44 protein-coding genes and 2 pseudogenes are annotated in these 57,671 nt (G+C 70.2%); 18 read left to right on the forward strand and 28 right to left on the reverse strand.

The window, feature by feature from the left end:
• Positions 1-532 (forward strand): hypothetical protein (locus tag ACIQRL_RS14170; RefSeq protein WP_401331281.1); only part of this gene is annotated, 532 nt, incomplete at its 5' end.
• A 67-nt stretch (positions 533-599) separates the two neighbouring features.
• On the opposite strand, the gene ACIQRL_RS14175 is transcribed toward ACIQRL_RS14170, so the two are convergent.
• A complete protein-coding gene (locus tag ACIQRL_RS14175; protein ID WP_401331744.1) occupies positions 600-2,198 on the reverse strand; it encodes an AMP-binding protein in 1,599 nt (532 codons plus the stop codon).
• A 5-nt stretch (positions 2,199-2,203) separates the two neighbouring features.
• Complete coding sequence (locus ACIQRL_RS14180; RefSeq protein WP_401331283.1) at positions 2,204-3,934, reverse strand: AMP-binding protein; 1,731 nt, start codon at positions 3,932-3,934, stop codon at positions 2,204-2,206.
• Positions 3,935-4,036: 102 nt separating this feature from the next.
• Here ACIQRL_RS14180 and ACIQRL_RS14185 point away from each other — a divergent pair, with 102 nt between their 5' ends.
• From ACIQRL_RS14185 to ACIQRL_RS14195, 3 genes are all read left to right on the forward strand, one after another.
• Positions 4,037-4,888, forward strand: a complete 852-nt coding sequence (locus ACIQRL_RS14185) for a response regulator transcription factor (protein ID WP_401331285.1) — start codon at positions 4,037-4,039, stop codon at positions 4,886-4,888.
• A gap of 151 nt (positions 4,889-5,039) precedes the next feature.
• A complete protein-coding gene (locus tag ACIQRL_RS14190) occupies positions 5,040-7,889 on the forward strand; it encodes an ATP-binding protein (protein ID WP_401331287.1) in 2,850 nt (949 codons plus the stop codon).
• Positions 7,890-8,637: 748 nt separating this feature from the next.
• Positions 8,638-9,429, forward strand: a complete 792-nt coding sequence (locus ACIQRL_RS14195; protein WP_401331289.1) for a S1 family peptidase — start codon at positions 8,638-8,640, stop codon at positions 9,427-9,429.
• Positions 9,430-9,677: 248 nt separating this feature from the next.
• Here ACIQRL_RS14195 and ACIQRL_RS14200 read toward each other — a convergent pair whose 3' ends face one another.
• Positions 9,678-10,784, reverse strand: a complete 1,107-nt coding sequence (locus tag ACIQRL_RS14200; RefSeq protein WP_401331291.1) for a winged helix DNA-binding domain-containing protein — start codon at positions 10,782-10,784, stop codon at positions 9,678-9,680.
• A 146-nt stretch (positions 10,785-10,930) separates the two neighbouring features.
• Between ACIQRL_RS14200 and ACIQRL_RS14205 the strand changes: the two genes are divergently transcribed.
• Together ACIQRL_RS14205 and ACIQRL_RS14210 are read left to right on the forward strand one after the other, a co-directional pair.
• Positions 10,931-12,163, forward strand: a complete 1,233-nt coding sequence (locus ACIQRL_RS14205; RefSeq protein WP_401331293.1) for a magnesium and cobalt transport protein CorA — start codon at positions 10,931-10,933, stop codon at positions 12,161-12,163.
• Between the two features lie 607 nt (positions 12,164-12,770).
• Positions 12,771-13,259: pseudogene (locus tag ACIQRL_RS14210) on the forward strand (ISAzo13 family transposase); the annotation flags it as partial.
• A gap of 147 nt (positions 13,260-13,406) precedes the next feature.
• Here ACIQRL_RS14210 and ACIQRL_RS14215 read toward each other — a convergent pair.
• Positions 13,407-14,456 (reverse strand): annotated as a pseudogene (locus ACIQRL_RS14215) (ISAs1 family transposase); the annotation flags it as partial.
• Between the two features lie 161 nt (positions 14,457-14,617).
• On the opposite strand from ACIQRL_RS14215, the gene ACIQRL_RS14220 reads away from it, so the two are divergent.
• The gene (locus tag ACIQRL_RS14220) at positions 14,618-16,069 is read left to right on the forward strand and encodes a M1 family metallopeptidase (protein WP_401331295.1); all 1,452 of its coding nucleotides are present in this window, start codon (positions 14,618-14,620) and stop codon (positions 16,067-16,069) included.
• Between the two features lie 338 nt (positions 16,070-16,407).
• On the opposite strand, the gene ACIQRL_RS14225 is transcribed toward ACIQRL_RS14220, so the two are convergent.
• The 6 genes from ACIQRL_RS14225 to ACIQRL_RS14250 all read right to left on the reverse strand — a co-directional run bounded on the left by ACIQRL_RS14225 (position 16,408) and on the right by ACIQRL_RS14250 (position 24,133).
• On the reverse strand, positions 16,408-17,217 hold the full coding sequence (locus ACIQRL_RS14225) for a colicin immunity domain-containing protein (protein WP_401331297.1): 810 nt from the start codon (positions 17,215-17,217) through the stop codon (positions 16,408-16,410).
• A 20-nt stretch (positions 17,218-17,237) separates the two neighbouring features.
• The gene (locus ACIQRL_RS14230) at positions 17,238-21,590 is read right to left on the reverse strand and encodes a DUF6531 domain-containing protein (RefSeq protein ID WP_401331299.1); all 4,353 of its coding nucleotides are present in this window, start codon (positions 21,588-21,590) and stop codon (positions 17,238-17,240) included.
• Between the two features lie 7 nt (positions 21,591-21,597).
• Entirely contained in the window at positions 21,598-21,948 is a 351-nt protein-coding gene (locus ACIQRL_RS14235; protein ID WP_401331301.1) for a hypothetical protein, read from the reverse strand.
• 23 nt (positions 21,949-21,971) lie between these two features.
• A complete protein-coding gene (locus ACIQRL_RS14240; protein ID WP_401331303.1) occupies positions 21,972-22,424 on the reverse strand; it encodes a hypothetical protein in 453 nt (150 codons plus the stop codon).
• Positions 22,425-22,883: 459 nt separating this feature from the next.
• The gene (locus ACIQRL_RS14245; protein WP_401331305.1) at positions 22,884-23,141 is read right to left on the reverse strand and encodes a hypothetical protein; all 258 of its coding nucleotides are present in this window, start codon (positions 23,139-23,141) and stop codon (positions 22,884-22,886) included.
• Positions 23,142-23,338: 197 nt separating this feature from the next.
• Entirely contained in the window at positions 23,339-24,133 is a 795-nt protein-coding gene (locus ACIQRL_RS14250) for a polymorphic toxin-type HINT domain-containing protein (protein ID WP_401331307.1), read from the reverse strand.
• A gap of 330 nt (positions 24,134-24,463) precedes the next feature.
• Between ACIQRL_RS14250 and ACIQRL_RS14255 the strand changes: the two genes are divergently transcribed.
• On the forward strand, positions 24,464-24,637 hold the full coding sequence (locus ACIQRL_RS14255) for a hypothetical protein (protein WP_401331309.1): 174 nt from the start codon (positions 24,464-24,466) through the stop codon (positions 24,635-24,637).
• Positions 24,638-25,543: 906 nt separating this feature from the next.
• Here the strand turns inward: ACIQRL_RS14255 and ACIQRL_RS14260 are convergent.
• Positions 25,544-26,536 carry a LamG-like jellyroll fold domain-containing protein gene (locus ACIQRL_RS14260; protein WP_401331745.1) on the reverse strand — a complete coding sequence of 331 codons (993 nt, stop codon included), beginning with the start codon at positions 26,534-26,536 and terminating at the stop codon, positions 25,544-25,546.
• Between the two features lie 12 nt (positions 26,537-26,548).
• Between ACIQRL_RS14260 and ACIQRL_RS14265 the strand changes: the two genes are divergently transcribed.
• Positions 26,549-26,830, forward strand: a complete 282-nt coding sequence (locus ACIQRL_RS14265; protein ID WP_401331311.1) for a hypothetical protein — start codon at positions 26,549-26,551, stop codon at positions 26,828-26,830.
• 60 nt (positions 26,831-26,890) lie between these two features.
• Here the strand turns inward: ACIQRL_RS14265 and ACIQRL_RS14270 are convergent, their stop codons facing one another.
• Complete coding sequence (locus tag ACIQRL_RS14270; protein ID WP_401331313.1) at positions 26,891-27,487, reverse strand: DUF4328 domain-containing protein; 597 nt, start codon at positions 27,485-27,487, stop codon at positions 26,891-26,893.
• Between the two features lie 519 nt (positions 27,488-28,006).
• Between ACIQRL_RS14270 and ACIQRL_RS14275 the strand changes: the two genes are divergently transcribed.
• Positions 28,007-28,408: a DUF4913 domain-containing protein gene (locus ACIQRL_RS14275; RefSeq protein WP_401331315.1), complete on the forward strand. Its 402-nt coding sequence runs from the start codon at positions 28,007-28,009 to the stop codon at positions 28,406-28,408.
• A 57-nt stretch (positions 28,409-28,465) separates the two neighbouring features.
• A complete protein-coding gene (locus ACIQRL_RS14280; protein ID WP_401331317.1) occupies positions 28,466-29,857 on the forward strand; it encodes a glycosyltransferase family 4 protein in 1,392 nt (463 codons plus the stop codon).
• Between the two features lie 227 nt (positions 29,858-30,084).
• Here the strand turns inward: ACIQRL_RS14280 and ACIQRL_RS14285 are convergent, their stop codons facing one another.
• The 4 genes from ACIQRL_RS14285 to ACIQRL_RS14300 all read right to left on the reverse strand — a co-directional run bounded on the left by ACIQRL_RS14285 (position 30,085) and on the right by ACIQRL_RS14300 (position 34,429).
• Positions 30,085-30,489, reverse strand: a complete 405-nt coding sequence (locus ACIQRL_RS14285) for an FKBP-type peptidyl-prolyl cis-trans isomerase (RefSeq protein ID WP_401331319.1) — start codon at positions 30,487-30,489, stop codon at positions 30,085-30,087.
• A 10-nt stretch (positions 30,490-30,499) separates the two neighbouring features.
• The gene (locus tag ACIQRL_RS14290) at positions 30,500-30,802 is read right to left on the reverse strand and encodes a hypothetical protein (protein WP_401331321.1); all 303 of its coding nucleotides are present in this window, start codon (positions 30,800-30,802) and stop codon (positions 30,500-30,502) included.
• Between the two features lie 288 nt (positions 30,803-31,090).
• Entirely contained in the window at positions 31,091-31,942 is an 852-nt protein-coding gene (locus ACIQRL_RS14295; RefSeq protein ID WP_401331323.1) for an alcohol dehydrogenase catalytic domain-containing protein, read from the reverse strand.
• Between the two features lie 174 nt (positions 31,943-32,116).
• Positions 32,117-34,429 carry an FdhF/YdeP family oxidoreductase gene (locus tag ACIQRL_RS14300; protein ID WP_401331325.1) on the reverse strand — a complete coding sequence of 771 codons (2,313 nt, stop codon included), beginning with the start codon at positions 34,427-34,429 and terminating at the stop codon, positions 32,117-32,119.
• A gap of 283 nt (positions 34,430-34,712) precedes the next feature.
• Between ACIQRL_RS14300 and ACIQRL_RS14305 the strand changes: the two genes are divergently transcribed.
• The gene (locus tag ACIQRL_RS14305) at positions 34,713-35,174 is read left to right on the forward strand and encodes a GreA/GreB family elongation factor (RefSeq protein ID WP_401331327.1); all 462 of its coding nucleotides are present in this window, start codon (positions 34,713-34,715) and stop codon (positions 35,172-35,174) included.
• Between the two features lie 106 nt (positions 35,175-35,280).
• Here ACIQRL_RS14305 and ACIQRL_RS14310 read toward each other — a convergent pair whose 3' ends face one another.
• The 6 genes from ACIQRL_RS14310 to ACIQRL_RS14335 all read right to left on the reverse strand — a co-directional run bounded on the left by ACIQRL_RS14310 (position 35,281) and on the right by ACIQRL_RS14335 (position 41,728).
• The gene (locus ACIQRL_RS14310) at positions 35,281-35,559 is read right to left on the reverse strand and encodes a hypothetical protein (protein ID WP_401331329.1); all 279 of its coding nucleotides are present in this window, start codon (positions 35,557-35,559) and stop codon (positions 35,281-35,283) included.
• Between the two features lie 108 nt (positions 35,560-35,667).
• Complete coding sequence (locus ACIQRL_RS14315) at positions 35,668-38,226, reverse strand: ATP-dependent Clp protease ATP-binding subunit (RefSeq protein WP_401331331.1); 2,559 nt, start codon at positions 38,224-38,226, stop codon at positions 35,668-35,670.
• A gap of 215 nt (positions 38,227-38,441) precedes the next feature.
• Positions 38,442-39,314: a family 1 encapsulin nanocompartment shell protein gene (locus tag ACIQRL_RS14320; protein WP_401331333.1), complete on the reverse strand. Its 873-nt coding sequence runs from the start codon at positions 39,312-39,314 to the stop codon at positions 38,442-38,444.
• Entirely contained in the window at positions 39,311-40,348 is a 1,038-nt protein-coding gene (locus ACIQRL_RS14325) for a Dyp-type peroxidase (protein ID WP_401331335.1), read from the reverse strand. Before ACIQRL_RS14325 ends, ACIQRL_RS14320 begins: the two co-directional genes overlap by 4 nt.
• A 125-nt stretch (positions 40,349-40,473) precedes the next feature.
• Positions 40,474-41,118, reverse strand: coding sequence for a DUF1345 domain-containing protein (locus ACIQRL_RS14330; protein WP_401331337.1), 645 nt, complete (start codon positions 41,116-41,118; stop codon positions 40,474-40,476).
• A 124-nt stretch (positions 41,119-41,242) separates the two neighbouring features.
• Positions 41,243-41,728, reverse strand: coding sequence for a PaaI family thioesterase (locus ACIQRL_RS14335; protein ID WP_401331339.1), 486 nt, complete (start codon positions 41,726-41,728; stop codon positions 41,243-41,245).
• Positions 41,729-41,845: 117 nt separating this feature from the next.
• Between ACIQRL_RS14335 and ACIQRL_RS14340 the strand changes: the two genes are divergently transcribed.
• From ACIQRL_RS14340 to ACIQRL_RS14355, 4 genes are all read left to right on the forward strand, one after another.
• On the forward strand, positions 41,846-42,355 hold the full coding sequence (locus ACIQRL_RS14340) for a winged helix-turn-helix transcriptional regulator (protein WP_401331341.1): 510 nt from the start codon (positions 41,846-41,848) through the stop codon (positions 42,353-42,355).
• Positions 42,356-42,611: 256 nt separating this feature from the next.
• Positions 42,612-43,997, forward strand: a complete 1,386-nt coding sequence (locus ACIQRL_RS14345; protein WP_401331343.1) for a diacylglycerol/lipid kinase family protein — start codon at positions 42,612-42,614, stop codon at positions 43,995-43,997.
• Positions 43,998-44,128: 131 nt separating this feature from the next.
• Entirely contained in the window at positions 44,129-44,896 is a 768-nt protein-coding gene (locus tag ACIQRL_RS14350; protein ID WP_401331746.1) for a polysaccharide deacetylase family protein, read from the forward strand.
• A gap of 200 nt (positions 44,897-45,096) precedes the next feature.
• Entirely contained in the window at positions 45,097-45,552 is a 456-nt protein-coding gene (locus ACIQRL_RS14355; protein ID WP_401331345.1) for an SRPBCC family protein, read from the forward strand.
• 352 nt (positions 45,553-45,904) lie between these two features.
• Here the strand turns inward: ACIQRL_RS14355 and ACIQRL_RS14360 are convergent, their stop codons facing one another.
• The 6 genes from ACIQRL_RS14360 to ACIQRL_RS14385 form a co-directional block, all read right to left on the reverse strand.
• A complete protein-coding gene (locus ACIQRL_RS14360) occupies positions 45,905-47,080 on the reverse strand; it encodes a glycoside hydrolase family 6 protein (protein WP_401331347.1) in 1,176 nt (391 codons plus the stop codon).
• A gap of 340 nt (positions 47,081-47,420) precedes the next feature.
• The gene (locus ACIQRL_RS14365; RefSeq protein ID WP_401331349.1) at positions 47,421-48,575 is read right to left on the reverse strand and encodes an XdhC family protein; all 1,155 of its coding nucleotides are present in this window, start codon (positions 48,573-48,575) and stop codon (positions 47,421-47,423) included.
• Positions 48,576-48,662: 87 nt separating this feature from the next.
• Positions 48,663-50,120, reverse strand: a complete 1,458-nt coding sequence (locus tag ACIQRL_RS14370) for an NCS2 family permease (protein ID WP_401331351.1) — start codon at positions 50,118-50,120, stop codon at positions 48,663-48,665.
• Between the two features lie 283 nt (positions 50,121-50,403).
• Positions 50,404-52,791, reverse strand: a complete 2,388-nt coding sequence (locus tag ACIQRL_RS14375; RefSeq protein WP_401331353.1) for a xanthine dehydrogenase family protein molybdopterin-binding subunit — start codon at positions 52,789-52,791, stop codon at positions 50,404-50,406.
• Positions 52,792-52,793: 2 nt separating this feature from the next.
• Positions 52,794-53,396: a (2Fe-2S)-binding protein gene (locus tag ACIQRL_RS14380; protein ID WP_401331355.1), complete on the reverse strand. Its 603-nt coding sequence runs from the start codon at positions 53,394-53,396 to the stop codon at positions 52,794-52,796.
• Positions 53,396-54,286 (reverse strand): FAD binding domain-containing protein, encoded by an 891-nt coding sequence (locus tag ACIQRL_RS14385; RefSeq protein WP_401331357.1) that lies wholly within the window; start codon positions 54,284-54,286, stop codon positions 53,396-53,398. The genes ACIQRL_RS14380 and ACIQRL_RS14385 overlap by 1 nt, the downstream gene beginning before the upstream one ends.
• A 432-nt stretch (positions 54,287-54,718) precedes the next feature.
• Between ACIQRL_RS14385 and ACIQRL_RS14390 the strand changes: the two genes are divergently transcribed.
• Positions 54,719-56,392 (forward strand): PucR family transcriptional regulator, encoded by a 1,674-nt coding sequence (locus tag ACIQRL_RS14390; protein WP_401331359.1) that lies wholly within the window; start codon positions 54,719-54,721, stop codon positions 56,390-56,392.
• A gap of 135 nt (positions 56,393-56,527) precedes the next feature.
• On the forward strand, positions 56,528-57,301 hold the full coding sequence (locus tag ACIQRL_RS14395; RefSeq protein ID WP_401331361.1) for a hypothetical protein: 774 nt from the start codon (positions 56,528-56,530) through the stop codon (positions 57,299-57,301).
• Positions 57,302-57,671: the final 370 nt, after the last annotated feature.

A 57,671-nucleotide genomic window follows, 5' to 3' on the forward strand; every position in this document is an offset into this window, starting at 1 on the left:
CCCCCGGGACAGCGGGCGCGGCGCGGACCGGGGGCGGGACATCGAGGTGGGTTCGGCTCGGGGTGCCTCGCGGGGACAGGGCCCGGGCTCGGGCCGGGGCGGCGGGGTCCGGGGCGCCGGTGGGCCTGGGCGCGGCGCCCAGGCCGAGGGTCGGCCGGCGTTCCGGCCGGTCACCATCCGTACCGCACGCGACGCCGTCACCGCCGCCGCGCTGTATCTGGGCTGGCTCGGCTATCGGGACATCCGGCGCGCGGACCAGCGGCCCCCGTCCGGGATCGGGCTCGCCGCGCGCGGCATCCTGGCCCAGGTGGACCCCACCGTACGACCGGCCTCGCTGCGCGACGTGGAGTGCCTGTGGCTGACCGCCATGACGGAGTCGGCGGACTGTGTGTTCTTCTCCCTGGCGGGGTACGCCGACGACGCCCGCGCCCGCGCCGACACCCTCGGCGTCCCCCTCTTCGTCCTGGACCTCACGGGCACCCCCCAGCCGGTGAACAGCCCGGCGGACGAGCTCATCGCCGTCACGGGCTGACCGCCGGGCAGGGGAGGCGGCAGGGGCCGGTGCGGGACACGTACACGGGCGCGGGCACCCCGGGCGCCTATTCCCCGTACGTCTCCCGCAGTTCGATCTTCCGCACCTTGCCCGAGACCGTCATCGGGAAGGTCTCCAGGACGTGCAGCCGGCTGGGGATCTTGTAGTGCGCCAGCCGGCCCTCACAGAAGGCGCGCAGCTCGTCCAGGGTGAGGGGGTCGGCCGGATCACGCGGGATGACACAGGCGAGCACTTCCTCGCCGTAGCGCTCGTGCGGGATGCCGACCACCTGGACGTCGGCGATCTTCGGGTGGGCGTACAGGAACTCCTCGATCTCGCGCGGGTAGATGTTCTCGCCACCCCGGATGATCATGTCCTTGATGCGGCCGACGATCTCGACGTATCCGTCCTCGCGCATCACGGCGAGGTCGCCCGTGTGCATCCAGCGCCCCGCGTCGACCGCCTCGGCGGTCTTCTCGGGCTCGTTCCAGTAGCCGAGCATCACGCTGTAGCCGCGGGTGCACAACTCCCCTGCGGTGCCGCGGGGTTGCGTCACCCCGGCCACGGGGTCGACGACCTTCACCTCCAGGTGCGGCAGGACCCGGCCGACCGTGCCGGTGCGGTGTTCCAGGTCGTCGTCCCGGCGGGTCTGGAGCGAGACGGGCGAGGTCTCCGTCATGCCGTAGCAGATGGAGACCTCCTCCATGTGCATCTCGGCGACCACCCGCTTCATCACCTCGACCGGGCAGGGCGAGCCCGCCATGATGCCGGTGCGCAGGGTCGACAGGTCGTACGCCCCGAAGTCCGGGAGGTTCAACTCCGCGATGAACATGGTGGGTACGCCGTAGAGCGACGTGCACCGCTCCTGCTGTACGGCCCTCAGCGTCGCCGCCGGGTCGAACGACGGGGCCGGGATGACCATGCAGGCGCCGTGCGAGGTGGCGGCCAGGTTTCCCATCACCATGCCGAAGCAGTGGTAGAAGGGCACCGGGACACACACCCGGTCCTGCTCAGAGTAGGCGATCAACTCCCCCACGAAATAGCCGTTGTTGAGGATGTTGTGGTGGGAGAGCGTGGCTCCCTTGGGGAAACCCGTCGTGCCCGAGGTGTACTGGATGTTGATGGGGTCGTCGCAGGACAGCTCGGTCCCGCGGACGCGCAACTCCTCGTACAGGTCGGGGGTCCCACGCCTCACCAGCGCGTCCCAGCCCGGGTCGCCGATGTACACGGTCTCGCGCAACCGGGGGCATCTGCCCCGCACTTCCTCGACCATCGTCCGGTAGTCACTGCCCTTGTGGCTGAGGGAGGCGAAGAGCAGTGAGATTCCGGCCTGGTTGAGGACGAACTCCACTTCGTGGGTGCGATAGGCCGGATTGATGTTCACCATGATCGCGCCGACGCGGGCGGTGGCGTACTGGACGAGCACCCACTCCGGGCAGTTGATCGCCCAGATGCCCACCCGGTCGCCCTTGGCGATGCCACCGGCGAGCAGCGCGGACGCCAACCTGTCGACGTCCGCGCCGAATTGGGCGTAAGTCCAGCGCCGCCCGGACGGCACGTCGACGAGCGCCTCGCGGTCCGGCCAGGCCTGGACCGCCCGGTCGAGGTTGGCCCCGATGGTGTCGCCGAGCAGTGCGGTGCCGCTCGTCCCGTGCGCGTACGACAGTTCACTCACCGGAAGTCCTCCTCGCGGTACTCGGCGTCCGAGCCGACGGCCGTGGCCTCGCGCAGCTCGATCTCGCGGTACTCGGCGTCCGAGCCGACGGCCGTGGCCTCGCGCAGCTCGATCCGGCGGATCTTGCCGGAGACGGTCTTGGGAAGTTCGCCGAACTCCAGGCGGCGGAGGCGCTTGTACGGCGCGAGGACCGAGCGGGAGTGCTCGAAGAGCAGCTTGGCGGTGTCGGGGCCCGGTTCGTAGCCGGCGGCGAGGACGATGTACGCCTTCGGGACGGCGAGGCGCAGTTCGTCGGGGGCCGGGACCACGGCGGCCTCGGCGACCGCCTCGTGCTCCAGGAGCGCGCTCTCCAGCTCGAAGGGCGAGATCTTGTAGTCAGATGATTTGAATACATCGTCGCGCCGGCCGACATACGTAATGTAGCCGTCGGCGTCGCGCGAGCCGATGTCCCCGGTGCGGTAGTAGCCGCCCGCCATCGCCTCGGCCGTACGGTCGGGGTCGCCGTGGTAGCCGGTCATCAGGCCCACGGGGTGCTCGGACAGGTCGAGGGAGATCTCCCCCTCCGTCGCTCCGGGCGCGCCCGAGACCGGGTCGAGCAGCTCGACGCGGAAGCCGGGGCTGGGCCGGCCCATGGAGCCGGTCTTGAGCAGCTGGCCGGGGCTGTTCGACACCTGGATGACGGTCTCGGTCTGCCCGAAGCCGTCCCGGATGGTGACGCCCCAGGCGCGCCTGACCTGCTCGATGACCTCGGGGTTCAGCGGCTCGCCCGCGGCGACGGCCTCGCGCGGCGGGGTCCGCAGCAGGCTCAGATCGGCCTGGATGAGCATGCGCCACACGGTGGGCGGGGCGCAGAAGGTGGTGACGCCGGCCCGGTCCATCTCGGCCATCAGAGCGGCCGCGTCGAAGCGGGTGTAGTTGTACAGGAAGACGGTCGCCTCCGCGTTCCACGGCGCGAAGAGATTCGACCAGGCGTGCTTGGCCCAGCCGGGTGAGGAGATGTTCAGATGGACGTCCCCGGGCTTCAGCCCGATCCAGTACATGGTGGCCAGGTGGCCGATCGGGTACGAGACGTGGGTGTGCTCCACCAGCTTGGGCCGGGCGGTGGTGCCCGAGGTGAAGTAGAGCATCAGGGGGTCGTCCGCGTGGGTGGGGCCGTCCGGCTCGAAGGCGGCGTCGGCGGCGGCCGTCTCCTCGTACGCCTGCCAGCCGGGGCGGGGGCCGCCGACCGCGATCCGGGTGTAGTCCCCGGGTACGGCGTCGAACTTCGCGGTGTCCTCGGCCCGGACGACGACGTGCCGCACCCGGCCGCGTTCGATCCGGTCGGCCAGGTCGACCGGGCCGAGCAGCGGGGTGGCCGGGATGACGACGGCGCGCAGTTTCATCGCGGCGAGGGCCGTCTCCCACAGCTCGACCTGGTTGCCGAGCATGACGAGGATGCGGTCCTCGGCCCGTACTCCCCGGGCGCGCAGCCAGTTGGCCACCCGGTCGGAACGCTCGGACATCGCGGCGAACGAGACCTCGACACGTTCGCCGTCCTCCTCCACGATGTGCAGGGCGGTGCGGTCGTTGTCCCGCGCGATGACGTCGAACCAGTCGAGAGCCCAGTTGAAGTGCTCCGGGCGGGGCCAGCCGAAGCCCTCGTAGGCCGTGGCGTAGTCCGCGCGGTGCTCCAGCAGGAAGTCCCGTGCGGCGCGGAACGCGTCCGCCCTGCCCGTTGTCGCCGTCATGTGTCCTCCTCGTTGCCGGACCGCCGCCTACCATCGTGTATTCCGTGATGCAGGTCCCACCACCCCCGAACGGGGGGTGCGTCGCGATGAAGGGGAGGGCGGGTGGCGGCAGACACGGCCGAGTCGGTGGAAGTGCGTTCCGCGCTGGCGCGGCTTCGACGAGCCACGGGGCTGCCCGTGGCCTTCGGCGGCCTGGCCGACTCCGGCGGCCGGCTGGTGCGCATCAGCGAGCTGAGCGGTACGGCGACGCCCGCGCTGAGCGCGCTCGCCGTCTCCTCGGGCAACGGCCTGGGCGGCAAGGCGGTCGCCCTGGCCCGGCCCTGCGCGGTGAGCGACTACCCGGCCTCGCGGCAGATCAGCCACGAGTACGACACGGCGGTGGCGACGGAGGGGCTGTGTTCCGTCCTCGCGGTTCCCGTGGTCGTACGGCGCCGGGTGCGCGGGGTGCTGTACGGCGCCCTGCGGACGGCCCAGCCCCTGGGCGACCGCACGCTGGGGGCGGCCGTCGCGGCGGCCCGGGACGTGGAACAGGCGCTGGTCGTCCGGGACGAGGCACGCGAGCTGCTCGGTGTCGTCCGCGCGCCCGGCCCCGCGACGGGAGAACGGGGAGGCGCGGCGTGGGAGGAGGTGCGCGAGGCGCACGGGACCCTGCGGGCGCTGGCCCCGCGGATCGCCGACCCGGAGCTGCGGGCCGAACTCCTCTCCGTGTGCGGCCGGTTGGCCGACGCGGCGGCTCCGCCCGCGGGGGTGCCGCGCGAGGTCGGACTCGCTCCGCGCGAGCTGGACGTCCTCGCCTGTGTCGCGACGGGCGCGACCAACGCGGCCGCCGCCGAGCGGCTCGGGCTCCGTCCGGAGACCGTGAAGGGGTATCTGCGTTCGGCGATGCGCCGGCTCGGCGCGCACACCCGTCTGGAGGCGGTCGTCGCCGCGCGCCGGGCCGGTGTGCTGCCCTAGCGGACCACCCGGTCCGGCGCTGGCCATTCAACCGTCCGGACCCTGAAATGACTTATGCGCGACCATTGTTATTTCCCTCACCACCCAAACTGTCCGAAATTCAAAGAGACATTGCCTAATATTGGCCAGGACACGACACACGAGGGGAGCGGTGACCGTGCGAGGGGACTTCAAGGAACCTGCGAGACCGCGCCCCGACCTGGTCATCGGCCGGGAGGAACTCTTCGCCGCGGCCCGTGAGCAGCTCTCCGGCGGCGGCAGTGTGCTCGTGCACGGACCGGCGGGAATAGGAAAGTCGACCGTCCTGCGGGCGTTGGCCGCCGAATGCGCCGAATCGGCACGGACCGTCTTGCGGTGCTCGGCCACCGAGTCCGAATCCCATCTCCCCTTCCTCGCGCTGGCGGACCTCCTCGGTCTGGTCGTCGACGAGATAGCCGACCGGCTGCCCGCCCCGCAGCGCACCGCCCTGGAGTCGGCACTCACCGGCCGCGGCGAATCCACCCTCCAGCGCGACGGTCTCGCGCTGCGGCTCGCGGTGCTGTCGGCGTTCCGCGCCCTCGCCGCCCAGGGGCCGGTGCTGATCGTCGCCGACGACCTGCAGTGGCTCGACCCGGCCAGCGCCGAACTGCTCGGCTTCGCCGCCCGCAGGCTCGGCGGCACACCGGTCCGCATGCTCTGCGCGGTCCGTACGGACACCGAGCCGCAGGCACAGGACCACGACCGCTTCCTCCGCGCGTCCGTGCCGGAGACCCTGGCCCTGCGGATCGCGCCGCTGGCCCGCGCCCAGGTGGCCGAACTCCTCGGACAGCGCGGCTACACCGGCCTGCCCCGCTCCACCGTGCGCGACATCCACCGCACCAGCGGCGGCAACCCGCTCTTCGCGCTGGAGCTGGGCCGCGCCCTCGCCGAGTCCCCGACCCGGCCGAGTCCGGGCGAGCCGCTCCCCGTACCGACGTCACTGCGCGCGCTCGTCCTCAGCCGGCTGGACATGCTGTCCGCCGAGGCCCGCCGCACCCTGCTGGTGGTGAGCGCGGGAGCCCGCCCGACCCTGGCCCTGCTGCACGCCGCGGGCCGGGAGAACGCGGAGGCGGAGACGGCTTCGGCCGCCGCGCTCGGACTTCTCGCCACGGAACGCGAGACACCGGGCATACGGTTCGCGCACCCCCTCGTCTCGGCGGCCCTGTACGCGGAGGCCGACGCCCAGGAGCGGCGGGCCGCGCACGCCGCGCTGTCCCGGGCGGCCTCCGATCCCATCGAACGGGCCCGGCACCTGGCCCTGGCCACCACCGGCACGGACCCCGCGGTCGCCGCCCGGCTCGGCGAGGCCGCGGCCGCCGCCCGTGACCGCGGCGCCCCCTCCGTAGCGGTCGGGCTCGGGCTGCTCGCCGCCCGGCACACCCCGGCCGACACCCGGCCGGGCCCGGACGAACGGCGCCTGCAGGCGGCCGAGGACGCGCTGACGGCCGGGGAGACGGACCTCGCGCGGGACATCGCGCGCCAGGTGCTGTCCCGGGCCACCGCCCCCGCCGACCGGGTCCGGGCCTGGATGGTCGTCGTCGACGCCGCCGGACAGGCCATGTCGGAGATCGACGCCGTCTTCCCGCAGGCCCTCGCCGACGCGGGCGACGACCCCGGCCTGGTCGCCCTCGTCCGCTACCAACTCGCCTGGCGGGCGCTGCTCATGGACGGCGAGATGACCACGGCCCGCGAGGAGGCCGCGCGGGCCGCGCGGCTCGCGGCCCGCGCCGGGGACCGGCGCACGGAACTCCTCGCGCTCGGCTTCCAGGCGCAGATGGAGACCCTGATGGGGCACCCGGACGCGCCGTCGACCATCCAGCGGGCGATGCGCGAGCCGCAGGACCCGCGCGTCGCCTGCGACCACAACGGCGCCGGTGCCGCCCGCTTCCGCTGGCTCATCATGGGTGACCGGCTCGCCGAGGCCCGTACGGCCATCACCGCGCTGCTGCGCGAGGTGCAGCGGCGCGGCATGGTCGAGAGCGAGCTGCACTTCCTGCGCGGCCTCGCCGAGACCGAACTGCGCTCCGGGCACTGCGGTCGCGCCCTCGACCTGGCCCGGGAGAGCCTCAGGCTGGCCCGCGACACCGGCATCGGCGAGGCGGCCACCGCCATGTTCACCTCGCTCGCCGAGGCGGCGGGCGGTGACGTGGACCGGGCGCTCGCCCTCGCCCACGAGGCCGTGGACCGCGCCGAGGAGGACGGCGACCTGGTCTACCTCTCGCGCGCGCTCGGCGCCCTCGGGCACGCCCAGCTCGTCGCCGGGGACGCGTCCGCCGCGGTCCACTCCCTGCGCCGGGTACGGGAGTTGGAGGAGGGACTCGGTGTCATCGACCCCGCCCGCGGCCGCTGGCACGGGGACCTCGCGGAGGCCCTGGTCAGGATCGGCGAGACAGCGGAGGCGCAGGACGTCATCGATGTGACCCGCCGACGCGCGCTGCGGCTGGAACGCGAGAGCGTGCTCGCCGTGCTCGACCGGGCCGAGGCCCTGGTCCGAGCCGCGCGCGGCGAACAGGGTCCGGCGGAGCGCCAGTTGGCCTCCGCGCAGGAACGCCTCGCCAAGCTGGGCTACGGTCTGGAGGAGGCCCGTGCCGCGTACGCCCTCGCCGGTCTGCGCACCCTCTCCCCAGCCCTCGGCTCCCCTCGGGCCGGGGGGACCCCCGTCCCGGGGCCCACGACCTACGACGAGGCGGCCCGCCTGTTCCGCAGGTGCCGTGCGCTGCCGTGGCTGCGTCAGGTCGAGACGGCGTCCGCGCCTCCGCCGGCCGCGCCGCCGCTCGCCTCCGCCGCCCTCGGCACCCTCGCGGCGACCGAGCGACAGGTCGCCGCCCTCGTCATGGAGGGTGCCACCAACCGCGAGATCGCCGCGCGGCTGTTCATCAGCGTCAAGACCGTGGAGGCCACCCTCACCCGGGTGTACCGGAAACTGGGGATACGGTCGCGGGTCGACATCGTCCGTCTGGCGGCGGAGCGCAGACCCGACTGAGACCCGCGAACGGCCGACGGCGTGGAGGGTCCGCCCCGCTCGACGGGACGGCCGACCCGCCGGAAGGGTGAAGCGGCCTCCGGCGGGAAGGGTTCGGGCCGGTGGGGTCGGCCCCGAACCGGCGACGCGGCCGCGGGCCGGGAACGGTTGGCCCCACCCCGTCCGGAGCCGGGCGGACTCGTGAGAACCGCGGCCGGGAACGGCGACGCGGACTCCGCCGGGAAGGCGCAGGGCCCCTGAGGCCGCAGGCCGGGAACGGTGACACGGTCCGGGGCGGGAAGCCGGAAGGCCCGGGAAGCCGCAGGCCGGGAACGGTGACGCGGCATCCGGCGGGAAGCCGGAAGACCCCTGAGGCCGCAGGCCGGGAACGGTGACACGGTCCGGGGCGGGAAGCGGCCGGACCGGTGAGACTTCGGGCCGGAACGGTGACGCTTCGGCCTGGGACGGTACAGCCGCGGGCCGGGGCGGTAGAGCTCCTGGGTGACTCCTCCGGGTGAACGGGCGTCGGACGGACGGGGCCCCAGGGCCGGGACCAACCGGACGGCGCCCGCGTCAAACACCGCTCGCTCCGGGCAAGGGTTTTCCCTCCCCCATCTCCACTAGGGGGTTCCCTCATTGGGAGGGAGCGGTCCCACGCCCTAGCGTGTGGGCGTGCCGCTCGCTCGGGCACACGACACCTCACCCAGAGGCGTCGTGACTCACCCCCCACACCCGTGCGTCCCCCCACCGGCAACTTTCAAGGAGACCGATGTTCGGGCTCAACCGCGTCAAAAAGACCGCCGCCGTCTGCGCGGCGACCGCCGCAGCCGCCGCGACCACGCTGCTCGGCGCCCCCTCCGCCGCAGCCGCCCCCCAGCCCATCGTCGGCGGCACGACGACCACCACGACCGCGTACCCGTTCATGATGCAGATCACCGACGCCTCGCAGAACCAGTTCTGCGGCGGCACCCTCGTCGCCGCCAACAAGGTCGTGACCGCCGCCCACTGCATGGCCGGCGAGAGCACGAGCAGCATCCGCGTGGTGGGCGGCAGAACGTACCTCAGCGGCACGAACGGCACCGTCAGCAAGGTCAGCAAGATCTGGATCAACCCCGACTACACGGACGCCACCAACGGCGACGACGTGGCCGTACTGACCCTGTCGACGTCGATGTCGTACACCCCGGCGAAGTACGTCGCCACCTCGGACACCGGCCTGTACGCGACCGGCACCACGGCCCGCATCGTCGGCTGGGGCACCACCTCGGAGAACGGCAGCTCGTCCAACCAGCTCCGGACCGCGACCGTCCCGATCGTGTCCGACTCCAGTTGCGCGAGCTCGTACGGCTCCGACTACGTGGCCTCCGACATGGTCTGCGCCGGCTACACCGCGGGCGGCGTCGACACGTGCCAGGGCGACAGCGGCGGCCCGCTGCTCATCGGCGGGGTGCTGGCCGGCATCACCTCCTGGGGCGAGGGCTGCGCGGAGGCCGGCTACCCCGGCGTCTACACCCGCCTGACCACGTTCTCCAGCCTGGTGACCACGCAGGTCAACTCGTAGTAACCCATGATCTCCTGAGTACCCCTCAGGTATAAGCCGAGGGGCGTTGCGAGCCTCCACGAGCGGCCCGCAACGCCCCTCATCCACTCGGGCCTCCCCCACGGCCTCCCACGGATCCACCTCGGTACCGCCGCGGACTCCCCCTCGGTCTCCGTTTCGGTGGCCCAGCACACTTGCCGGCGGACGGCTGCTTCCCCGCAGCCCCCCAACCGTCCGCCGGCACCTGGGCCGCACCCCGCGACAGCGCCTCAGGACCGTGCGACCGTACCGAACCGGACGTCATACCCCTCCCCCTCGTGCATCGCCGCGAGCATGCGCTCCCCCTCCGCCGCGACCTCGTCCCGCCGCGCCTTCGTGAGCCTGCCGAAGAGCTCGACGACCAGCGCGCCCTCCTCCAGCTTCCACAGGCCGGACAGGAATCCGTCGACGAGCAGGGCGCGGTAGGCCTGGTTGCCCTGCCAGGTACGCCCCTTGAGGTCGGCGGGGACGATCCGGGAGCGGTCGGCGTGGGACAGCAGCAGATTGTCGAACTCGGGCAGGAAGCGGGGTGGGGCGGGGGTGTCCGCGTCGGGCCGGGACGCGTCGGGAAGGTCGAAGAGCTCCACACCGCTCTCGTCACGGAACGTCGCCAGGCCTGGCCGGAGCCGCTCGAAGACCTCGCGGAGCCGGGTCAGCCCGGCCCAGGTCTGCATGTCCTTGACCGAGGCGGGCCCGAAGGCGGCGAGATAGCGCAGCACGGTCGCGTCGGGTGCCGGGGCGGGCTCGGCGGTGCGGCCGAGCCAGTGTTCGGCGGTGGTGAGAGCGACCTGGCCGCTGCGGCCCCACAGACCGCGCGGGGTGACCTGGACAAGCGGCAGGGTGCAGCGGGCCGCGACGGACAGGGCGAACGGGTCGGCGTCCGGCCACTCGGCGAGCAGCGCCTCGCGCAGCTCCTTCATGGTGCGCGGCTCGGCCTCCACCAGCTCACGGCCGATGACGGCGAGCCGGTCCAGGTCCACGCCGTTGAGCCCCTTGCGGAACTGGCCCAGCTCGCGGTCGCGCGCGGCCTGCACCAGCGGACGCAGGGTGAGGGCGTCCTCGGCGGTATGGGTGTGGATGGTGGAGCGCATGGTGACGATCCGGACGACCTCGCGGGCTCCCATGGCGGCCGACAACCGATCGGGCCGGAAGCCGTCCAGCCGGGCTGCGAGGGCGTAGTACGGCGGCTTCACGTTCTGTGCCTGGAGGCCGAGGAGGTGCTCGACGGCGGCCGTCGCGGACAGCGGGGAGCGGCGCAGCAGGAGCTGACGGTCGAGGGTCGCGCGGTTGAGGGCGCGGGTGCCGAGCACGGGAGCCGTCGCGGTCGTCTTCGTCATGCCCGGCACGCTAGCGCCGCTTGCGGACACGTTCTGTCCGCAACTCTCACCCGATACCGATGCCGCCGACCACTCACGGACCCTTTGCCCCGTATATCCTGCTCGGTGATCACACAGACGTACGTTCGACCCTGGAGGCAGCCGCGATGTCCGAGCGACGCGACCGCCAAGCCTCGAAGAACCGGAAGAGCACGAGGGACACGGACGGCTCCGCGGAGACGAGGGGCTCCGGAGAATCGCGGAGCGCCGGGGCTTCGCGGAGGTCTCTCTGGCGGCGCGCCCTGACTCCGCCGTCCGCGCCGCCCCCGCAGCCTCCGGCGCCGCACGACTCGCCTCCCGCGCCCGAGCCCGCCGAGGTCGCGAGCGTCGTCCAGTCCGCGCTGTACCGCGACGGCGTGCGGGTGTCGACGCCCGCGACGCTGGCCGACACCTTCCGGGCGCTGCGCGAGCAGCCGGACGGCATGGCGTGGATCGGCCTGGCCCGTCCGACCGAGGCCGAACTCCACTCGCTGGCCGCCGAGTTCGACCTGCATCCGCTGGCCGTCGAGGACGCGATGGAGGCGCATCAGCGTCCGAAACTGGAGCGCTACGGCGAGACGCTCTTCGTCGTGCTGAGCGCCGCCCGTTATCTGGACGCGGTCGAGGAGGTCGACTTCGGCGAGCTGCACGTGTTCGTGGGACCGGACTTCGTGATCACGGTCCGGCACGGCGCGGCACCGGACCTCTCGGCGGTGCGCCGCCGCATGGAGGACAGCCCGGAGTTGCTGAGACTCGGACCGGAGGCGGTCCTGTACGCGATCCTCGACTCCGTCGTCGACGGGTACGCCCCGGTGGTCACCGGCGTCCAGAACGACATCGACGAGATCGAGACCGAGGTCTTCCGCGGCGACCCCGCGGTGTCCCGCCGTATCTACGAACTCTCCCGCGAGATGGTCGAGTTCCAGCGCGCCACCCGCCCACTGGTCGGCATGCTGCACAGCCTGATGGCCGGCTTCGCCAAGTACCGCACGGACGAGGAACTCCAGCGTTACCTCCGCGACGTCGCCGACCACGTCACCCACACCAGCGAGCGCGTCGACGGTTTCCGCCAGGCCCTCACCGACATCCTGACCGTCAACGCGACGCTGGTCACCCAGCAACAGAACGCCGAGATGCGGGCGTTGGCGGAGGCGGGCTTCGAACAGAACGAGGAGATCAAGAAGATCTCGTCCTGGGCGGCGATTCTGTTTGCTCCCACACTCGTAGGAACCATCTACGGCATGAACTTTGAGAACATGCCGGAGCTGGGCTGGCGCTTCGGATACCCCTTCGCTATCGGCTTGATGGGCGTGGTTTGCGCCAGTTTGTACGTAATTTTCAAGCGCCGGGACTGGCTCTAGGGTTGGCACTCACCCTCGCGGAGTTTCCACTGTTCACTCTCGCACTTCACCGAAGCGGGGCCCTGACCGGCTCTGGGGAGAAGTGATGCGAGTGATCTCCTCGCCCTGTCCCCGACAGGCCCGTGACCAGCCCTTTTTGGGCGTCGGCAAGCTCTGGGGAGAATCCGGGGAGAAACGGATGACAGTCCGCGCCTTGCACCCGCCGCAACGAGCCCGCCCGGCTTCCTGTGCAGTGCTCCCTGCAGAGCCCGCCGACCCTGCAGCGCATCACAGACAGTGGCCTCCATGCAATTGCCGTCCCCGACAGGCCCCAGGGTCAGAACGCCCTGACCCGTCGCAAGTCTCGTCCGGCCGAGCGACGCCAGTCGCGGAGCTTCAGCAACTCGCCATAGACACCGTGCCCACGGAGTCAGCAACAGAGCAGACACCCTCGGCCGGCAGCCTGCTGTGAGCTCGCCAGGGCTTCATGCCTGCGTCTGGGGTGACCACTCAACAGGCCATGGGGGCCAGCCCGGGTGGCACCCCCGTCTCCGCACGCGACCACTTCGGGCCTGCCGATCATCAGGGTGTTGCCTTCGGAGCTGGGGCTCGTTGGTGTCGTACGCGCATCCCGGACGAGACTCGTGAGCAACTTGCCGTGAAGTTGGCGGTGTTGTTCCCGCATTTGGACGAGCGGCAGCGACGTTACTGATGGCGGCGGAGGCCCACGGTCTGGGACATTGCTGTGTCCGGGCCGTGGCCCGGGCGGAGTGACACAACAGTCCGCAAAGGGGTGTCCGACCTGCAAGCGGGCCAGTCCCTGCTGGGGCGGGTGCGGCGGCCGGGCGGTGGGCGCGAACACCTCGCAGACCTCGATCCCGGGCTGCGGACCGCGCTGTTGCAGCTGGTCGAGCCGGACGAGGGCGGGAATCCGATGTCGCCGATGCGGTGGACGACCAAGTCGACCCGCACACTGGCCGCCGAGCTGTCCCGCCAGGGGCACCGGAGCGGCGCGGACACCGTCGCCGACCTGCTGCGACAGGAGGGCTTCCGCCTGCAGGCCGAGGCCAAGACACTCGAGGGCGGTCAGCATGCCGCCCGGGACCCCCAGCGGCGGCGACGGACTACCCGTTCGTGCAGCACCCGTCCGCTGACGTTGCCGTCAACTACTGCCGTCAGACACCCCAGGAGCCCCACCGAAAGTAATCCGTCGGGGCTCCTCCTATTGCAGGGCCGCGTCCTTCAGGTGATGTGTCCTGGTTGATCACATGATGCCGAGGGTGATCAGTGGACGGTTGGCGTCGCGGGTGTGGTGGCGGAGTCCAGCGGCGATGTTCGTCTGGTTGGCGAGTCGGAAAGCGCCGATGGCCAGGTTGCGCAGGGATGCCATGGCACGTGGAGCGGTGCCGGTGCGTACGCGGGAGGCGTCCTCGGCGTACGTGGTGTCCCTGACGTGGTGGATCTTGTTCTCGATGCCCCAGTGGCCGCGGACGCGGCGGGCGATCTCGGTTGCGTCGGCCTGCTCCGCGGTCAGGTCGGTCACCCCGTAGATGCGTTCCAGGGTGACCTTGCCGGTGGTGACGATCCGTCGGCGGCGCACGATCTGGACGGCCTGCACCGCGTGTGGGAACGCGATCCCGGCGACGGCGGCGGCCTTGATCCGGCGGATCTCGTCGCGGCCGTGCGCGGTGGCCCGCGTCTTGTCCAGGAGTGGCACTTCCCGCCATGGCAGGGCCTTCAGCCACTGGTGCAGGGTGGGCTGATTGCCCTTGATCAGCGCGATGTAGTGGGCGTGCTTGTCCTCGACGAGGAAGCACGCGTGGGCGGTCTGCGAGTGGAGGGCGTCGAAGGTGACCACCGTGCCGTGCAGGTTGAGCGGGGCAAGCAGGGGCTGGAAGACGGTGATCCCGTTGGTCGTGGCGTCCACCTCGCGCTGGGCGGTGACCAGGCCGGTCCCCGTCATCGCGGCGAGCAGATGGACCTGGGTGCCGTCGGTGCGGCGGGCACCGCGCACGGTCTTGCCGTCCACGGCGAGGGAGGGCAGGGGCCGCCGGTCGCTGTCGTTCTCCTCCTGGCCAGCGGCGCGTTCGCGCCCGGCGAGCCAACTTCCGACGGCTGTATCCAGGGCGTCGCCGTCGATGCGTTGGAGGACACGACGCACGGTGGCCTCGGCCGGGGCGACGGGGCCGCGGTCCGGCTCCCGGCATGGGCCACCGAGCCGGGCCAGGACGTTGGGCGGGGCGTCGGCGGCCCACTCCGCGATCGCGGCCAGGGACTTCGCTCCGGCCAGGACCGCGCACGCGGCCAGGGAGAGGACGAAGGCGAATGGGTTGAACCGGGATCCTTACTGTGCGCCAACGTACAGCGAACATCCCCTGCGTACCCTGGCATTTTCGCCGCCCAAGCGGAGCCGACCTCCCCTCTTCGCGCGGGCCTGTGTCGGCCGTGGGGAACCCTGTGACAAGATCCGCTGGCATGTCATCTGTCGTGTCGTCCGCCATGCCTTCGTTGCCTTCGTCGCCCACGGGTCCCTCAAGAACCGGTCGCCGTCTGCTGGTCGCCCTGCTCGCGATGCTCGCGACAGCAGGCTCCACCGTGGCCGAGGCCGGCACGCCGTCCGGCCCGACGCCCGGCGCCGCGGTGAGAGCGGCCGAACCCGCGACGCCTGACCGCCCCAGCTACGACGTGAAGCTGCGCGCCGATGGCGACGGCTCCCACTGGGCGGGCCGGCAGACGGTGTCCTTCCGTAACGCCTCCAGCCGGCCCCTGCGTGAGGTGTACATACGCCTGTGGGGCAATGGCGAGGACGGCTGCGGGACATCCGGAAGACCGTCCCCCGTCCGCGTCTCCCACGTGCGCGGCGGCACTCCGGGCCGCCCCGGCGTGAAGTGCACGGCGCTGCGCATCGCTCTGCCGAGGCCGCTCGCACGCGGTGAGCGGACGGCCGTCTCCTTCGACGTGGCCCTCACCGTGCCCGCACGCAACAACCGCTTCGGCCGCGAAGGCGCGTTCCGCTTCCTGGGCAACGCGCTGCCGGTCCTCGCCGTGCACGACGCGAGGGGGTGGCACCTCGATCCGTATGTGTCGTACGGCGAGAGCTTCTACACCCTGGCGAGCGACTTCCGGGTGCGCCTCGACCACCCGTCCGCCCTCAAGGTCCCGGCGACCGGCAGCACATGGACCTGGACCCGCCCCGGCGGTACCGGGCGTACGGTCACCCACAGCGTCGCCAAGCGGGTGCGGGACTTCGCATGGGCGGCGGGCCCGTTCCGCACCGCGACCCAGACCTCGCCCGACGGCGTGCGCGTGAAGTCGTATTGGTCGCCGAACACGCCCGCCGCCGGTGTCCGCCTCAACCGCAAGGACGGCGTCGCCGCCATCGACCGGTTCGGCAGGGAGTTCGGCCGCTATCCGTACGGCGAGATAGACCTCGTGATGACCCCCGGGTTCGCCGGCGGCATGGAGTACCCCGGCCTGGTCATCCTCGGCACCGATTCGGAGGGTGGCGCCACCGTCCATGAGATCGCCCACCAGTGGTGGTACGGCGTCGTGGGCAACGACGAGTACAACTCACCCTGGCTGGACGAGAGTTTCGCTCAGTACGCCAACGCGCGCTACTACCGCTGGGACGGGTTCGAGTGCTCGCCGGACGACTCCTGGCCGAGCGCCACCGCCGCGCTCACCAACTCGATGGCCTACTGGTCTACACACCGTGGCGAGTACTTCCAGGTCGTGTACGGGATCGGCCCCTGCGTCCTGGCCGACCTGGAGCACGTCCTCGGGGCCGGCACCATGGCGCGCCTCATCAAGAAGTACGCCCACGACCACTGGTACGGCGTCTCCACCACCGTCGACTTCAAGAAGGCCGCACAGTCGATGACGCACAGGGACCTCGGCCCCTTCTGGCGGAAGCACCGCATCCGCTGAAGTCGCACCATCGAAGGATTCGAATGGTTCGAGCCATCTCGTCGGCACAGTTACCTTGAACCCCTGACCCGAAGACCCCTTTCCCCCATTCTTTACCCAGCCCTTCACGCGAGGTTCATTCCCGAAGTGCGCAGCCCCGTCAGATTCACCGTCATCCGTCCTGGGAAAATTCTGGGGGTCCAATCCATTATCCAGCTCGCTTGTACCCACCTCATCCGGTGACATTCGGTAAATATCCGTAGTTGGCTCGTCGATACCGGAAGGGCAATTGTGAACGAGAACCGGTGTGGTCCTGGCCAGTACATAGCCGATCGGCAGCCCCCTTTCAGTACAACCGATCAGGAGGCTCCGCGGAGGTCGAGGGACCGGAGTTCGGCCAGGTGGTCACGGACGATCGCCTGGAGTTCTTCGTTGGTCACGTCGTCCGCATCTCGGAGCCCTGGATCGATGACGTAGTCGTCGAGTGCGTAGAAGACCTGGTCCAGAACTCTGGAAAAGGGTTCTCGCAAACGTTCGCGCAGATCCAGGGCCCGTCGTCGAGCGGCCAGCCATGACTGCGCGAACTCCTCCGCGCTGATCCGGCCGGCTGCGAAGGACTCCATGAGCGACACTTGTTCCGCGGTGGCGGATCCGGCCGCGACGTCCCTCTTCGACGCCCACGCCACCTCGCGTGGCTGGAACGCTTTCGAGACGTCGGACAGCGCCGGATGGCCGGGGCCGGTGCGTTTCGCGTACCGTTTGAAGTCGACGATCGCCTGATCGACGCCTTCGGGGATGCTATGCCTGAGGAAGTCGCGGGTTCCACCGATCAAGGAATAGCCTTCGTCCGTCACGAGCAGCGCACCGGAGAGGTCGGGAAGGGCGAGCACAAAGCTCTCGTCCCGCCACGGGACCTGCTGGAGGATGCGCTCTTGAGTCGAAGGGATCTCGATCTCCGGCCGTCCGGCGGCGGCATCGCTCAGGCGGCTCGCGATGACATAGGTGTGGCCCGTTCTCCTGGATCCTGCGCTGAACCGGCTCGCCAGGTGCTCATCCATGCGTGCGTGGGAGGGCAGCGGCACGACCTGCTTGCCGCCCTCCGCGATCCACTCAGGGTTGAAGGATCGCGGTCCGGAGAGGACGAGGTTGACCAGTCTGTTGTCGTTCATGTGCTGTCGCTCTGTTTCGTTCACCACAGGAACCCCCGCCGCACGATGTCCGCGAACTGGTTCTTGTTCAGCTGGAAGGCCGACCAGAATCGGCCGTCCGTGCGGAGCATGACCATCTTGAGTGACTGCGGATCGATGAAACCCACCGCCTGCCCTTGTTTACGATAGCTGTACCGGAAGATCTTGGTGCCGGGAGCCGTCATGTGCTCCTGCATCGCTTTCTGGAATGCCTTGAGATTGGCCCCATTGAGGTTTCCGGGGTTGTCCAGGAAGTCTTTCGCGTGTGCATGGAACTTCTTGCTCATCACCTTCTGGCTCGAGAAATCAGCCTTGTCCGCCCATCTGCCTCTCAGGCAGGGGGCCAGTCCGAGCGGGTCGGTCCAGGTCTGAGGGTTGTGAACGTAGCTGTTCGGGTTGTCCGCAGGTGCGAGGCCGAGGGGATCCGGTGTGAGGTACCGGCCGGATTCGGGGTCATAGGTGCGGAAGAAGTTGTGATGGAGGCCCGTTTCCGGGTCGAAATACTGGCCCGGGAAGCGCAAGGGTGTATAGGCGGTGCTGTTCGCCGCCCATGTGGTTGCGCCCCACAGCGTGGAGCGGGCCTCCCAGGCGATGTCGCCCCTTTCGTCGAGGAGTTCGGTGGGAGTACCGACCAGGTCGGTGACGATGGCGAAGAACCGGGCGTCGATCTCTTCCTGGGGCGAGTCGACGGCCGCGATGCGTTCGGCCTGAACGATGGGGCGTATGCCCTGGTGGTCCCAGGTGACGGTGACCGCGTTCGGCAGGTCCGTCGACGTGGTGGTCTGTTCGCAGAGGGTCGTGCCGTCCCAGATGAAGTCGACCTGCTCGGCGACCGACGCGCTGTCCGCGGCCAGCCGTTGCTTGGAGATCCGTCGGCCCAGGGGGTCGTAGAGGTAGCGCCAGCACGTGCCGTCCGGCGTGATCACCGAGACCAGACGGTCCTCCGCGTCCCACGTGTACCGCCACGTGTCCGGTTTTCGGGACAGGCGGGTCTTCTGGCGCAGGACGACGCGCCCAAGGGCGTCGTGCTCGTAGCGGACGCCTCCGGCACGGGTGAGACGGGTCCCCGAGTAGGTCCGGGCACCAGCGGCTTCCGCGCCGGCATGCGACGCGGGCCAGGAGGCATCCGTCTGGTTCCCCGCGGAGTCGTATGCGTAGCGTTCGGACCAACCCCTCGCGTGGACGGCGGTGACCCGTCCGGCCGGGTCCAGATCCAAGCGGCGTACGCCTTCACGCTGGTCGTCGAGCCGGACAAGATTGCCGTCCGCACGGTAGTCGTAGGCGCGCCGCCGGACCGAGCGCCCGCCTGCGCCGGTGACCGTCTGGAGGGTCAGGCGGCCCAGCCCGTCGAGAGTGTTGGCGACGCTGATCGCGGCGCCGACATGCCTGGTCGTCTCCTGGCCGGCCGTGTCGTACGCGAAGTCGACCGTACGGCCGACGGTCGTCAGCCGAGTCGGATTGCCCGCAGCGTCGTAGGACCACTCGCTGGTGGCGCCGTTCGGGGTGGTGCGGTGGGTACGGCGACCCAGCGGGTCGTAACTGTAGGATATGGAACGGCCGTTGACAGTCTCGGACAGCAGACGCCCACGGGGGTCGTGACGCTGATCGACCCGCGCGCCGGGGGCAACGGCCTGGGTGAGTCGACCCGACGGATCGTAGGCGAAGGTGGTGGTGACGCCGTCCACCGACTGCCGGACGATCTGCCCGAGCTCGTCATGAGCGAAGTGAGTGATCTGGCCGAGGGCGTTCGACCGGGCGGTGAGCCGATCACCCGCGTCGTGGCTGTAGCTGAGCGTGCGGCCGTCGAAGTCCGTTTCCGATATCAGGCGCCCAGCCGGGTCGTACGCGTACGTCCAGGTCAGGCTCTGCGGGTTGGTGACCTGGACAAGGCGCAGTTCGGTGTCGTGGGTGAAGGTGTAACGCGCCCCGTCCGGGCCGGTCCGAGCGGCTGGCAGATCGAAGTGGGTGTACTCGTAGCCGGAGACCCCGCCCAACGTGTCGGTGTGGGCGGTGCAGTTGCCCTCACCGTCGTAGGTCCACGACTCGGTGCTGCCATCGGGGATGACGCGCCGAGCCAGTCCACCTTCGACGGTCCACTCCAGACGTGTCACATTGCCGAGCGGATCTGCGACCGCGACCGGCCGCCCGAACGCGTCCCGCTCGTACCGCGTCGTCGCACCGAGCGGATCGGTGATGTCGTCCGGGAGTCCGGCGGGGTTGCAGCGAACACGGGTGACGTGGCCGAGCGTGTCCGTGACCGTGGTGAGATGACCGGCCGAGTTGTACGTGGACCGGGTTGTGGCTCCGACCGGGTCCGTGACACTGGTGAGATTTCCGCGTTCGTCGTACTCCCGGCGCCACTTCGTCCCATCGGCCTCGCTGACCGTCGCCGGTAGTCCGAGGTCGTTGTACGCGACGGCAGTTGTCCGACCGTCCGAGCGGGTGACCGCCACGACCCGTCCGTGCTCGTCGTAGCCGTACCGAGTGGTGTGTCCGAGCGGATCGATGACGGCGGTCAGTTGGTTGTCGTCATCCCACTCCTGGCGGGTGACATGACCGAGGGGGTCGGTCTCGCGAACCAGGCGCAGTGCCTCGTTGTGCTCGTATCGCGAGGCGTGTCCCAGTGAGTCGACGACCGTGGTGGTGCGGGTGGAATCGTCGTAACTGAGCGTTCCGGAGAGAAAACCGCCGCTGCCGCCCGTGCGAACGACTCTGCCCCGTTCGTCGTACGTGTAGTTGTACGTGGTGTCGTTGCGGTCGGTCCACGAGGTGATCCGACCGGCCTCGTCGTAGGTGAACCCGAGGGGCCGCCCAGAGGAGTTGACGACTCCGGAGAGGTTACCCGCGTCGTCGTAGACGTAGGAGACCAGCAGTGTTCCCGCGGCCTTGGGTCGTTGCGGGTCAAGCAGCCGGAGCGCCGCGACGCGTGGCAGGTCCCTGTGACGGTCGACAGCAATGCGGTAGCCGCCACTGTGCGCGACCTCGACGGGGGTGCCGTCGTCGGTGTAGTGGACAGTGATGCGCTGCCCGTTGCGGTCCACGATCGCCTGGAGCGGCAGGTCGACCGCTTCACCGTCGTCGGTGGGGCGCGGGGTGTGGAAAACGTAACTGAGCCCGCTGTCCGGGTCGGTCACGCGCAGCGCGCCGTCCACCTCGTCGTCCCAGCCCAGCGGCCACCGCCGGCCTGCCTCGGGATGAACGAGCCCCACGTCGTCGGGTTCCGGCATCGGATAGACGCAGCGGGAACCGTCCGGCGCGGCGTAGATGACGCCGTCGCCGTCGACCTGGAGGCGCTGGTCGAGGGTTGACGCCCATGACGGACCGAACCAGCCGCCCCATCGGAAGGAGGACACGTGAGTGCGCTCCAGTACCAGCGGCAGGGCACCGAGCAGCTCCACATCGGTCTGCTGCAAGAGCATGTCGCCGGTGGCCACGTCGATCGGGTCAAGCTTGCATTTCTTGAACAACGCCCGGATGGAGGCGGGCACCTTCTCCCATTCCCCGGGTCGCAGCTTCAATCGGGACAGCCCCGAACCGTCCAACTTCAACGCCCGGCTCAGCCTGGACAGTTCGCTGGGCTTGAGTCCCTTCAAGCCCTTGCCGAGAGCCTTGCCCAGCACACCGAGGCCGACGCCCATGACTGCGCCCTCGGTCAGGATGCCGGCCAGCTTGTCCGGGTCCTTGAATGCGCCCGGATCCTCCAGCAGTGTCTGGAAAGCGGAGAGTCTCACACCCTCGCTCGCCATCTTGCCCACCGAGGCGATCGCCCTGATCTCCTTGAGTGCCTTCAGGGCACGTTCCACAGCGCGGATGGCTTCCATGACGGAGCGGACAGCGATGCCCAGCGCAGTACCCTCCTCCTCGATCCGGCCGACCAGCGCAACGACCTTCAGTGCCCGCTCGCCGGCCATCAGGGTGGAGGCCACCTCCGAGGCCCCCGCGGTCAGGATGGACAGGGCCAGGCCCGCGATCTCGAACTCGGCAATCTCTGCGAGGATCACACCGATCTCGGAGAGCATCTCGTGCGCTTGGTGGGCGAAGTCGTCCAGCGCCTTGGCGCCTTCCCGTAGGGAGTCCGCCATGTCCATGGCATTCGTGCGGACGTTCCTGGCGCGCTTGTGGAACGCCTTGGCCGTCTCGCCCTCCCACGCCACGTGCGCGACTGCTCGTTCGGCGTCTACGGCCGCGTCGTCGAGTGCTGCGGCCAGGTGCCACCACTTCGTGGCGATCGCGCGGACACCGTCCGGGTCCACTGCCGGGTCGGAGATTCCCAGGAACTCCAGGCCGCTGGCGATGTCGTCGCCGAACATGTGGTTGAACTTGTTGACGTAATGCAGCGGGTTGAGGTCGACCACTGGCGGCTCAGCCTCTCTTGCCGCGGGTCGCCGCGGCGAGGAGCACGTCCAACACGTCGAAGGCGTCGGAGACTTCGCCCATCAGCTTCGCTTCAGCCTGCCACTCCTCCTCCAGGACGTGCGTCAGCCGGGCCAGGGTGTGCATGCCGTCGCGTATGTCGTCCGTGGCGCCGAGCAGGGAGCCGAGCGTGCCGAGTGCGCCGAGGTCGTTCGACTCCTCCTTGAACGCGTGCAAGGGTTTGGCCGTGCGATGCGGCACCTTGCGCAACGCCGTGGCCGCCCTGTCCAGCGACTCCGCTTCCTTCTTCAGGTCCGACACTCTGCCCAGCCCCCGTAGTTCACTCTGTGCACATGCCAACCCAACGACCGTAGTGAGTGCGGTTATGGACAAGGCATGGTGAAAACCAAGGGGAAGTAAAGATGGCCACCGTTCCGGCAGGAAGTCGTCTGCAGCGGCGTCTTGCCATCCGCGTACTCCTCGGAGAGGGTGCGCAGTTCAGCGGCGGCATCCAGGGTTCCTTTGTGGGCGAGGATGTTCGGCAGGGTGCGGGCCATGTCGCGCAGCCGGTCGTCGTCGCCGACGAACCCGGATTGCAGCGGGCGATTGACGATGGCGTCGATACCGACGTGGTGGACGAGCAGCCGGTAGAAGTCCGCAAGATCGCGTTGGGGCAGCGCGGCGACGGCCGTTGGCCAACTGCCCGGCGGAGCGGGCATGCGCGTCAGTTGGTGCAGGAACGCATTGAGGGTGTCTGGATCGTCAAGACGGCGATGGATGAGCGGCCAAACGGCCGGCAGGGCCGTGAGATGCGGGAGGGCGACTGCCGCAAGCATCCACCGAACGCGCTCTGGTGAGTTGGAACTGTCCCAGAATGCGGTGACAGCTCGGAGAGTCGGATGAGCATCTCGCGCGGCGAGGGCCCGATCCAGGACGGTGGGGTCCTCGGGCGGCGGGAACGCGACCGCCAGGGGGACTGTAGGACGTTCGGCTCTGACAAGACTTTCGTAGCCGTTGATCGGCTTCTCGGTTCTGGCCTTGGTGGCATGGCCCGTTGGGGCAGGCTGGTGGGGGCCTTGACCCAACAGCCGACGCGCAGCCCTACCCGACACCGCCCCCGGGAACCGGCGAAAGTGACATCACGGTCACGCATTCGGCCGGCCATCCCGTGAAGCAGTGACGCTCACGGGAAAGGGCGGTGGCCCCGAAATGCCACCGCCCCATCATCTGCCCGCTGACGTTGCCGTCACCGTTTCAGTCATCCCGTCGACATGTAAGACAGGAAAGCCACTCCCCTACCCAGCCGGATGAGCCACTTCAAGGAACTTCCGGTACACGAGGGCCATCAATGCTGCGTACGCATGCTGCGCTCGCGCGACTTCCAGGTCCTTGCCCGAAGATTCTGCACCGAGCTGACCGATCCGCTCCATGAGCTCGTCGAGGATCGACAGGACATCGGCCGGCGACGGCTTGAAAATACCGCGTTCCACAAACCTGATGACCGTTGTGACGTATTCGTCGACTTCCGCCAGATCGGCGTACGTCATCTTCAAGCCCGCAGTCGAGCCACCCGACGGAAACGGTACTCGGCGCCACAGAGTGTAGGAATCCATGAAAGTCAACGACATCCGTACCACCATCCTAACCGGCATCTTCAGCCGAGTACCAGAAGGATACGATCCTTTTGTCCGGCCCAAGGATTCCACCCATACCAGTCCTGGGATCGACATATTTCACGCCGAACTCTCCGTCATCCATGGGCGCCCTCTTTGCGTTCAAGCCAACCTTTCCTCCTGGCTGCGCCAGGCGGTTCAGCCCATTCTTTGGCATCCTGCAGGTACTGTTCGCGCGTTACGCCTGCACGAGCTCCATGCCGTTCAACGAAGTGAAACTCGAAGCTTGCTGCAGAAGTTTCGAAACTGCCCGGGTGCCAAAATGCCTCGACCGCCTTCGGGCACACGCCCGAATTGTGAACGAAGACCGGCGCACTTCCTGCCAGCACATAGTACGTGTGCAGTTCCTCGACGGTGAGGTTGTACATGTCTGCGGCGCCAGGCCGCTGCAGCGCATCAACGACCGTGACTCGCTTGTCATCGGCGGTGATGAGGTCGTGCCCGGGCACGAGTTCAGCAGCACCGGTCCACGCATGGGTGGTTTCGTCCCAAAAGGGATGCCCGGCGGTGGTGTGGAGGGTGACGATCCGGTCCCCCCTGTCCCGGACGGTGAGATCAAGGAGGTCGTTGTCGCGATGGACAAGGCGGGCGACCACCTTGCGGGGACCCTTGTGCCTGCCGGTCCTGGGATCAGCCGCCTCGACCTCGTCCCCCGGTTGTACCCGAAGAAGTACTGGGTACCGTCGGTGGTCGTCACCTTCCAGTACTCGTCGTTGCGGGCGCCGTTGGAGCGGACGTCGGTGGTGGAACCGTAGACCCGCTCGACCTTGGTGCCGTCGTCGCCCTTGATCTTGAACTTGCCGGTGCCGTCCGGGATCAACTCGCCCGCGTGACCGTTGAACGAGATCGTCGCGTTGTCGTACGCCCAGCACTGGTCACCGGGCTTCTTGCCGTCGGCGTTCTTCACGTCGTCGTCGGCGCACGGCTTGTAGCTGCGCTCCACCGAACCGGGCCACAGCGCGAAACCGTCACCGGCCCACGACGACTGGTTGTTGGTCGCCGACGTGCGGCCGTCGATGCCACCGGAGGAGTACGACAGACCCACCGAGGGGGCGAGCTTGCCGGGCACACCCGGCACCGGCATGTCGTAGGACCAGGAGAAGCTGCCCGAGTTGAGACTGGTAGACCAGGTCGCCGAGGCGGACAGCTCGCTCGCGGAGTAGTCCCCGTGCTCGCTGGAGGTACCGCCCGCAGCGGCCGTGGTGGCTGCCAGCAGGGTCGGTGCGGCACCCACCGTGGCGGTGGCGGTGAGCGTCGTCCCGCTGTTGCGCGCGTCGATGGTCCGACCGCTGCGGCACTTCGCGAGCTCCGGGGTCGTCGCGGCGCACGCGGGCAGCTGCACCAGCTTCAGCCGCGACGCGTACGCGCCGCCGTAAGCCTGCGCGAACGCGGAGGTGTCCACGCCGACGCCGACCTGGTCACCGGTGGCCGCGGGATCGCGGCGCACCGAGAACAGCAGCCCGTCGACACCGGCCTTCTGCGCCGCCTTCCGGTCCAGGACCTTGACCGTCGCGGCACCGGTCAGCGATTTGGCGTGCGCCTTGGCGGCCGGCGTGGTGAGGGAGACCGGAAGGTCTCCCACCCGCCGGGCGACCGCCTTGGCCCCCGGCTTCAACGTGACCGTCGCCGTCCCGGCGCGCGGCCAGGCGTGCCGGGGCGCCTTCGCCGGCACCCGGGGTTCGTCCTCCGTCCCACGCGGCAACGACTTCACACCGTGGCCCGTGAGCGCCTTCTCCGACGCCGGGACACCCGGCATGTCATCTGCCTGAGCCGTGGGCGTCACGGCCCCTTGCAGCAGGGTGCCCACCAGTGCCGCCGCTATGGTCACGGCGATTCTGTGGCGGGCTCGTCTACTCGTTGTCAAAACGGTTCCTTTCTCATTGTTTCCCGGCTTCGGTTTCCCGGTTGCGGACCGGAAGCCGAGGGCAGCGCCGTGTCGTTGGCCAGGGCCGCCATGTGCGTGTCCGTGGCCGCGCCCTCCATCACCCGGACGTCGCCGATCGCGCCTCGCCGGAATGCGATCCGGGTGCCGCAGCCGGTCTTGACGGGTCCGAACCATCGGCTGCAGGAGGACTTGTCGGCATCCGTGGGGGCGGACCAGTGGGCCCGCCCCCACGGCGGTGCGTTATTCGATGGCTCGACGACGGGTCCGTGGAAGGAGACCGCGGCCTGACCGTCGCCCTTGGCACATCGGATGATCTGGGCAGGTGAGGCCGCGGTCTGAAAGCGCTACTTCGTCTTCACAGCGCTGGTGTACATCCCTTTCACCGACTGTCCGTTGGTCACGGACCGGGGTTGGTGGCCAGTTCGGCGCCATTGGCCAGGGCGTCGATCTGGGCGTCCGTAGCCACGCCCTCCATCACCCAGACGTCGTCGATCGCGCCGGGCCAGTACTCGCCCCAGGTGCTGCTGCCGGTCTTAACGCGTCCGAGCTGCAGGCCCTTGGTGGCGTCGAAGGAGGTCACATTGGAGTTCCAGGAGACCTTTTCGGTGCAGGTGGGGACGTTGGGCGTGCCGTCGTCATCGTCGTCCGCGCACAGGGTCTGTCTGCGTAGGCCGTCCACGTACAGGCTCATCTGGTCGTTGAAGGCGTCGTAGACGACGGCCAGGTGGTTCCAGGACGTGTTGTTCTGGAAGTTGGTGTGCTCGGCGGACACGCTGGTGGCGGTGGTGGAGTCCGCGTCGGACATGACCAGTTGCCAGTGACCGCTGATCGAGTCGGTCTCACCCGCGGGTGGCGGGTCGGGCACATAGCGAACGACGAAACCGTTGTTGTTGACGCCCGCCTGGCTCAGCACCGTGACCGGCTGCTGAGGTCGTGCCGCGGTGGTCACCCACGCGGCGACCGTGAAGCCGGTGTTGGTGTGCATCGGCGAGGTGGCCGTCGCCGCGTAGTCGCCGTTGCCGTCGAGCAGCAGGCCGCCGCCGGTGCCGACATAGGTGCTGTTTCCGGAAACGTCCACCGCGGCGTTGCCGCCGAGGGTGAGCGGGTGCCGGTCGGCCGCCGTGGGCAGGTCGTCCGGGGAGGTCAGCGGGCTACCGGAAGCGGAGTCCAGCTTCCAGCGTCCCTTCACCAGGGGCCGGGTCTTGTACAACTCCCGCACCTCACCCGCGGACACCGGCCGGTCGTACAGTCGTACGTCGTCGATCTGGCCGGGGAAGAACGAGGTGGGCACGCCCTGGTACGCGCTGGCGCCGATCTGTACCGAGCCGCCGGCGTACCAGTGCACGACTGCAGGAACAACTCCACCGGGGATGAAGACCGCCGCCGGCATGACGCCCAAGCGGTGGGCACCTCGGTGAGCCCGAAGCTCTCCGGTGTGCGCGGCCGGCTCACCTGCCACTTGGTCGCCGTCGGCAAGGACGGCTCCCAGCAGACGGCCTCCAACTGGTCCGTGGACAAGGAGGGCTACGGCACCTCCGCCCGGCCCACGCCGCTGGAACTCGAAGACGCGGCGAGACTCCAGCCGCCGGACAACGACCATGTCGACGTGGTCACCACCCAAGGCCGGCGACTGGTATCGGTGGACGTCCGACACCACTGGCCCACGCCGCACAGGGACGGCTGAGGGGGTACACGCCAGAGATCGCGTGTACCCCCTCAGCCGTCCTGTCCGCTGTCGCGTCGCTCAGATCAGGAACGCCCTGGGCGAGGACGCCTGGGCGGCGGTGATCCGCCGGATCAGCAGCACGACCAGCACCGTGGCGATCACGCCGGCCACCTGGTCGTAGACCGTGTAACCGCCGCCCTGCCCGGTGACCCTGGCTGCGATCAACCCGCCCACCGTCTTGACCAGCCAGACCCCCCACCAGACATTCACCAGGACCGTACCGCCTACGACGCCACTCGCCCGCACGATGTCGGCGGCGACCCGGCGCGGTATCCACCACATGGCGACCGGGATGAACCACGCCCCGACGGCGAGCCCCAGACTGTACTTCTGGGTGCCCGGGGCCAGGATCTCCGCGTTCTCCCGGCAACGCCGGAACCACACCAGGAAGGCGATCGCCGACCCGACCGTCGTCAGCAGCAGCAGCGGCACCGCCATCCGGAACGCCGCGGTCCTCGTCCCCCCGGCCAGCCACAGCCCCAGCTGCGTCAGCGTGTACACGACGATCAACACCTGCGCGACCCGCGCGATCTTCCGCGGATCCGCCAGGGGCTCTTGCGGCGCGGTCGGCGCGGACTCCAGCTCCCCGGTGTCGTCGGCAGATGGTGCCTCCATGGGAACAGCCCTTCGCTTCAAGATCGCCAGCTGCTGATCACAGCGCCCCGGCGCCCACCGCGTCAACCCTCGTGGAGTCGTTTACCGCCATCCGCCCCGGACTTGGCCGATTCCCCGCGCGTGACGCTCCAGCCGGTCCGCCGAGATCACCGAGTGGCCGTCGACACACCACTCAAGCGACGTGACCGCGGGTATTCCTCTGAAGCGTGCCAGTTCCGATCGCTCCGTTCGGGTCCGCCGGGATGCTGGTTCAGCGATGTTCGCGGGTGGTGGTTGGTTCAGCGATGTTCGCGGGTTGTGGGAGGGCCGAAGAAATCCCCTCCGGGCGTTGAACCCCCCGTACCACGGCCCCGTTGTGGTCCTTCGAGGGCACCCCGCACCAACGGGGCAGCACGCGAACCCGAAGGAATCGCGCCGAGGGAAAGGACGCCCATGCCCGATCTCGTCCGCACCTGAGAAGAACCGCCGGCTCGCAGATCCCGACGGGGCCGACGAGAGGACAGAGGAGACGCGTACCGGATGAACGACGACATCACCGGCGGCGAGGAAGCGGAACAGGGCCCGCCCCCGTTCATCCTCTACCAGCAGGGTGACGACCTGACGACGGCTCAACGCAGCCTCGCCATCTGGGTGCACAACCTCCTGCTGCCGGTCTACGCCGGAGAGGAGTCGTCCCGCGCCCCGTGGTGCCCGCGCTGGTGGGAGCACCCCGACGCGATGGCCCACCTCTACGGCCTGTGGATGGCATGGCAGGAAATGACCTCCGCCAAGGCCGGCATGAACGGGCCCGCCATGTGGCACCGGGACTTCCTGGGACCGGCGATGACGTTTCTGCGCGACCCCTCGGGACCTTTCTCGGGCTGCAAACCCGGAAACCACCGACCGAAGCACCCGCCACGCGTCGACGTGTACGACGGCTGATCCAGATCCTGATCCCCACCAAATACCTTCCGAGCGCAGAAGAGAAGAGAAACCGGAATGGCACCGACACGCATCCTCGTTGTCTCCAACGAGAGTGGCATGGGGCTCGGCGGAGTGCCCGTGTTCAACCAGCTCCTCACCGAGGGGCTCGCGGCGAACGAGAACCACAAAGTGGACCTGCTCTATGTGACGGACAACGCGCAAAGCCACGGAGATGCGAAGGTTCACACAGTTCCCCCGGTGGAGGGGGAGGACAAGATAGAGACGATACTCAACGCGGCACGGCAGGATCCGACGGATTTCGGCCTCCCGCCCAAGGGAAATGGCCAGTACGACATCGTCATCGGACACAGCCGGTTCTCCGGACCTGCGGCGTCCGCCATGCAGTCTGCCTGGTATCCGGACGCCGTGCACATGAACTTTCTCCACACCTCTCCCGAGAAGCTGGAGCAGGCCAAGATCACCAATCCGGACGACCCGGGCATGGTGAAGATGCGGACGGAGGCAGGCCGGGTCAAGGCGCAGATCGAGAAGGAAATTCTCAGCAAGGCTCGCGTCGGTGTCGCTGTCGGCGGATCACTGGCCGAGGACATCCGGCGGCTTCAGGCGGAGACCGCGGGGGCCAAGAGCTGGCTCGATCTCATGCCCGGTGGCGAAACAGTCAAGACCTTCATCCCGCCCTCGCCGAAGGAACAGCTCAACGTTCTGCTGATGGGGCGCATGGATGACCCCATGAAGGGGGGCGGCGACGCCCTGGCGGCGGTGAAGCATCTCAACGACAACGGCAAGAACGTGCATCTCACCATCCGCGGCGCGAAGGAGGAAACGCTCGAGGCGACGCAGGCCTCTGCGGCCGAACTCGCCGGCGGCGCGGAAAGGGTCACCGTCAAGCCCTTCACCAAGGACAAGCAGGACCTTGTCGACGACATGCACGCCAACCATGTGGTGATCATGCCGTCCAAGACCGAGGGCTTCGGCCTGGTCGCCACGGAGGCCGCCGCGCACTGCATTCCGATCCTGGTGAACCGGGACAGTGGTGCGGCCAAGTTCCTCCAGGACCCCGAGCGCGGTGCGGCCCACCTGGGCAGGGACAGCGTGGTCATGACACCCGAGGATGTCTCGCAGCGGCACATCGCTTGGGCGGACGCCATCGAGAAGGTCTCGGACAACTGGGTGGACCGCAAGATCGGCGCCTATGAACTGCACAACGTGCTGAAGGGTTACACCTGGGAGCACGCCGGGACGGCCCTGGTCACAGCGGGAATGACGGCCAAGGACGGCAACGTGTTCGGCTCGAAGCAACTGCCGGGCGGCGATGTGAAGTTCATAGTCGATGCCGCGAGCCTCACCTCTCCGAACGCCACCACGGGGCAGTCGGGGAACAGCCATCCACCGGCGGCCCCCGTGCAGGGATCCCCCCAGCCCACCGCCAGACCGTCGGCGCTCTGAGCGGACCGGCCCGACGGGAGCGGGCCCGGCCGGCCCGGGCCGACGCGGGCACCGGTCCGGGTGCGCGGGAGGGGCAGTGGGAGGGGCAGCGGCAGCACCCAGGCGTACCCGGCCCGGTGTCCGGCAGCAGTCCACGCGACAGTCGGGCCACAAAGGCGCCCTGAACTGGCCAGACACATCGAAATGACCCATCAGAGAAACCGGCAGACCGTCACGAAGTTTCGAGGCTAGGCGTTGCTCCACCCGGTGGTGCTGGAATACGAGTCCAGCAGGTCCACCACGAAGACCAGGGTCGAGCCCGCCGGGATCAGCGGCGAGGGGGACTGATTGCCGTAGCCGAGACGCGGGGGAACGATGATCTCGCGCCGGCCGCCGACCTTCATCCCCCTCACCCCTCGGTCCCAGCCCTTGATGACCTTGCCGCCGCCCAGGGCGAACTTGAACGGCTGGCCCCTGTCCCAGGAGGCATCGAACTCCTTCCCGGACTCGAAGGTCACCCCGACATAGTGGACCCTGACCACCATGCCCGGCTTCACCTCAGCCCCGTCCCCGACGACCAGGTCCCGGAGGGTCAGCTCGGTAGGAGCGTCACCCTCCGGAACGTCGACCTCGGGCTTCGTCAGTTCACTCATTGCAGCCTCATCACGTTCCGTCGGAAACCGCCGCACGGACCAGCCGGACACCTGGACACTCCATGCGGCAGGTGATCACGCTACCGAGAATGCCGACCCCGGAGCACACCAGATCCAGCGGCCGCACGTGATGATCTTTCGCGCAGCCGACGAACGCGACCGGCACGCGCAGGTCACGCAGTAATCGCCAGAACGAGACGAGGCGCAGACGGCTGTCGGCACATTGCGAGACATGTCGACCGAACGCCTGCCACTTGGTCGCCGTCGGCAAGGACAGCTCCCAGCAGACGGCCTCCAACTGGTCCGTGGACAAGGAGGGCTACGGCACCTCCGCCCGGCCCACGCCGCTGGAACTCGAAGACGCGGCGAGATTCCAGCCGCCGGACAACCATGTCGACGTGGTCACCACCCAGGGCCGGCGACTGGTATCGGTGGACGTCCGACACGGCGGCGATCACGCCGGCCACCTGGTCGTAGACCGTGCAACCGCAGCCCTGCCCGGTGACCCGCGCGGCGATCACCCGCCCACCGTCTTGACTCTGAGTTTCCTCGTCGGTTTGCATCGGTTCGGGTGCCTCGCGGAACCTGGCCCCGTTTCTGGTCAAGGTGTGACGACCAGGCGGCCGTTGACGCCGCCGGCGGCGAGGTGGGCGAGTGCGGTGTTGACCTGGTCCAGCGGGTACTCCGTGTCGATGCAGCCGCGGAGCAGACCCTGGGCGGCCATGTCCATGACGGTCCGGGCGTCGGCGAGGGTGGCGCCGACGGAACCTCGGATCTCGGTTTCGCGGACGACGACATCGAGCACGTCCAGGGTGGCCGGCCTGCCCGTGTAGCCGACGAGGACCACCCGGCCGCGGGTCCGCGCCATGCGCACGGACTGCCCCGGAGTGTGCTCGTTGCCGACCGTGTCGATGACGGCGTGGCAGCCCTCGTGCCCGGTCGCCGCGAGCACCTGCTCGACAGGGTCACCGGCCAGCGGGTCGAGAGCATCGGCGGCGCCGAAGGCCAGGGCCTGCTTCCGGCTCGGTCCGTGCGGATCGATCGCGACGACCCGGGCCCCGTCGGCCACCGCGACCTGGATCACGGCCAGCCCGACACCGCCGGCTCCGACGACCGCGACGGTCTCGTCCCGGGCGACCCGGGCGACCGACCGCACCACGCGTACCGCGGTGGTGCCGGAACAACCGAGGACGGCGGCTTCCGCGAAGGACACGGAATCGGCGATCGGCACCAAGCTGCGGGAACGGGCCAGGTAGTACTCGCCGAGGCCGCCGTCGGAGTCGAAGCCGACCTTCGCCGCCGGACGCGGGCAGAGGTTCTCCGAACCCTCCGCACACCAGTCGCACCGGCCGCAGCCCTCGTAGTACGCCTTCCCCGTTCGCGGCCTCCACACCGTCGCCGATGTCACGTATCCGACCATCGCGGACACCGAGTCCCTCGTCGCCGAGGTCATCGACACCGTCGAGCGCCTGGCCGACCGGGCCACCCGCGCCTGAGGTCGAGCACGCGTCTTCCGTCCGGTTCCGGTCGTGGTGAACAGCGGTCGGGACCGGACGGGAGAAAGGCGCTCTCGCCGGGCCCGCCCAGGCAGCGGCGACGAGCGAGACCTGGTGCACGCCCCCGGCGCTCAACCAGCCGGTGCGATCGTGACCTTGACGTGTTTCATCAGGGGCTGGTCGCTCTGGACGCTGTAGTCGCCGATCGCGCACAGTACGTTCATCTCCGGCATGTAGCCGGCCGCGCAGCCGCGGGGGATGTCGTAGGGGATGGCCAGGTAGCCGTCGAGGTTGCGGTGGCTGCCGTCCTTGGCGGTGCTGACGATGTCGACCGGCGCGAACTCGGAGATGCCGCGTTCGCGCATGTCGTCCTCGTTCATGAAGACGAGGGTGCGCAGGTTCTTGATGCCCCGGTAGCGGTCGTTGTCGGAGTAGATCGTGGTGTTCCACTGGTCGTGGGACCGCATGGTGCCGAGCGCCAGGGTGCCGGGGGCGGGGACCACGTCGGGCAGCGGGGCCGCGGAGAACTCGGCCCGGCCGGACGGAGTGAGGAAGACCAGCTCGCGGGCGGGCTGTTTGATGCGGAAGCCGAGCGGCAGACGGACCCGGCGGTTGCAGTCCTCGAACCCGTCGAGGGCCCGGGCCATGGTGTCGCGGATGCGGTCGTAGTCCTCGATGTACCACTCCCACGGAGTGCCGCTGTCCGGAAGCGCGGCGCGCGCCATGCCGGCGACGATGGCGGGCTCGGACAGCAGGTGCTTCGAGGCGGGGCGCCTCATGCCGACGGACAGGTGGACCATGCTCATCGAGTCCTCGACCGACGTGCTCTGGATGCCGCCGCGCTGGTGGTCCTTCTCGGTCCGGCCCAGGCACGGCAGGATGAGCGCCCGCCGGCCGTGCACGAGGTGACTGCGGTTGAGCTTCGTGCTCACCTGGACCGTCAGGTCGCAGTTGCGCAGGGCCGCGTAGGTGTACGGGGTGTCGGGCGCGGCGAGGGCGAAGTTGCCGCCCATGCCGACGAACACCTTCACGTCTCCGCGGTGCATGGCCCGGATGGTGGCCACGGTGTCCATGCCGTGCTCGCGGGGCGGGTCGATCCCGCAGACCTCGGCCAGCCGGTCCAGGAACTCCTCGCCCGGCCGGTGGTCGATGCCGCACGTCCGGTTGCCCTGGACGTTGCTGTGGCCGCGCACCGGTGAGGGACCGGCGCCCTCGCGGCCCAGATTGCCGCGCAGCAGAAGGAGGTTGACGATCTCGCGCACGGTGTCGACGCCGTGTTCGTGCTGGCTGACACCGAGGCACCAGCTGATGATGGACCGGTCGGCGTCGCGGTACACCCGTGCCGCCTTGAGGATGCCGTCCCGGTCGATCCCGGACTGGAGCTCGATCTCGTCCCAGGACGTGGCCTCGCACACCGCACGGTACTTGTCGAAGTACGCCGTGTGGCGGTCGATGAACTCCTGGTCCAGGGCCTTGGGATCGGTGCCCGACTGCTCCAGGATCGCCTTGGCCATGCCGCGCAGGAGCGCCATGTCCCCGCCGATGCGCGGCTGGAGGTTCAGGGTGCTGGTCCGGGTGGACTTGAGGACGGCCATGTCCGTGAAGTCGTGCGGGACGATGGTGCGGGTGGCGGCCGCCTCGACCAGCGGGTTGATGTGCACGATCTGGGCGCCGCGGTGGTACGCCTCGGCCAGGGCGGTGAGCATCCTGGGCGCGTTGGACGCCGCGTTGACGCCCATGACGAACAGGGCGTCGGTGGCCTCCCAGTCCTTGAGGTCGGCAGTTCCCTTGCCGGTGCCCAGCGATGCCTGGAGCCCGCGACCGCTGGCCTCGTGGCACATGTTCGAGCAGTCGGGCAGGTTGTTCGTGCCCAGTTCGCGGGCCATCAACTGGTAGAGGAACGTGGCCTCGTTGCCGAGACGGCCGGAGGTGTAGAAGGAGGCCCGGTTCGGATCGTCGAGTTCCCGCAGGGTGCGGCCGACGAGTTCGAACGCGTCGCGCCAGCTGATCGGCACGTAGTGGTCCGACTCCGGGTCGTAGACCATGGGTTCGGTGAGCCGGCCCTGGTCCTCCAGGTCGTAGTCGGACCAGCCGGACAGCTCGGTCACCGAGTGCGCGGCGAAGAACGCGCGGCCGACCCGCTTGCCCGTCATCTCCCAGGTGACGTGCTTGATGCCGTTCTCGCAGATGTCCAGGTGCAGGCCCTTGATGTCGTCGGGCCACGCGCATCCGGGGCAGTCGAAGCCCGTGTTCTCGTGGTTCATGCGCATGATCGCGCGTGGGCCGTCCACGAGGGCGCGTCCGCGCACCAGGAACTGCCCCACGCTCTTGGCCGCACCCCAGCCGGCCGCAGGGTGATGGTAGGGGTGGAAGTCCGGTTCACCCCGGGGGGCGGGCCCCACTCGCGGTTCCCGCCCGTCCTGGCCGTTCTGGGATGCGTTCAAGAGTCTCACCGAGCCTAGGACTGCGGTCGTTTCCCGTGGTTCGCGGCGTGCTTGCGGCGCGCCTTCTTCTTCCGGCGTCGCTTCGAGGACATCGGGACCTCCCTCACTCGCAGGACTTCGAGAAGCGCATCGGGAAGCGCGTCAGGAAACGTCCTGAACTCCGGGCACCCACGATTCCATACATCACATTTCATCGCGATTCGACTCAATAACGCATCAAAATATGCAGATACTCTGATATCGCTCTTCTTCACCTCACATTTCGCCCCATCGAGGAGTAGGCATGCCCAGCGAACCAGCACCGATCAGCGAGGCTGCCCGGCAGGCTCTGGAGCAAGAACTCGGCGACCTCCACGCCGAGCGCGCCACGGTCGCGGCGACCTTGCGGGACTCCGACGCGGAGGTGGGCGACCACGCCGACGAAGCGGACGAGTTGCAGCGCGCCGACGATCTCCGGCGTCTGGACGACCGTGTCTCCGAGATCACCACGCGACTTGCGCAGGCGGACGTGGCGGGTCCGCCGCCCACCGACGTGGTCGGTGTGGGCAGCACGGTCACCGTCCGGTTCGCGGACGGCACGACGGACACGGTCCAGATCGGCGAGACCGCGGCCGTGTCGGACCGCACGCTCGTCACGGCCGACAGCCCGCTCGGGCGGGCTCTCCTCGGCCACCGGGCGGGCGACTCCGTGAACTTCCAGGCACCCGACGGACCGGAGAGCGCGGTCGTGGTCTCCCTGGGCTAGTCACCCGACCGTGCCGGGCGGCGCGTACGTGAACTCGTCGTCCGGCGCGGTCGATTGGGTCCTGCGGCGTCCGTGGTGCCTGCGTGCGTTCGCTCCTGCGGTGGGATCAGTCCCCGTAGCTGGAGGGCGGGTAGGGGTCCCGGGTCCGCCGGGTGAAGTTGCCCGTCGGGATCCGGCCGGCGCCCACCTCGAGATCGATCTCCACCCGCTCGCGCCGGTAATCGGCCTCGGGGTCCTCCAGGGGACCGCCCAGCAGACCGGCTTCCCGCCGCTCACGGACCGTACGCGCGTGGAGTTCGTCATCGTCGGAGCGCAGGGGCATTCCCCTGTTGTGGGCGTGCTCCGGATCGCCTTCGACAGCCCGGTTGGACTTGTGGTGCGTCATGCGCAGCCTCCTCAAACGACTACCCGGCGTTCGCGCGCCCGGGTACGTCTTCGGTGTCAGGAGTCCTCCGTCCCGTCCTTCGTCGTACGGTGGTCACTCGTACGGTGGTCACTCGTCCTGTGTGTCGGCGGCGGCCTTGCCGCTCCCCCGTTCCGCCCCGGCGGCGCCGCCCCGGGTGTCGCCGCCCGGGGCGCCCTTGCGCACGGTGCAGTGGACGGAGCCGTCCCGGTCGTCGGCGACGATCGTGTCGCCGGGTTCGGCCTCGCCACCGAGCAGGAGCTCCGCGATCCTGTTGTCGAGTTCTGTCTGGATCGTGCGCCTCAACGGGCGTGCGCCGAACTCCGGTTGGTGGCCGTGGGCGATCAGCAGCTTCTTGGCCGCCTCCGTCACCTCCAGCCTCATGCCCTGCGCGTGCACCCGGCGTCCGCTCCGCTCGAGCAGATGCTCGACGATCTGCGCCAGATCGCCCTCGTTCAGGCTGTGGAAGATGATGATGTCGTCGATCCGGTTGAGGAACTCGGGCAGGAACCGGGTCCGCAGCTCGTCCATCAACACGTCCTTGAGATCGGACACTTCTCCCTTGTGGTCCAGGATGCGATGGGCGCCGATGTTGGACGTCATGATGACGACGCAGTGCCGGAAGTCGACGGTGCGGCCCTGGCCGTCCGTGAGCCGTCCGTCGTCGAGGATCTGGAGCAGTGTGTTGAAGACGTCCGGGTGCGCCTTCTCCACCTCGTCGAACAGCACGACGCTGTACGGCTGTCTGCGGACCTTCTCGGTGAGCTGGCCCGCCTCGTCGTAACCGACGTAGCCCGGAGGCGCTCCGACCAGACGCGCGACCGTGTGCTTCTCCTGGAACTCGCTCATGTCGAAGCGGATCATGCGGCTCTCGTCGCCGAAGAGCAGCTCCGCGAGGGTCTTGGCCAGCTCCGTCTTGCCCACGCCGGTGGGGCCGAGGAAGAGGAAGGAACCCACGGGACGGTTCGGGTCGCCCATGCCGGCCCTGTTGCGGCGTACCGCCTGCGAGACGGCGGTGACCGCCTCGTCCTGGCCGACGATCCGGGCGTGCATCTCCTCCTCCAGCTTGAGGAGCTTCTCCTTCTCGCTGGCGGTGAGTTGGGACACCGGGATTCCGGTGCGCCGGGAGACGATGTCCGCGATGTCGCGGGCGGTCACGGAGACGACACCGGCGCGCCGCTCCTCGATGCCCGCGAGTTCGCCCTCGGTCTCGGCGATCCGCCCCTTGAGCTGTCCCGCCCTCTCGAAGTCCTCGGCGGCGACGGCCTGGTCGCGTTCCCGGCGCAGTTTCGCGATGCGGTCCTCGCGTTCGGCGACCTCGGTCGAGCGCGAGGCACCGCGCAGCCGGACCCGCGCGCCCGCCTGGTCCATCACGTCGATCGCCTTGTCGGGCAGGAACCGGTCGCTGATGTACCGGTCGGACAGTTCCGCCGCTGCGGCGAGGGCGCCGTCGGCGAAACGGACCTGGTGGTGTGCCTCGTACGCGTCGCGCAGGCCCTCCAGGATCTGCACGGTCTCCTCGACCGTCGGCTCCGGGACCAGCACCGGCTGGAAGCGCCGTTCGAGCGCGGCGTCCTTCTCGACGTACCTGCGGTACTCGTCGATGGTCGTCGCGCCCACCACGTGCAGTTCCCCGCGGGCGAGAGCGGGTTTGAGCATGTTGCCGGCGTCCATCGAGCCCTCGCCCGTCGCGCCCGCGCCGACGACCGTGTGCAGTTCGTCGATGAAGAGGACGATCTCTCCGTCCGATGCCTGGACGTCCTCGATGACCTTCTTCAGCCGCTCCTCGAACTGCCCGCGGTACTGGGCACCCGCCACCATGCCGGACAGATCGAGGGAGACGACCCGCTTGCCCTTCAGGGTGTCGGGGACGTCTCCGGACACGATGCGCTGCGCGAGTCCCTCGACGATCGCGGTCTTGCCGACGCCCGGCTCGCCGATGAGCACGGGGTTGTTCTTGGACCGTCGCGAGAGGATCTCGATGGTCTGCTCGATCTGCTCGGCCCGTCCGACGACCGGGTCGAGCCGCCCGGCCTTCGCCTCTTCCGTCAGGTCCCGTCCGAACTCGTCGAGGGTCGTGGCGGGCTTGTCGGGATCAGAGGGACGGCTGTCCGGGCGGGCCGTCCGTTCCGTGAGTCCCGCCAGTTTCTGCGCGTCCTGTCCGTCGGCGCGCAGGAGCCGGGCGGCACCGGTGTCGGCGTCGCCCAGCAGGGCGCCGAGAATGTGCTCGGGGCCGATGTAGGACACTCCGGCCGCCTGTGAGCGGGCGTACGCGGCGGCGAGGGTGCGCTTGGCCGCCGGGGTGAGGCCCGGTTCGGAGGACGGTTCGCTGGTCTCCCGGGGAAGCACCTCGGCCAGCTGGGCCGCGAGGGCGTCGGGATCCACCTCCGCGCGGACCAGCAGCGAGCGCGCGGGCTCCACCTTCGTGGCGGCCCACAGCAGATGCTCCGTGTCGAGATCGGAGGACCCGTCCTGCAGCGTCCGCTGCACGGCCAGGTTGAGAAGCTCCTGCGAGGACTCTGTCAGCAGCCGTCCGATGGGCACCCGCTGCACCGCCGGTGGCGAGGACGCGGGTGACATCCCGAAGAAGCGGTTCAGCAGTTCTCCGAAGGGATCGGACGAGCCGAAACCGTAGGACGACATCGACATGGGCAGCTCCCGGTGCGACGATGAGTCCTTTCCACCATTTCGCGGCGCCTATTGCTCCGCAACCGGAGCGGCCGTCTGCGCCACGAGGGTCCTGGCCTGCGGTGTTTCCCTGGGGAGGGCGGAACTCCCCGAGGGAAAGGGCGCGTTGACGGGCGTCGGAGAACAGGGCCGGCGGCCGGGGCGGAACCCTGCCGAGCGCCGCGCGCCCGGCGAGGTCAGACCCGGTCCGTGCCCGGGTCGGTCCACGGGTCGAGTGCCACCACGGCTTCGTCCGTGTGGACCAGGAACGTCAGCGTCTGGCGGAAGTACAGGTCGATGCCGGTGGCGTCGTGGGTCGCGTAGCCGATGGCCAGATCCTCGCCGAGCCGCAGTTCGTAGTCGCCGCCCCGGGTGGTGAGCAGGAAGGCCCCCTCCATGGCGGGCGCCCAGATCAGCCGGCCGTCGAGGATCCGGCCGAGGTGGGCGGCGACGGGGTAGCCGTGGTCGGAGGTCTCGCTGACCGCCGTGTACGCCTCCGCGCCCAGCAGCAGCGCGTACGGTCCCTGCACACCTGCCAGCCGGAGGGTGCTCAGGGCATGGCTGACGGCGTCCGGGAAGTCGCGCGGCTCCGCGGGAAGCCGGAGCACCGGGTTGGAGGTGCGGGCACGGAGACCGTCGATACCGGCCGCCGCGTACCCGTTGAACACGGTCTGGTCCTCGGCGAACGCCATGATGCGGGCGGCGTCCTTGACCGGCTGCCAGTCGGAGTCCTTGGCGCCCCGGTCCACGTCGTCGACGGCGGCGCGGCTCACCCTGAACGGCACCGTCAGCTCGACCAGGGGCTGTACCTGGCGCAGCCGCGCGGCGACGCCGGGTGACGGCCCGTCGATGCCGGACAGATGACCGGTCCCGACGGCGGCGAGTCCGGGGCCGTCGGGGCCCGAGACGTCCACGACGCGCCGTCCGGCGAGGTTGCGGCGGAAGGTGCGGCGCGCCTCGTCCTCGATCTCGTTCCACGCGGCGGGCGTGATGGGGGCGAGTTCGCGGTGCAGATTGCCGGCGCTGGAGTCGGGAACGGGGGCGATGGCGATGTCGTCGGACGTGGTCATGGTCGGACTCCTTTGAGGCTGCCGATCCCCAGTGAGCCGTCCGCCGCCGCCCGCTCGCCGGACGCTGTGGGGAGCTCCGCCGGCCGCTCGTCCGCGGCCCGCTCGCCCGGGGCGGCGGGGAGTTCGTCGAGGAAGTCGACGGTCGGCACGTGGAAGAGGCATCCGGTGATCGCGGTCGAGAAGTCGAGGATGCGGTCGTGCGGGGCGCTGCCGTCTCCGAGGAACATGTTCCGCAGCATCTGCTCGGTCACCTCGGGGGTGCGGGCGTAGCCGATGAAGTAGGTGCCGAACTCGCCCTCTCCCAGGGTGCCGAACGGCATGTTCTCCCGCACGATCTTGCGTTCGGCGCCGTCCTCGCCGGTGATGGTGTTGAGCGCGACGTGGGAGTCGGCCGGCTTGACGTCGTCGGGGAGTTCGACGTTGGCGAGCTTCGTACGCCCGATGACCTTCTCCTGCTCGTCCGACGGCAGCGCGTTCCAGGTCCGCAGGTCGTGCAGGTACTTCTGGACGATCACGTAACTGCCGCCCTCGAAGGCGGGGTCCTCGTCGCCGACGATCACGGCGTCCGCGGCCGGCCGGCCTTCGGGGTTCTCGCTGCCGTCGACGAAACCGAGCAGGTCGCGGTCGTCGAAGTACTTGAATCCATGGACTTCGTCGACGACGGTGACCGCGCCGTCGAGTCGTTCCACGATCAGCCGGGCGAGTTCGAAGCAGAGGTCCGTGCGGCGGGCCCGGAGATGGAACAGGAGGTCTCCCGGCGTGGACGGGGCCCGGTGGCGCTTGCCCGCCAACTCCACGAACGGGTGCAGCTGTTGGGGGCGGGGCCCGCTGAACAGCCGGTCCCAGGCCGCCGATCCGATGCCGACGACACAGCCGAGATCGCCACCGGGTGCCCGGAAGGCGACGGAACGGCGCAGTCCCGAGACATCCTCCAGCAGGCCCCGGACCGTGCCCTCGTGCCCCGGCGTGACGGTGACCACCAGGAACACGGTGGCCCCGGCCGGTCGGGAGACCACAGCCTGTGGCTCGGCCAAGAGTCGGCCTCCTCGTGATTCATGGGACGCGGAGGTGTCCGTCGGTGCGGACCGGTCGGTTCTCCTTCCCATCCTGCTTCGTCCCGGGGCAAACCGCACCAGAGCCGGGCGCGCCTCAGGTGCCGTCAGCCGCTCACGATCCCCACGACGACGTTGATGGCCGTGGCGAGGATGCTGGTGCCGAACACGTACGACAGGAGGGAGTGCCTCAGCACGATCGAGCGGATCTTCGGACTCGAGACGTCGGTGTCGGACACCTGGTAGGTCATTCCGAGGTTGTAGCTGAAGTAGAAGAAGTCGCGGTAGGCCGGTGGGTCGTCCGTGTTGAAGTCGATGCCGCCGTTGGCGTCGTAGTACACGTAGGCGTACCGGGTCGCGTACATCAGATGCAGGGCGGCCCAGGCCAGGAAGACCCCGCACAGAGCGGTCACGGCGGCGGCGTGGCCGTCGTCGGCCCTGCCGCCGCGCAGGAGCAGCAGCGCGATGGTGAACAGCCCGCACAGGGCGACCGCGACCACCACGAGTTCGTCGGCCAGCGGCCGGAAGTCCTCGCGTCGCGCGTTGTCGCGGGTGGCCGCGGCCGTCATCGGCCACAGCACCGCCCAGCCCGCCAGGACGAAGAACAGTTCCGTGGCGGCGATCCCGGCCAGCAGGCCGAGGAAGACATCGGTCCCCACGCCCACGGCCGCCCCCACCACGGCACCGAGGACCACCGCGCCGGTCAGGCGCGGCACGGCGTCCAGGGGCAGACCCGGCAGTCTCGTCCTCATACACCGTCACGGTATCCGCGCGAACGCCGGTCGGCCCGACGGAACCCGTCGCCCACGGGGAGGGCCCGAATTCCTTGCCCCGTCGGAGGGAGCGCGGCGCCGGATCGCACGGTGAGGCGGCGGGTCACACGGAGAACAGCAGGCAACTGCTGGTGGTGTGGGCGAGCAGCCGGTCGGCCGCGTCGAAGAGCTCCGCCTGGGCGAGGGCCGTACGGCGGCCACTGCTGAGGACGGTGCCGACCGCGCGGACCTCACCGGTGTCCACGGTGATCGGCCGCAGGAACTTCACGTTCAGGTCGAGCGAGGTGTATCCGGTGCCCCGGGGCAGCACGGACTGCACCGCGCAGCCCGCCGCGGAGTCGAGCAGGGTGGCGTAGACGCCCCCGTGGACGCTTCCGATGGGGTTGTAGTGCTCCTCCCCCGGGACCAGGGCGAAGACCACCCGGCCGTGCTCGACCTCTTCGAGGGTCATGCCGAGGGTCGCCGTGATCGGTGGTGCGGGGAGCCGCCCGGCCCGCACCGCGCGGAGGAAGTCGAGACCGCTGTACTCGCCGACGGCGGCTGCGGAGACGGCCGGGTCCTGCCAGTCGTACGTACGAGACCTGCCCATGGTTCTCCCACTCTCCCCGCTCCTCGGTGGCCCGGCTCCGTGACCTGACTCTGTTTTTCGAAGCTAGGCGGTCCTCCACCTGGCTGTCAATCTCACAGTCAGCCTACGATGGTGCGCATGACGTGGCTCGACACAAGTACCGAGAACTGCACGGTCCAGCGGACACTCGACCTGGTCGGCGAGAAGTGGTCGATGCTGGTCCTGCGGGACGCCATGAACGGTGTACGCCGCTTCGACGATTTCCGGCGGCACGTCGGGCTCTCCGAGAGCGTGCTGGCGGACCGGCTGAGGAAGCTGGTCGCGGCCCGGATCCTGGACACCGTTCCGTACAGCGAGCCCGGCAGCCGCACGCGCTACGAGTACCGGCTCACCCGCAAGGGCTGGGAGCTGTGGCCCGCCATGATCGCCCTCAAACAGTGGGGCGACCGCTACACGGCGGATCCCGAAGGGCCGCCCCTGGAGGTCGTGCACGCGGACTGCGGCGAGCAGGTGCACACGGTGGTCGTGTGCGACGCGGGGCACGGCGCGCTGATTCCGCCGGAGGCACGCACCCGCCCCGGCCCCTCGGCGCGGCACGCGGACCCCGCCGTCGACCGACCGGCGTCCGGAGGGGGAACCGACCGGTAAGCGGCCAGGACACGGGCCGGGACACCGGCCGCCTCGTGGTGCGGGAGCCCGGCTCGTGACAGCGTGACCCCATACGGGCCGTCCCTGCGCGTCGGCCGTGTGTGTCCGCGCTGCACGGACGCATGGTCCGCGCGACGGGGGGAACGGGTGTGCCACCGGTCGCGGTGGCACCGAGGCCACGCAGGGTCCCCGTGACTCGGGGAACGGCGCCTCTCGTCCGGTGACCGCGGCACGCGAGGGACCCAGTGGAGGAACGATGAGCACGGAATCGGGTCCGGCGGCCCGCGAACGGTGGGCGGCGCGAGTCTCGCTGGCATCGGCGGCGCTCGCCGTGGCCCTGCCGCTCGCCTTCGGGGGCGTACGCGGACTCCTGCTCCTCCTCGCCGCCCTCGCCGGTATGGCCGTCTCGGCGGCGGCGCTGTGGTGGGTGCTGACCCGGCGCGGCCTGCTGCGCTGGATCGCGGGGCTGCTGGCGGTCGCCGTGCCCATCGCCGTCATCGTGATCCTCGCGGTCACGCTGCTGTGGACGCTGCTGCTGTCCCCCCTGCTGTGGATCGTCGCCGTGTGGAGCGGCCGCTACGCGCTGCGGAGCGCCCGCGGCCGGGTCCGGCCCATGAAGGAGCGGCGCACCCCACCGCCGCGCCGGCCCTTCGTCCTGATGAATCCACGGTCCGGCGGCGGCAAGGTGGAACGGTTCCGTCTCGTGGAGAAGGCCGAGCGACTCGGCGCCCGCGTCGTCCTCCTCGACCCGGAGCACCATCAGGACGTCACCGAGCTGGCCCGGCAGGCGGTCGCGGACGGAGCCGATCTGCTGGGCGTCGCGGGCGGTGACGGGACACAGGCGCTCGTCGCGGCCGTCGCCGCCGAACACGGGCTGCCGTTCCTCGTCGTCTCGGCCGGTACGCGCAACCACTTCGCCATGGACCTCGGCCTCGACCGCGACGACCCCGCCACCTGCCTGGACGCCCTGACGAACGGGGTCGAACTCCGGGTGGACCTCGGCTTCGCCGGGAAGCACCCCTTCGTCAACAACGCCTCGTTCGGCGCGTACGCGGCGGTCGTCCAGGACCCCGCCTACCGGGACGACAAGATCGGCACCATCATGCAGCTCCTTCCGGACCTGCTCACCCGCCAGCGCGGACCGCGGCTGACCGCCCGGGCCGCCGGCACGACGCTCGACGCGCCGCAGGCGCTGCTGGTGAGCAACAACCCCTACCGCACGGACGATCCGGCCGGTCTGGGCCGCCGCGAGCGGCTCGACTGGGGAGTGCTCGGCATCCTCGGCGTCAAGGTGGACAGCGCGGTCGAGGCCGCCGCCCTGCTGCTCTCCCCGGCCCCGCAGGGCCTGTCGGTCCTCACCGCGCGCGAAGTGGTCGTCGATGCCGACAGCGACGAGCTGGAGGTCGGCATCGACGGCGAGGCGATGGTCCTGCCCACCCCGGTGCGCTGCCGTGTCGAGCCCGGCGTGCTCCGCGTCCGCGTTCCGAGGAAACGGCCGGGTGTCCCCACGGTCCAGCCGGCTCTGGACTGGCGCCGGCTGTTCGCCATGGCGATGCTCGTGGGCCGCACGGCCGGCGTGCACCGCAGCGGCCACAGGCCGAGGCCGGGGCAAGGGCCGGAGCAACGATCCGACCACCCGTGAGCACCACCGAACGGCACGCCGTGGATTCCTGACGACATCAGCCGATCAGCGCGTTTGCACAGCTCACAGCACTATACATCGAGTGTATACACTCCATATATAGTCGCCGCATGCCTTCTCTGACCAGGAAGATGAAAAGACCGGCGACCAGGTTCCGCGCGGTGGCCGCGATCTCCGCCGCCGTCGCGCTGACCCTGCCACTGACGGGGTGCACATCCATGAAGACCACCGCGCCGAGCGCCGCGAGGGCGCAAGCGGGAGCCGCCGGACAGGCGGGATTCGGCACGGTGGACTGCCGAAGGGCCAAGTGCATCGCCCTGACCTTCGACGCCGGGCCGAGCGAACACTCGGCCCGGCTGCTCGACATCCTCAAGGAGAAGAAGGTCCAGGCGACCTTCTTCCTGCTCGGCAAGCGGCACATCGAGAAGTACCCGGAGCTGGTGCGGCGCATGGCCGACGAGGGCCACGAGGTGGCCAGCCACACCTGGGACCACAAGATCCTCACACGGATCTCGCCGGCGGAGATACGAGAGGAACTGCGCCGTCCGAACGAGGAGATAGAGCGGCTCACCGGGCACAAGCCGACATTGATGCGGCCGCCGCAGGGCCGGACGAACGGCATGGTGCAGAAGATCGCGCGCGAGGAGGGGCTCGCCGAGATCCTGTGGAGCGTGACCGCCAAGGACTACCGTACGAACGATTCCGGCCTGATACGCGAGCGCGTCCTGCAGCAGTCGTCCCGGGACGGGATCATCCTGCTGCACGACCTCTACCCGGGCACGGTGCCCGCGGTACCCGGGATCATCGACGCGCTGAAGGAGCGCGGGTACGTGTTCGTGACCGTGCCGCAGCTCCTGGCGCCGGGGAGAGCGGAACCCGGTACGGTGTACCGGCCCTGACGGTCCGTCACTTCACTCCGGAGGACCGGCTCGTGCGGCGGCGGGGGCGGCTCCCGCGCCCCTGCGGGGTGGGAGGAGGCCACGCAACCGCTCGGCCTCCCCGTCGAGGGCGGGAGAGTGCGCCTTCCGTTCGGCCTCCCCATCGAGGGCGGGAGAGTGCGCCTTCCGTTCGGCGGCCTTCGAGCGCCTACGATCATGCCGTGGTCCTCTTCGTCCTGGAACGCGTGTCCTCGCACTCCGTCGCCGAGAGCTGGCGGCGCCTGACCGACTGGCCCCGGCACGCCGACGTCGTCCCACTGACCCGGGTCAGTGTGCGCACCCAGGGGCCGACGCGGGAGGGCACGCTCTTCGTGGCGCGGTCGGGGCTCGGGCCGCTCGCCTTCGACGACCCGATGGAGGTCGTCGCGTGGCGGCCCCCGCGCGACGGGGGCCCGGGAACGTGCCGGCTGGTCAAGCGCGGCACGTTCGTCACGGGCTGGGCCGAGTTCGAAGTGCACCCGGCGGACAACGAGGGCGCCGGCGAGGGCGGTTCGCGGGTGGTCTGGCGGGAGGAGCTGAGCGTCCGCGGGCTGCCCGGATTCGCCGACCGGCCGCTGGGGCGGTCGGCGCGGTGGATGTTCGGGCGGGCGATGGACGGATTACTGGGGCGGGGGTGAGGGCGCGGGCGCGCGGCCGATGGGCGCCGCCCGCACCCACGGTCCCTGCCCACATCCGGGCCTGTGCCCGCACCCGGGCCGATGTCCGTGCCGCGGTGCCCGTGTCCTTACCGGTGCCCGTGTCCGCGCCTGTGCCCGCACCCTCACCGACGTGCGTGCCGGTGTCCGTGTCCGTACCCGCACCCGCACCCGCACCCGCACCCGCACCCGCACCGGTATCCGTGCCCGCGCCGGTATCCGTGCCCGGGTCCGGGTGCGTGTCCGTACCGGTATCCGTGCCCGCACCGGTATCCGTGCCCGTGTCCATGTCCATGTCCGGGTCCGGGTCCGTGCCGTGCCGTGCCCGTGCCCGTCAATCTCCCGGCAGAAGGGGCGGATCGGCCAACCGGGAGAGTTCCAGGGCCTGTTCCGGGAACCAGTCCCCCGCTTTCGGGTCGACCGTGCCGCGCTCCGGGTCCTCGGGCCCCGCCGTGCCGCGCAGACAGAGCCCGTCCGACTGGCCGGGCGTCTTGATCCACAGCCGGGCGTCCTGGAGCGGGTCGCCGGTGCGCAGGGTGGGACGGGCGCCGAGACCCCGGTCCGGCGGGTTGCACCAGTCCTGCGCGTCCGTGTACTTGCCCGCGGGCGGGGTCCACGGGCCCTGGCCGTTACGGCTGGAGTCCGTCACGAAGTGCTTCATCCGGGACGGCGGTGTCCGCACATGCGCGTCGAGCCAGGCCTGCGCGTCGGCGCGCGGCCACCACTGGTTGGGACACTCGGCGACGTCACCACCCCCGTCGGCATAGGCCAGACAGGATGAGATCAGCTTGCCGTACCAGGCGTTGGCGTCCTCGGTGTTGTAGTTCGAGGCATTGGTGTAGAAGCCGGAGGCCCGCGCCACCCCGCCCTCGATCAGCCGCGGCACGATGGAGTTGACGGTGTGCCAGCCGGGGTGTCCGGTATCGAGGTAGACCCGCGTCCCGGGCAGTGGTTCCAGGGCGTCGACCGCGTAGTTGACCTCGGTGTAGCGCGCGGCGGTCTTCGTGCCCTGCGCGTCGTCCTGGCCGCAGTCGGAGGGCAGCAGGGCGAGGGCGTCGGGTTCGAGGGTGACGATCGCGTCGCCGCGCCCGATCCCGCGCGCCACGGCGTCGATCCACGCCTTGTACTCGGCGGTGCCGGCGGCGCCGCCCGCCGAGTAGTTGGAACAGTCCCGGCCGGGGATGTCGTAGAGCGCCAGTACGGGGATCGCGTCGTCGCGGCCCGCGTCGCGCACCACCGCGCGGACCAGCCGTTCCACCTCGGCCGGGGTCTGATCGCCGAACCACACGGCCTGCGGGGTGTCGACCATCGCCAGGATGCCGGCCGCGTCGCGGAAGCGGCCGGCCCGGGCGAGGCCGAGGGCCTGCCGGTACGCCGCCGGGTCGGGATCCGGGACGTACAGCGACCGTCCGTGGTCCGCGGGCTCCGCGGCCTGCGCCGGGGGCACGACGAAGAGGGCGGCCAGGCCGACGGACAGCACGGCGAGCCAGATGGGAGTACGTCGTCTCATACAGGTTCACTCCGGGGTCGCAACGGTCACGAGGGACTTGCGGGAGCGCTCCCACAGGAGGGTCGCCGAGAGGCATGCCTGCGTCAAGACAAGGCACAGAAGACGGGCCCGGAAACAGCGGGCGGGCCCGGACGACAGTCCCGGCTAGCGGGCTCTGCGGACAGGCCCGGCTAACGGGTTCGGTTCACAGGCCCTGCGAACAGGCCCTGTGAACGGGTTGGATGAACGGGTTGGATGAACGGACTCGGTGAAGGAGCTCGGAGAAGAAGCTCGGTGAAGAAGCTCGGTGATCAGGCCCGGGAGGGAGGCCCGAAGTGGCCCGCCCTCCCGTGACCGTCCCTCAGGCCACCGACCCGATCCGTCGCGCCGGAACCGAGGACACGTCGTGGTGGATCGGCGTGTGCGCCCCGGTGAGGGAGACCCCGGTCCCTCCGCGTCGGTTGGCCACGATCTCCGAGGCGATGGACAGTGCCGTCTCCTCGGGCGTGCGCGCTCCGAGGTCCAGGCCGATCGGTGATCTGAGGCGGGACAGCTCCAGCTCGGTGACGCCGACTTCGCGCAGCCGCTCGTTGCGGTCCAGATGGGTGCGGCGCGAACCCATGGCGCCGACGTACGCCACCGGGAGCCGCAGGGCGAGCCGGAGCAGCGGGACGTCGAACTTGGCGTCGTGGGTGAGGACGCACAGGACCGTGCGGGAGTCGACCTCCGTGCCCTCCAGATAGCGGTGGGGCCACTCCACGACGATCTCGTCCGCGTCGGGGAAGCGGGCCTCCGTCGCGAAGACCGGGCGGGCGTCGCACACCGTGACGCGGTAGCCGAGGAACTTGCCCATGCGGACCAGTGCGGAGGCGAAGTCGATGGCACCGAAGACGATCATGCGCGGGGGCGGGACCGACGACTCCACCAGAACCGTGAGCGGTGCTCCGCAACGAGAGCCCTGCTCTCCGATCTCCAGGGTGCCGGTGCGGCCGGCGTCCAGCTGGGCCGCCGCCTCGCCGACCACCGTTCGGTCGAGCTCGGGGTGGGCGCCGAAGCCGCCCTCGTACGAGCCGTCGGACCGCACGACGAGGGCGCGGCCCATCAGTTCGGCGGGTCCGCTCACGACACGGGCGAGCGCCGCCGCCTCCCCACCCGCCGCGGCGGCCAGCGCCGCCGCGAAGACCGCCCAGCGGACGGTGTCCCGCGAGCGGATCGGGGTGACCAGGATGTCGATGACGCCACCGCAGGTCAGGCCGACCGCGAAGGCGTCGTCGTCGCTGTAGCCGAACCGTTCGAGGACGGTCTCGCCGTCCTCCAGCGCCTGCCGGCACAGCTCGTAGACGGCTCCTTCCACGCAACCGCCGGAGACCGAGCCGATGGCCGTGCCGTCGCGGTCGACGGCGAGTGCGGCACCGGGCTGGCGGGGCGCGCTGCCGCCGACCGCCACCACGGTGGCGACGGCGAAGTCCCGGCCCTGCTCGACCCACCGGTGGAGCTCTTCGGCGATGTCCAGCATCTCTCGGTCTCCTTGCCTGCTTGTCTGCCTGTCCGCTTGCTGTGATCGCCTGCGGCTGCGTGCGGTTGCGTGGAAGGGACTCGGGCGTCAGTGGACGCCCAGCCAGCTCTCGATCGGGTGAAGCGCGAAGTAGACGAAGAAGACCGCCGTCAGCCCCCACATGAAGGCCCCGATCTCCCGGGCCTTGCCCTGGGCGATCCTGATGGCGACGTAACTGATCACACCGGCCGCCACACCCGCGGTGATCGAATAGGTGAACGGCATGATCACGACGGTCAGGAAGACCGGGACGGCGGTGGCGCGGTCGGCCCAGTCGACATGGCGGGCGTTCATCATCATCATGGCGCCGATGACCACCAGGGCCGCCGCGGCGATCTCGCCCGGGACGATCGCCGTGAGCGGGGTGAAGAACAGGCAGGCCGCGAAGAAGAGGCCGGTGACGACGGCGGAGAGGCCGGTACGGGCACCTTCGCCGACGCCGGTCGCGGACTCGACGAAGACCGTCTGACCGGAGGCGCCGGCCACCCCGCCGACCGCTCCGCCCGCGCCGTCGATGAACAGCGCCTTCGACAGGCCCGGCATCCGGCCCCGGGCGTCGGCGAGTCCGGCCTCGGTGCCGACGCCGATGATGGTGGCCATCGCGTCGAAGAACCCGGCGAGCACGAGCGTGAAGACGATCATGCCGACCGTCATCGCGCCGACCTGGCCCCAGCCGCCGAACTCGACCTTGCCGAAGAGTGAGAAGTCGGGCATCGAGACGGCGCCGTCGTGCAGTTCGGGGGCGCCGCCCGCCCATTGCTTGGGGTCGATGACCCCGGCGGCGTCGAGGACCACGGAGACGACCGTGCCGGAGACGATACCGATGAGGATCGCGCCGGGGATGCCGCGCGCCTGGAGCATGAAGATCAGCAGCAGGGTGGCGGCGAAGAGCAGCACCGGCCAGCCGGCGAGTTCGCCGGTGGGGCCGAGGGTGAGGGGAGTCGCCTTGCCCTGCTGCACGAAGCCGGCCTTGACCAGGCCGATCAGCGCGATGAACAGGCCGATGCCCATGGTGATGGCGTGCTTGAGCGCCAGCGGGATCGCGTTCATGATCATCTCGCGCAGCCCGGTGACGACCAGGAGCATGATGACCGCGCCGTACATCACGCACATGCCCATGGCCTGCGGCCAGGTCGTCTGCGGGACGACCTGCGAGGAGAGCACACCGGACACCGAGAGTCCGGCGGCGAGGGCGAGCGGCACCTTGCCCACGAACCCCATGAGAAGCGTGGTGAAGGCCGCCGCGAAGGCGGTCGCGGTGATCAGGGCCTTCTGGCCGAGCATGTCCCCCGCCACGTCCTTGCCGGACAGGATGAGGGGGTTGAGCAGCAGGATGTACGCCATCGCCATGAAGGTGGTGACGCCGCCGCGCACCTCACGCGCGATCGAGCTTCCCCGCTGGGATATGTGGAAGTACCGGTCGAGCCAAGACCGTCCCGCCGGAACGCGGCTGCCCGCGCCCGCGTCCTGCGCGGTGGTCTTCGGCTCCAGTGACTGCTGGGTCATGTGGGCCTGCTCCCAAGGTTCAAAGGGGCACCCGGACAGCCGTCCTGACGGCTGGTCAACCGCGTGCGCGGTTGCGGGATTTGGGATGGTGCTTCGGCCGCACGACCCGGGGGACGGCCCGAGACGAACGTGAGGCACGAGAGGAACTCTGGTGCGGTACGTGCCTGTTGCTTGCTGCTCACTGCTGGGTCCCGGTTCCGCGAGCGGTGCGATCACCGGGTGCTCCGGGCGGCGCGGCGAAGTGTGACGTTCCCGGCGCCGCCCGGAGTGAACTGCCCGGTGCCTACGCGGTCCCCGTGAGATGTTCGGGGCGTACCGGTGTCCGGTCGAGCTCCAGGCCCGTCGCGTTCCGGATCGCCGCGAGGACGGCCGGGGTGGACGACAGGGTCGGGGCCTCGCCGATGCCACGGAGCCCGTACGGGGCGTGGTCGTCGGCGAGTTCGAGCACATCGACGGGGATGGTCGGTGTGTCGAGGATGGTGGGGATCAGGTAGTCCGTGAAGGAGGGGTTGCGCACCTTCGCGGTCTTCGGGTCGACGATGATCTCCTCCATGACCGCGATGCCCAGGCCCTGGGTGGTGCCACCCTGGATCTGGCCGATGACGGACAGCGGGTTGAGGGCCTTGCCGACGTCCTGGGCGCAGGCCAGTTCGATGACCTTGACCATGCCGAGTTCGGTGTCCACCTCGACGACGGCGCGGTGCGCGGCGAAGGAGTACTGGACATGGCCGTCGCCCTGGCCGGTGCGCAGGTCGAAGGCCTCGGTCGGGCGGTGCCGCCACTCGGCCTCGATCTCGACGGCCTCTCCTTCGAGCACGTCGGTGAGATCGGCGAGGACCTCACCGCCGTCGGTGACGACCTTGCCGCCCTCCAGGAGGAGTTCGGCGGTGGCCCACGCGGGGTGGTACGTGCCGAACTTGCGGCGGCCGAGTTCCAGGACCTTCTCGCGGACCAGCTCGCAGGAGTTCTTGACGGCACCGCCGGTGACGTACGTCTGACGCGAGGCGGACGTCGAACCGGCGCTGCCCACCTGGGTGTCGGCCGGCTGGATCGTCACCTGGGCGACGCCCAGTTCGGTGCGGGCGATCTGAGCGTGGACGGTGACGCCGCCCTGGCCGACCTCCGCCATCGCGGTGTGCACGGTGGCGACCGGCACTCCGCCGACGACCTCCATGCGGACCCGGGCGGTCGAGTAGTCGTCGAAGCCCTCGGAGAAGCCGACGTTCTTGATGCCGACGGCGTACCCGATCCCCCGGACGACGCCTTCGCCGTGCGTGGTGTTGGACAGGCCGCCGGGCAGCTGCCGTACGTCGGCGTCCTCGCCCGCGGTGAGCCACTGCTGCTCGGGCGGAAGGGGCATCGCCTTGACGCGGCGCAGGAGTTCGGCGACCGGGGCCGGCGAGTCGACGCGCTGCCCGGTCGGCAGGAGCGAGCCCTGTTCCATCGCGTTGAGCTGACGGAACGCGACCCGGTCCATGCCCACTTGATCGGCGAGCCTGTCCATCTGGGCCTCGTACGCGAAGCACGCCTGGACCGCGCCGAAGCCGCGCATGGCGCCGCAGGGCGGGTTGTTGGTGTAGAGCGCGATGGCCTCGATGTCGACGTCCTCGACGACGTACGGGCCGACGCCGAGCGAGGAGGCGTTGCCGACGACCGCCGGGGAGGCCGACGCGTAGGCGCCGCCGTCAAGGACGATCCGCGCCTTCACGTGGGTCAACTTGCCGTCCTTGGTGGCCCCGTGCTCGTAGTACAGCTTGGCGGGGTGGCGGTGGACGTGTCCGAAGAAGGACTCGAAGCGGTTGTAGACGATCTTGACGGGCTTGCCGGTGCGCAGGGCCAGCAGGCAGGCGTGGATCTGCATCGACAGGTCCTCGCGGCCGCCGAACGCGCCGCCGACGCCCGAGAGGGTCATCCGGACCTTGTCCTCGGGCAGACCGAGCACCGGGGCGATCTGGCGCAGGTCGGAGTGCAGCCACTGGGTGGCGATGTAGAGCTCGACTCCGCCGTCCTCCGAGGGCACGGCGAGGCCGGACTCGGGGCCGAGGAACGCCTGGTCCTGCATGCCGAAGGTGTACTCGCCCTTGACGACGAAGTCGGCCCTCTTCGCGGCCTGTTCGGCGTCGCCGCGGACGATCGGCTGGCGGTGCACGATGTTCGGGTGCGGGACGTGGCCGATGTGGTGGTCGTCGCGGCCCTCGTGGACGAGGATCGCGTCGGGCGCGGTCGCGGACGCCTCGTCCGTGATGACCGGCAGCTCCCGGTACTCCACCTTGATCTTGGCGGCGGCGCGGCGCGCGGTCTCCGGGTGGTCGGCGGCGACGATGGCCACCGGCTCGCCGTGGTGGCGTACCTTGCCGTGCGCGAGGACCGGGGTGTCCTGGATCTCCAGGCCGTAGTTGCGCACGGCGGTGGGCAGGTCGTCGTACGTCATGACGGCGTACACGCCGGGCTGTGCGAGGGCCTCGGAGGTGTCGATGGAGACGATCTCGGCGTGCGCGACCGTGGAGCGCAGGATCTGGCCCCACAGCATGTCCTCGTGCCACATGTCGGAGGAGTACGCGAACTCGCCGGTGACCTTGAGGGTGCCGTCCGGGCGGAGCGTGGACTCGCCGATGCCGCCCTTGGTCCGGGAGCCCTGCGTGATGTTCGTGGGTGTACCGGTCGTTCCCATGGTCAGACCGCCTCGGACTGCCGGGCGGCCGCGAGGCGGACCGCGTCCATGATCTTCTCGTAGCCGGTGCAGCGGCACAGGTTGCCCGAGAGCGCCTCGCGGATGTCCGCGTCGGTCGGGTTCGGGGAGTGCTCCAGCATCTCGTCCGCCGCGATCAGCAGACCCGGCGTGCAGAAGCCGCACTGGACGGCTCCGGCGTCGATGAACGCCTGCTGGATGGGCGCGAGTCGCGTGCCCTCGCCGGTGTGCGAGTCCTGCCCCTTGGCCACCCAGCCCTTGGCCGCGTCGAGCGAGATCCCGCTCCCCTCCGGGGTGTCGGACGCGCCGGTGGCGCAACCTCCGTGCGCGGCGCGCTGCTCGGCGAAGTCGGCGAGCCCCTCGACGGTGACGACCTCGCGGCCCTCGACCTGGCCCGCGGCGACCAGACACGAACACACGGGAACACCGTCCAGCCGTACCGTGCAGGAACCGCACTCGCCCTGTTCGCAGGCGTTCTTGGAACCGGGCAGGCCGAGCCGCTCGCGCAGGACGTACAGGAGGCTCTCGCCCTCCCAGACGTCGTCGGCTTCCTGCCGACGGCCGTTGACCGTGAAATTGACACGCATTACGCGACTCCCTCCGTGCGGGCGGCGGTGCCGCGGTACGACTCCCACGTCCAGGTCAGTGTGCGGCGGGCCATGACGCCGACCGCGTGGCGGCGGTAGCTCGCCGTGCCGCGGACGTCGTCGATCGGGTTGCAGGCGGCGGAGCACAAGGTGGCGAACTGCTTGGCCACCGACGGGGTGATGATCTTTCCGTTGTCCCAGAAGCCGCCCTCGTCGAGCGCCGCGTTCAGGAACTCCTCGGCGGTCTTCGCGCGGACCGGGGTCGGCGCGGCCGAGCCGATGCCGGTGCGGACGGTACGGGTCTCGGGGTGCAGGGCCAGACCGAAGGCGCACACGGCGATCACCATCGCGTTGCGGGTGCCGACCTTCGAGTACTGCTGCGGTCCGTCGGCCTTCTTGATGTGGACGGCGCGGATCAGCTCGTCGGGCGCCAGCGCGTTGCGCTTCACGCCGGTGTAGAACGCGTCGATCGGGATCAGCCGCGATCCGCGCACCGACTCGGCCTCGACCTCGGCGCCCGCCGCGAGGAGCGCGGGGTGGGCGTCGCCGGCCGGGGAGGCGGTGCCGAGGTTGCCGCCGACGCCGCCGCGGTTGCGGATCTGCGGGGAGGCCACCGTGTGGGAGGCGAGGGCCAGCCCGGGGAGCTCACCGCGCAGGTTCTCCATGATCCGGGTGTACGGGACGGAGGCGCCCAGGCGCACGCTCTCCTCGCCGACCTCCCAGTCGCTCAGCTCTCCGATGCGGTTCAGGTCCAGGAGGTACTCGGGCCTGCGGTGATCGAAGTTGATCTCGACCATCACATCGGTGCCACCCGCAATCGGCACAGCGGTGGGGTGCTCGGCCTTCGCGGCGAGCGCCTCCTCCCAACTGGCGGGGCGAAGGAAGTCCATGCGTGGCTCTCTTCATTCGTATCGTGGGTCGTTCTGATCAAGCCAGATCGTGTGCGGGCGGCCCGGCTCATTCATGAGGTGTTTACGCGGAGTGGGGTCAGTACACAGCGGGGTCCCACAGTGGGGTCAGTCACCGAAACCATGAAGGAGTTGGCTGGCCAACCCGGGCATCTTGTAGATTCGTATGAACCGAGGTCATCAGCAACCTCCTCGCTTTCCTCCGGAAACAAAGAGCACAGCCCCCTGGAAACAGAGAGCACGGCTCTCGAAAGCCCAGGGCACAGGCCCGGGGGGCCGGGACCACTGATTCCCGGAACCCAGGGACCGGCTCCGCGGAACCCACGAACCGGCTCTGCGGGGCACGGGTACCGCCTGCGGGCCTCACCCCACGATCCATCGTAGATTTCGAGACAAAGAACGGCGGCGACGAGAATGCGGCTGCGCGCACTGCTGGACACCGACGCGCTGGGCCTGCGGCTGCTCGGCGGCGAGGACGAGCTCGACCGCACCGTACGCGGTGTGATGACCACCGACCTCAAGGACCCCAGCCGCTACCTCTCGGGCGGCGAGCTGGTCCTCACCGGCCTCGCATGGCGGCACGACGCCGAGGACTCCGAGCCGTTCGTCCGCATCCTCGCGAGTACCGGGGTCGCGGCCCTGGCCGCGGGTGAGGCGGAGCTCGGCGACATCCCCGACGACCTGGTCGTGGCCTGCGCCCGGCACCGGCTGCCGCTGTTCGCCGTGAACGAGTCGGTCGCCTTCGCCACGATCACCGAGCACGTCGTGCGCCAGGTGTCGGGCGAGCGCGCCGGGGATCTGGCCGCCGTGGTCGACCGGCACCGGCGGATGATGACCTCGGGCCCCGCGGGCGGCGGCCCCGACGTGGTCCTCGATCTGCTCGGCACCGACCTCGACCTGCGCGCCTGGGTCCTCTCGCCGGCCGGACGGGCGATCGCGGGCTCGAAGGTCGCCGGCGGCGCGCTGCCCGCGGACACCTGCGCCGAGCTGGCCGCCGAGCATCTGGCGGCGGTCCGCACCGGGCGCCGGGGACCGCACCGGGTGACGGTGGGCCCGGCGATGTACTCGCTGTTCCCGATCCGCTCCTCGGGGCGTGCCGCGGGCGCCTCCCGGGACGTGCGCGAGACGGTGCTCTCCGACTGGCTGCTCGCGGTCGAGGCGGACGCCGGGGAGTGGCCCGAGGAGCGGCTCGACCTGCTCCAGGGCGTCACCCAGCTCATCGCGGTGGAGCGGGACCGGCGGGACGCGGCGCGCACGGTGCGCCGACGGCTCGCGCAGGAGGTCCTCGAACTGGTCCAGACGGGGGCGGCGCCCGCCGAGATCGCGGCACGGCTGCGGGTCGCGGCGCCGGTGCTGCTGCCGGGCCTCGGCGCGGCCCCGCACTGGCAGGTCGTGGTGGCGCGCGTCGAGTGGGACGGCGGCGAGATCGAGGGCGGCCCGGTCGCCCAGGCGCTGCTGGAGGAGATCCTCGTGGACCCGCTGTCACCGGGCCCTGAGCACTCCGACCGGATAGCCGTGGCCCACACGGGCGACGAGGCGGTCGCGCTCGTCCCCCTGCCGACGGTCCCGTCCGACGAGGACGGCTCCGAGCCCGGCCTGCACGCCGACACCCTGCTGGCGGCCGTACGGGATCCGCTCTCGGCCGGTCTGAACGACGACGGGCGGCTCACGCTCGGCGTCAGCGCCGCCGTCCACTCGGCCGAGGGGCTGCGTGGCGCCCTGGAGGAGGCCCGGCACGCCCGCCGGGTCGCCGCGGCGCGCCCCGGGCGGGTCTGCGCGGCCGGACACCAGGAACTGGCCTCGCACGTGCTGCTGCTCCCGTTCGTCCCGGACGACGTGCGCCGCGCCTTCACCGCCCGCCTGCTGGACCCGCTGCGGGAGTACGACGGCCGACACCGGGCGGAGCTGATTCCGACCCTGGAGGCGTTCCTGGACTGCGACGGCTCCTGGACGCGTTGCGCCGCCCGTCTGCACCTCCACGTCAACACGCTGCGCTACCGCGTCGGGCGTATCGAGCAGTTGACGAGTCGTGATCTGTCGCGCCTGGAGGACAAGTTGGACTTCTTCCTGGCGCTGCGAATGAGCTGACCTCAGGAGCCCCGAGTGAGCCGTGCGCGGCCCATGACTTTGTGAAATCCTTCACCCACCCTCTTGGCCGGGCCCGGTGATCCGTGCTGAGATGCCACCACTCAACAGCTCAATGGTGTGCTCGGGGAGGGCAACGTGGCGCATACCGCCATGTCTGGTACCGGAACGACTGCAGGGGACGATCCACTCCAGACCGCGGTATGGCGGCTGCGCTCGCGCGCCTGCTGGGCCGACGCGGCGGCGCTGATCCAGCCACGCACGGCGGGGGCCGCCCTGCAGAGAGCGTCGCTCCTGGTCGAGCGCTGTCTCTACACCGAGCAGGGCTGGGCCGAGGCGGAGGACGCCCTGCGCACGGCCGAGGCGCTGGCGCAGACCGACGACGAGCGGGGCGCGGCGGCCTGTGAGCGGGGACAACTCGCCTACGCCGCCACGCTGCTGACCGTGCGCGACCGGGCCGACGAGGCGCGGGCGGCGCTCGGCAGGTCCGCGGCGCTGCTCGCGCCGGGCGCGCCCGGCAGGGCCCTGCTCGATTTCCGGCGCGGGCTGCTCGCCGAGAACCTCGCGCACGCGCCACAGGCGGCCCGCGCCGCGTACCGGCGGGCGCACGCGGGAGCGACCGCCCAGAACGACGCGCTGCTGATGTCCTTCACCTGGCGGCATCTCGCCGGACTCGCGCTGCGCGAAGGGGAGTTGGCGGAGGCCCGGCACGGCTTCGCCGAATCCCTGCGGATCCGGGAGGAGTTGGGATACCTCGTCGGTACGGCCCCGGCGCTGGCGTCGCTGGCCGACGCGGAGGTCGAACCGGAGGCGTCGCGGCTGCGGGCCGAGGCGGGACGGCTGTTCCGCCTGCTCGGCGGCGTGCCCATCTGGCTGGCGGGCCAGTTGACTCCGCCGGCGGCGACGGCCTGATCCCACACGGGCGGGCGGACACCCCACCCGCCGCGGGGGCCCGCCGTCCGCCGCGGGGTCCCGCTGTCCGCCGCGGGGTCCCGCTGTCCGCCGCGGGGTCCCGCTGTCCGGCACGGGGTCCCGCCGTCCGCCGCGGGGGCCCGCCGTCCGGCACGGGGTCCCGCCGTCCGGCACGGGGTCCCGCTGTCCGGCACGGGGTCCCGCTGTCCGGCACGGATGCGTTGGGCCCGCGCGGCGCGGATGCGTTGGGCCCCGCCCAACACGAAGGCGTCGGCCCGCCCGGCGCGAGGGCGTGGGCCCGCCCGGCAGATGCGTCGGCCCCGCCCGGAACGAAGGCGTGGGGCCGCCCGGCTTGAAGGCGTGGGCCCGC

The sequence above is a fragment of the Streptomyces sp. NPDC091209 genome, from assembly GCF_044757755.1.
Classification (GTDB): domain Bacteria; phylum Actinomycetota; class Actinomycetes; order Streptomycetales; family Streptomycetaceae; genus Streptomyces.

Excerpts from the sequence above, each read along its gene's own strand:
- ACIQRL_RS14180 (WP_401331283.1), bottom strand. The coding sequence starts at position 3,934 with ATGACGGCGACAACGGGCAGGGCGGACGCGTTCCGCGCCGCACGGGAC.
- ACIQRL_RS14195 (WP_401331289.1), top strand. The coding sequence starts at position 8,638 with ATGTTCGGGCTCAACCGCGTCAAAAAGACCGCCGCCGTCTGCGCGGCG.
- ACIQRL_RS14200 (WP_401331291.1), bottom strand. The coding sequence starts at position 10,784 with ATGACGAAGACGACCGCGACGGCTCCCGTGCTCGGCACCCGCGCCCTC.
- ACIQRL_RS14205 (WP_401331293.1), top strand. The coding sequence starts at position 10,931 with ATGTCCGAGCGACGCGACCGCCAAGCCTCGAAGAACCGGAAGAGCACG.
- ACIQRL_RS14220 (WP_401331295.1), top strand. The coding sequence starts at position 14,618 with ATGTCATCTGTCGTGTCGTCCGCCATGCCTTCGTTGCCTTCGTCGCCC.
- ACIQRL_RS14225 (WP_401331297.1), bottom strand. The coding sequence starts at position 17,217 with ATGAACGACAACAGACTGGTCAACCTCGTCCTCTCCGGACCGCGATCC.
- ACIQRL_RS14240 (WP_401331303.1), bottom strand. The coding sequence starts at position 22,424 with ATGCTTGCGGCAGTCGCCCTCCCGCATCTCACGGCCCTGCCGGCCGTT.
- ACIQRL_RS14260 (WP_401331745.1), bottom strand. The coding sequence starts at position 26,536 with ATGCCGGCGGCGGTCTTCATCCCCGGTGGAGTTGTTCCTGCAGTCGTG.
- ACIQRL_RS14270 (WP_401331313.1), bottom strand. The coding sequence starts at position 27,487 with ATGGAGGCACCATCTGCCGACGACACCGGGGAGCTGGAGTCCGCGCCG.
- ACIQRL_RS14275 (WP_401331315.1), top strand. The coding sequence starts at position 28,007 with ATGAACGACGACATCACCGGCGGCGAGGAAGCGGAACAGGGCCCGCCC.
- ACIQRL_RS14280 (WP_401331317.1), top strand. The coding sequence starts at position 28,466 with ATGGCACCGACACGCATCCTCGTTGTCTCCAACGAGAGTGGCATGGGG.
- ACIQRL_RS14285 (WP_401331319.1), bottom strand. The coding sequence starts at position 30,489 with ATGAGTGAACTGACGAAGCCCGAGGTCGACGTTCCGGAGGGTGACGCT.
- ACIQRL_RS14295 (WP_401331323.1), bottom strand. The coding sequence starts at position 31,942 with ATGACCTCGGCGACGAGGGACTCGGTGTCCGCGATGGTCGGATACGTG.
- ACIQRL_RS14305 (WP_401331327.1), top strand. The coding sequence starts at position 34,713 with ATGCCCAGCGAACCAGCACCGATCAGCGAGGCTGCCCGGCAGGCTCTG.
- ACIQRL_RS14310 (WP_401331329.1), bottom strand. The coding sequence starts at position 35,559 with ATGACGCACCACAAGTCCAACCGGGCTGTCGAAGGCGATCCGGAGCAC.
- ACIQRL_RS14315 (WP_401331331.1), bottom strand. The coding sequence starts at position 38,226 with ATGTCGATGTCGTCCTACGGTTTCGGCTCGTCCGATCCCTTCGGAGAA.
- ACIQRL_RS14320 (WP_401331333.1), bottom strand. The coding sequence starts at position 39,314 with ATGACCACGTCCGACGACATCGCCATCGCCCCCGTTCCCGACTCCAGC.
- ACIQRL_RS14330 (WP_401331337.1), bottom strand. The coding sequence starts at position 41,118 with ATGAGGACGAGACTGCCGGGTCTGCCCCTGGACGCCGTGCCGCGCCTG.
- ACIQRL_RS14335 (WP_401331339.1), bottom strand. The coding sequence starts at position 41,728 with ATGGGCAGGTCTCGTACGTACGACTGGCAGGACCCGGCCGTCTCCGCA.
- ACIQRL_RS14340 (WP_401331341.1), top strand. The coding sequence starts at position 41,846 with ATGACGTGGCTCGACACAAGTACCGAGAACTGCACGGTCCAGCGGACA.
- ACIQRL_RS14345 (WP_401331343.1), top strand. The coding sequence starts at position 42,612 with ATGAGCACGGAATCGGGTCCGGCGGCCCGCGAACGGTGGGCGGCGCGA.
- ACIQRL_RS14350 (WP_401331746.1), top strand. The coding sequence starts at position 44,129 with ATGAAAAGACCGGCGACCAGGTTCCGCGCGGTGGCCGCGATCTCCGCC.
- ACIQRL_RS14360 (WP_401331347.1), bottom strand. The coding sequence starts at position 47,080 with ATGAGACGACGTACTCCCATCTGGCTCGCCGTGCTGTCCGTCGGCCTG.
- ACIQRL_RS14365 (WP_401331349.1), bottom strand. The coding sequence starts at position 48,575 with ATGCTGGACATCGCCGAAGAGCTCCACCGGTGGGTCGAGCAGGGCCGG.
- ACIQRL_RS14370 (WP_401331351.1), bottom strand. The coding sequence starts at position 50,120 with ATGACCCAGCAGTCACTGGAGCCGAAGACCACCGCGCAGGACGCGGGC.
- ACIQRL_RS14375 (WP_401331353.1), bottom strand. The coding sequence starts at position 52,791 with ATGGGAACGACCGGTACACCCACGAACATCACGCAGGGCTCCCGGACC.
- ACIQRL_RS14380 (WP_401331355.1), bottom strand. The coding sequence starts at position 53,396 with ATGCGTGTCAATTTCACGGTCAACGGCCGTCGGCAGGAAGCCGACGAC.
- ACIQRL_RS14385 (WP_401331357.1), bottom strand. The coding sequence starts at position 54,286 with ATGGACTTCCTTCGCCCCGCCAGTTGGGAGGAGGCGCTCGCCGCGAAG.
- ACIQRL_RS14390 (WP_401331359.1), top strand. The coding sequence starts at position 54,719 with ATGCGGCTGCGCGCACTGCTGGACACCGACGCGCTGGGCCTGCGGCTG.